At 63.7% G+C, this 56,920-nt stretch carries 50 protein-coding genes and 1 pseudogene (1 of these 51 cut by a window edge); 23 read left to right on the forward strand and 28 right to left on the reverse strand.

Going from position 1 to position 56,920, the window contains the following annotated elements; all coding sequences use genetic code 11:
• The 6 genes from ACLEJU_RS22440 to ACLEJU_RS22465 all read right to left on the reverse strand — a co-directional run.
• Positions 1–817: substrate-binding periplasmic protein (locus ACLEJU_RS22440; protein WP_440776747.1), on the reverse strand; the 817-nt coding region annotated here is incomplete at its 3' end.
• A gap of 49 nt (positions 818–866) precedes the next feature.
• Complete coding sequence (locus ACLEJU_RS22445; RefSeq protein WP_435423217.1) at positions 867–1,535, reverse strand: amino acid ABC transporter permease; 669 nt, start codon at positions 1,533–1,535, stop codon at positions 867–869.
• Positions 1,532–2,173 (reverse strand): amino acid ABC transporter permease, encoded by a 642-nt coding sequence (locus tag ACLEJU_RS22450; protein WP_159410034.1) that lies wholly within the window; start codon positions 2,171–2,173, stop codon positions 1,532–1,534. The genes ACLEJU_RS22445 and ACLEJU_RS22450 overlap by 4 nt, the downstream gene beginning before the upstream one ends.
• On the reverse strand, positions 2,173–2,964 hold the full coding sequence (locus ACLEJU_RS22455; RefSeq protein WP_435423222.1) for an amino acid ABC transporter ATP-binding protein: 792 nt from the start codon (positions 2,962–2,964) through the stop codon (positions 2,173–2,175). The genes ACLEJU_RS22450 and ACLEJU_RS22455 overlap by 1 nt, the downstream gene beginning before the upstream one ends.
• 24 nt (positions 2,965–2,988) lie before the next feature.
• Positions 2,989–4,281: a M24 family metallopeptidase gene (locus ACLEJU_RS22460; RefSeq protein ID WP_435423216.1), complete on the reverse strand. Its 1,293-nt coding sequence runs from the start codon at positions 4,279–4,281 to the stop codon at positions 2,989–2,991.
• 103 nt (positions 4,282–4,384) lie between these two features.
• On the reverse strand, positions 4,385–6,421 hold the full coding sequence (locus tag ACLEJU_RS22465) for an oxidoreductase (RefSeq protein ID WP_435423215.1): 2,037 nt from the start codon (positions 6,419–6,421) through the stop codon (positions 4,385–4,387).
• Between the two features lie 126 nt (positions 6,422–6,547).
• Between ACLEJU_RS22465 and ACLEJU_RS22470 the strand changes: the two genes are divergently transcribed.
• Complete coding sequence (locus tag ACLEJU_RS22470) at positions 6,548–7,189, forward strand: TetR/AcrR family transcriptional regulator (RefSeq protein WP_435423214.1); 642 nt, start codon at positions 6,548–6,550, stop codon at positions 7,187–7,189.
• Positions 7,190–7,195: 6 nt separating this feature from the next.
• Here ACLEJU_RS22470 and ACLEJU_RS22475 read toward each other — a convergent pair whose 3' ends face one another.
• The 6 genes from ACLEJU_RS22475 to ACLEJU_RS22500 all read right to left on the reverse strand — a co-directional run bounded on the left by ACLEJU_RS22475 (position 7,196) and on the right by ACLEJU_RS22500 (position 19,392).
• Positions 7,196–11,551, reverse strand: a complete 4,356-nt coding sequence (locus tag ACLEJU_RS22475) for a S8 family serine peptidase (protein WP_440776748.1) — start codon at positions 11,549–11,551, stop codon at positions 7,196–7,198.
• Positions 11,552–12,546: 995 nt separating this feature from the next.
• Positions 12,547–13,326: a hypothetical protein gene (locus ACLEJU_RS22480; protein WP_435423213.1), complete on the reverse strand. Its 780-nt coding sequence runs from the start codon at positions 13,324–13,326 to the stop codon at positions 12,547–12,549.
• Positions 13,323–14,741: an HlyD family type I secretion periplasmic adaptor subunit gene (locus ACLEJU_RS22485; protein WP_435423212.1), complete on the reverse strand. Its 1,419-nt coding sequence runs from the start codon at positions 14,739–14,741 to the stop codon at positions 13,323–13,325. Before ACLEJU_RS22485 ends, ACLEJU_RS22480 begins: the two co-directional genes overlap by 4 nt.
• The gene (locus tag ACLEJU_RS22490) at positions 14,738–16,816 is read right to left on the reverse strand and encodes a type I secretion system permease/ATPase (protein WP_435423220.1); all 2,079 of its coding nucleotides are present in this window, start codon (positions 16,814–16,816) and stop codon (positions 14,738–14,740) included. The genes ACLEJU_RS22485 and ACLEJU_RS22490 overlap by 4 nt, the downstream gene beginning before the upstream one ends.
• 668 nt (positions 16,817–17,484) lie before the next feature.
• Positions 17,485–18,378 (reverse strand): PA4780 family RIO1-like protein kinase, encoded by an 894-nt coding sequence (locus tag ACLEJU_RS22495; protein ID WP_435423211.1) that lies wholly within the window; start codon positions 18,376–18,378, stop codon positions 17,485–17,487.
• Positions 18,379–18,486: 108 nt separating this feature from the next.
• Complete coding sequence (locus ACLEJU_RS22500) at positions 18,487–19,392, reverse strand: LysR family transcriptional regulator (RefSeq protein ID WP_435423210.1); 906 nt, start codon at positions 19,390–19,392, stop codon at positions 18,487–18,489.
• 105 nt (positions 19,393–19,497) lie between these two features.
• On the opposite strand from ACLEJU_RS22500, the gene ACLEJU_RS22505 reads away from it, so the two are divergent.
• Both ACLEJU_RS22505 and ACLEJU_RS22510 read left to right on the forward strand, forming a co-directional pair.
• Positions 19,498–21,237, forward strand: coding sequence for an amidohydrolase (locus ACLEJU_RS22505; protein ID WP_435423209.1), 1,740 nt, complete (start codon positions 19,498–19,500; stop codon positions 21,235–21,237).
• A gap of 81 nt (positions 21,238–21,318) precedes the next feature.
• Positions 21,319–22,065 carry a TorF family putative porin gene (locus ACLEJU_RS22510; protein ID WP_435423208.1) on the forward strand — a complete coding sequence of 249 codons (747 nt, stop codon included), beginning with the start codon at positions 21,319–21,321 and terminating at the stop codon, positions 22,063–22,065.
• A gap of 4 nt (positions 22,066–22,069) precedes the next feature.
• On the opposite strand, the gene ACLEJU_RS22515 is transcribed toward ACLEJU_RS22510, so the two are convergent.
• The 5 genes from ACLEJU_RS22515 to ACLEJU_RS22535 form a co-directional block, all read right to left on the reverse strand.
• A complete protein-coding gene (locus ACLEJU_RS22515) occupies positions 22,070–22,501 on the reverse strand; it encodes a multidrug/biocide efflux PACE transporter (protein WP_435423207.1) in 432 nt (143 codons plus the stop codon).
• A 198-nt stretch (positions 22,502–22,699) separates the two neighbouring features.
• Positions 22,700–24,223: a histidine ammonia-lyase gene (gene hutH, locus ACLEJU_RS22520; RefSeq protein WP_435423206.1), complete on the reverse strand. Its 1,524-nt coding sequence runs from the start codon at positions 24,221–24,223 to the stop codon at positions 22,700–22,702.
• A 12-nt stretch (positions 24,224–24,235) separates the two neighbouring features.
• Complete coding sequence (locus tag ACLEJU_RS22525) at positions 24,236–25,054, reverse strand: quaternary amine ABC transporter ATP-binding protein (protein ID WP_435423219.1); 819 nt, start codon at positions 25,052–25,054, stop codon at positions 24,236–24,238.
• A gap of 11 nt (positions 25,055–25,065) precedes the next feature.
• The gene (locus tag ACLEJU_RS22530; protein WP_103446979.1) at positions 25,066–25,917 is read right to left on the reverse strand and encodes an ABC transporter permease; all 852 of its coding nucleotides are present in this window, start codon (positions 25,915–25,917) and stop codon (positions 25,066–25,068) included.
• A 75-nt stretch (positions 25,918–25,992) separates the two neighbouring features.
• Positions 25,993–26,916, reverse strand: coding sequence for an ABC transporter substrate-binding protein (locus ACLEJU_RS22535; protein WP_440776749.1), 924 nt, complete (start codon positions 26,914–26,916; stop codon positions 25,993–25,995).
• On the opposite strand from ACLEJU_RS22535, the gene ACLEJU_RS22540 reads away from it, so the two are divergent.
• The 8 genes from ACLEJU_RS22540 (at position 26,816) to ACLEJU_RS22575 (ending at position 34,460) form a co-directional block, all read left to right on the forward strand.
• Entirely contained in the window at positions 26,816–27,067 is a 252-nt protein-coding gene (locus ACLEJU_RS22540; protein WP_440776750.1) for a hypothetical protein, read from the forward strand. The two genes, ACLEJU_RS22535 and ACLEJU_RS22540, sit on opposite strands and share 101 nt — an antisense overlap.
• Positions 27,064–27,978 (forward strand): LysR family transcriptional regulator, encoded by a 915-nt coding sequence (locus tag ACLEJU_RS22545; protein WP_435423204.1) that lies wholly within the window; start codon positions 27,064–27,066, stop codon positions 27,976–27,978. The genes ACLEJU_RS22540 and ACLEJU_RS22545 overlap by 4 nt, the downstream gene beginning before the upstream one ends.
• 201 nt (positions 27,979–28,179) lie before the next feature.
• Positions 28,180–28,875, forward strand: a complete 696-nt coding sequence (locus ACLEJU_RS22550) for a 3-oxoacid CoA-transferase subunit A (RefSeq protein ID WP_294323657.1) — start codon at positions 28,180–28,182, stop codon at positions 28,873–28,875.
• Between the two features lie 8 nt (positions 28,876–28,883).
• On the forward strand, positions 28,884–29,525 hold the full coding sequence (locus tag ACLEJU_RS22555) for a 3-oxoacid CoA-transferase subunit B (protein WP_060507495.1): 642 nt from the start codon (positions 28,884–28,886) through the stop codon (positions 29,523–29,525).
• Positions 29,526–29,821: 296 nt separating this feature from the next.
• Complete coding sequence (locus tag ACLEJU_RS22560) at positions 29,822–31,165, forward strand: GntT/GntP/DsdX family permease (RefSeq protein ID WP_435423203.1); 1,344 nt, start codon at positions 29,822–29,824, stop codon at positions 31,163–31,165.
• A gap of 34 nt (positions 31,166–31,199) precedes the next feature.
• On the forward strand, positions 31,200–32,549 hold the full coding sequence (locus ACLEJU_RS22565) for a D-serine ammonia-lyase (RefSeq protein WP_435423202.1): 1,350 nt from the start codon (positions 31,200–31,202) through the stop codon (positions 32,547–32,549).
• 34 nt (positions 32,550–32,583) lie between these two features.
• Entirely contained in the window at positions 32,584–33,558 is a 975-nt protein-coding gene (gene dsdC / locus ACLEJU_RS22570; RefSeq protein WP_435423201.1) for a DNA-binding transcriptional regulator DsdC, read from the forward strand.
• Between the two features lie 47 nt (positions 33,559–33,605).
• On the forward strand, positions 33,606–34,460 hold the full coding sequence (locus ACLEJU_RS22575) for a LysR family transcriptional regulator (RefSeq protein ID WP_435423200.1): 855 nt from the start codon (positions 33,606–33,608) through the stop codon (positions 34,458–34,460).
• Here ACLEJU_RS22575 and ACLEJU_RS22580 read toward each other — a convergent pair.
• From ACLEJU_RS22580 to ACLEJU_RS22610, 7 genes and pseudogenes are all read right to left on the reverse strand, one after another.
• Positions 34,457–35,353 (reverse strand): annotated as a pseudogene (locus ACLEJU_RS22580) (efflux RND transporter permease subunit); the annotation flags it as partial. The gene ACLEJU_RS22575 and the pseudogene ACLEJU_RS22580 overlap by 4 nt on opposite strands.
• Before the next feature lie 63 nt (positions 35,354–35,416).
• On the reverse strand, positions 35,417–35,830 hold the full coding sequence (arfB, locus tag ACLEJU_RS22585) for an alternative ribosome rescue aminoacyl-tRNA hydrolase ArfB (RefSeq protein ID WP_294323683.1): 414 nt from the start codon (positions 35,828–35,830) through the stop codon (positions 35,417–35,419).
• A 92-nt stretch (positions 35,831–35,922) separates the two neighbouring features.
• Complete coding sequence (codA, locus tag ACLEJU_RS22590) at positions 35,923–37,164, reverse strand: cytosine deaminase (protein ID WP_435423199.1); 1,242 nt, start codon at positions 37,162–37,164, stop codon at positions 35,923–35,925.
• 4 nt (positions 37,165–37,168) lie between these two features.
• Positions 37,169–38,386, reverse strand: a complete 1,218-nt coding sequence (locus ACLEJU_RS22595; protein WP_435423198.1) for a PucR family transcriptional regulator — start codon at positions 38,384–38,386, stop codon at positions 37,169–37,171.
• Positions 38,383–39,648: a cytosine permease gene (codB, locus tag ACLEJU_RS22600; protein WP_435423197.1), complete on the reverse strand. Its 1,266-nt coding sequence runs from the start codon at positions 39,646–39,648 to the stop codon at positions 38,383–38,385. The genes ACLEJU_RS22595 and codB overlap by 4 nt, the downstream gene beginning before the upstream one ends.
• A gap of 245 nt (positions 39,649–39,893) precedes the next feature.
• Positions 39,894–40,790 (reverse strand): DUF2950 domain-containing protein, encoded by an 897-nt coding sequence (locus ACLEJU_RS22605; protein ID WP_435423196.1) that lies wholly within the window; start codon positions 40,788–40,790, stop codon positions 39,894–39,896.
• Entirely contained in the window at positions 40,787–42,247 is a 1,461-nt protein-coding gene (locus ACLEJU_RS22610) for a DUF3300 domain-containing protein (RefSeq protein WP_435423195.1), read from the reverse strand. The genes ACLEJU_RS22605 and ACLEJU_RS22610 overlap by 4 nt, the downstream gene beginning before the upstream one ends.
• A gap of 221 nt (positions 42,248–42,468) precedes the next feature.
• Between ACLEJU_RS22610 and ACLEJU_RS22615 the strand changes: the two genes are divergently transcribed.
• From ACLEJU_RS22615 to ACLEJU_RS22625, 3 genes are all read left to right on the forward strand, one after another.
• Complete coding sequence (locus ACLEJU_RS22615; RefSeq protein WP_435423194.1) at positions 42,469–42,720, forward strand: hypothetical protein; 252 nt, start codon at positions 42,469–42,471, stop codon at positions 42,718–42,720.
• A gap of 78 nt (positions 42,721–42,798) precedes the next feature.
• Positions 42,799–43,182: a VOC family protein gene (locus ACLEJU_RS22620; RefSeq protein ID WP_435423193.1), complete on the forward strand. Its 384-nt coding sequence runs from the start codon at positions 42,799–42,801 to the stop codon at positions 43,180–43,182.
• A 244-nt stretch (positions 43,183–43,426) separates the two neighbouring features.
• Positions 43,427–44,146: a TorF family putative porin gene (locus ACLEJU_RS22625; RefSeq protein WP_435423192.1), complete on the forward strand. Its 720-nt coding sequence runs from the start codon at positions 43,427–43,429 to the stop codon at positions 44,144–44,146.
• Here ACLEJU_RS22625 and ACLEJU_RS22630 read toward each other — a convergent pair.
• Positions 44,143–45,021, reverse strand: a complete 879-nt coding sequence (locus ACLEJU_RS22630) for a DMT family transporter (protein ID WP_435423191.1) — start codon at positions 45,019–45,021, stop codon at positions 44,143–44,145. The two genes, ACLEJU_RS22625 and ACLEJU_RS22630, sit on opposite strands and share 4 nt — an antisense overlap.
• Before the next feature lie 113 nt (positions 45,022–45,134).
• Between ACLEJU_RS22630 and ACLEJU_RS22635 the strand changes: the two genes are divergently transcribed.
• Positions 45,135–45,776 carry a cupin domain-containing protein gene (locus tag ACLEJU_RS22635; protein ID WP_435423190.1) on the forward strand — a complete coding sequence of 214 codons (642 nt, stop codon included), beginning with the start codon at positions 45,135–45,137 and terminating at the stop codon, positions 45,774–45,776.
• Positions 45,777–46,079: 303 nt separating this feature from the next.
• Here ACLEJU_RS22635 and ACLEJU_RS22640 read toward each other — a convergent pair whose 3' ends face one another.
• Positions 46,080–46,967, reverse strand: coding sequence for a LysR family transcriptional regulator (locus ACLEJU_RS22640; RefSeq protein WP_435423189.1), 888 nt, complete (start codon positions 46,965–46,967; stop codon positions 46,080–46,082).
• A 125-nt stretch (positions 46,968–47,092) separates the two neighbouring features.
• Here ACLEJU_RS22640 and ACLEJU_RS22645 point away from each other — a divergent pair, with 125 nt between their 5' ends.
• From ACLEJU_RS22645 to dctM, 8 genes are all read left to right on the forward strand, one after another.
• Entirely contained in the window at positions 47,093–47,932 is an 840-nt protein-coding gene (locus ACLEJU_RS22645) for an FAS1-like dehydratase domain-containing protein (RefSeq protein WP_435423188.1), read from the forward strand.
• A gap of 21 nt (positions 47,933–47,953) precedes the next feature.
• Positions 47,954–49,117 (forward strand): acyl-CoA dehydrogenase family protein, encoded by a 1,164-nt coding sequence (locus tag ACLEJU_RS22650; RefSeq protein WP_435423187.1) that lies wholly within the window; start codon positions 47,954–47,956, stop codon positions 49,115–49,117.
• A 10-nt stretch (positions 49,118–49,127) separates the two neighbouring features.
• Complete coding sequence (locus tag ACLEJU_RS22655; protein ID WP_435423186.1) at positions 49,128–50,477, forward strand: MmgE/PrpD family protein; 1,350 nt, start codon at positions 49,128–49,130, stop codon at positions 50,475–50,477.
• Between the two features lie 18 nt (positions 50,478–50,495).
• Positions 50,496–51,695, forward strand: a complete 1,200-nt coding sequence (locus ACLEJU_RS22660; RefSeq protein WP_435423185.1) for a CaiB/BaiF CoA transferase family protein — start codon at positions 50,496–50,498, stop codon at positions 51,693–51,695.
• On the forward strand, positions 51,692–52,504 hold the full coding sequence (locus tag ACLEJU_RS22665) for an HpcH/HpaI aldolase/citrate lyase family protein (protein ID WP_435423184.1): 813 nt from the start codon (positions 51,692–51,694) through the stop codon (positions 52,502–52,504). Before ACLEJU_RS22660 ends, ACLEJU_RS22665 begins: the two co-directional genes overlap by 4 nt.
• A gap of 252 nt (positions 52,505–52,756) precedes the next feature.
• Positions 52,757–53,755 carry a TRAP transporter substrate-binding protein gene (locus ACLEJU_RS22670; protein ID WP_435423183.1) on the forward strand — a complete coding sequence of 333 codons (999 nt, stop codon included), beginning with the start codon at positions 52,757–52,759 and terminating at the stop codon, positions 53,753–53,755.
• Positions 53,756–53,825: 70 nt separating this feature from the next.
• On the forward strand, positions 53,826–54,458 hold the full coding sequence (locus tag ACLEJU_RS22675; RefSeq protein WP_435423182.1) for a TRAP transporter small permease: 633 nt from the start codon (positions 53,826–53,828) through the stop codon (positions 54,456–54,458).
• Positions 54,458–55,741, forward strand: coding sequence for a C4-dicarboxylate TRAP transporter large permease protein DctM (gene dctM, locus ACLEJU_RS22680; RefSeq protein WP_254485094.1), 1,284 nt, complete (start codon positions 54,458–54,460; stop codon positions 55,739–55,741). Before ACLEJU_RS22675 ends, dctM begins: the two co-directional genes overlap by 1 nt.
• A gap of 148 nt (positions 55,742–55,889) precedes the next feature.
• Here dctM and ACLEJU_RS22685 read toward each other — a convergent pair whose 3' ends face one another.
• Together ACLEJU_RS22685 and ggt are read right to left on the reverse strand one after the other, a co-directional pair.
• Positions 55,890–56,771, reverse strand: a complete 882-nt coding sequence (locus ACLEJU_RS22685) for a LysR substrate-binding domain-containing protein (protein WP_435423181.1) — start codon at positions 56,769–56,771, stop codon at positions 55,890–55,892.
• A gap of 65 nt (positions 56,772–56,836) precedes the next feature.
• Positions 56,837–56,920, reverse strand: partial view of a gamma-glutamyltransferase gene (ggt, locus tag ACLEJU_RS22690; RefSeq protein ID WP_435423180.1) — the 3' portion only. It continues 1,719 nt past the right edge of the window; the window shows 84 of its 1,803 coding nt (coding positions 1,720–1,803); its start codon lies beyond the right edge, outside the window; it ends in the stop codon at positions 56,837–56,839.

The following is a 56,920-nucleotide window of genomic DNA, read 5'->3' on the forward strand; positions in this document are numbered from 1 at the left end:
GCGCTCCTACCTCAGCCGCCTGTCGGTCCAGCCCATGAGCCTCGAGAATCCGCGCAATCTCGCCACTGCCATGCAACGCCTGGATATTGGCATCCAGCGCCTTGCCCAGTTCGGCATTGCTCAGCATGTACGGAATCGCCGTCTGCCCCGGCTGCTCGGTGGCCTTCACCCGGGGATCGGGCGCCGACACCTTGATGCTCGCGCCCTGATACGCCCCCTTCTGCTGCGACGCTATCGCCACCGCGTGGCTGTCGATGCCCGCCTCGATGCGCCCGGACGCCAGGTCCTGGGCCATGGCCACCGGGTTGGGGTACAGCACCAGGTTATCGCCCAGCACCTTCTTCAGGTCATTGACCCACAGGTAGCCCTGCACGGTGCCGACCCGCTTGCCTTCCAGCTCGCCGACCGTGGCATAGCCAGGCTTGGAGATGATGCCCATCACGTCCAGGTACAGCGGTGCCGACAGGCCCAGCACCTTGCCGCGTTCCACGGTGCGGTACCAGTCGCCGATAACCACGTCGGCACGGCGGGTGACCACTGACTGGATCGCCGCCGCCGGGTCGAGCACGCTGGCCTTGATGGTCAGGCATTCGCGGGCAGCGATCTGCCTGATGATCTCGCCGTCCACGCCGCCCAGCTCCTGGTTTGGCCCTGGGATCGAGTACGGCGGGAACACCCAGGCCGCCACCGTCAGGACGCCGGGGGTCAAGGTGGTAAAGCTGTGGCCTGGCTTGCATTCGGCCAGGGCCTGGGCACTGCCGGCCACGGCGACACAGAGGGCAAGGCAACGGGTAATACGCTTGAATGGTTTCATCACGGGTACCTATGCAATGTAAAGGGCAGGCAATGTAAGGGGCAGGCAGGGTTCAGGGCGTTGCGTGCTGGCCGGGCGCCAGTCTTCTTTCCAGGGCGGCAACGCCCAGGCTTGCCGGGGCGCAGACCGCTGCATACATCAAACCAGCCAGCACCAGCACCGGCATGTACTGAAAGGTCGAGGAGCCGATGGCCGAGGCGCGGCTGACGATTTCGGGCAAGGCGATGGTGAAGCACAGCGACGAGGCCTGGAACATCATGATCGAGAAGCCCAGCAGCGACGGCAGCGCCACCCGCAGGGCCTGGGGCAGGATCACGTAGCGCAGCGCATCGATCCGGTCCAGGCCGATCACCTCGGCCGCTTCATGCTGACCCCGGGCCACCGCTTCCAGGCCGCCACGGATGATCTCGCTGGTATAGGCCGCCGTGCAGTAGGCCAGCGCCAGCACGGCCGCCCAGAACGAGCTCAGGGTCAGGTTCACCGACGGCAGGCCAAAGTAGAAGTACTGCAACAGGATCAAGGCCGGCGCACCGCGCCCCAGCTCCACGATCACCAGCGCCGGATAGCGCAGAGCCCTGCCCTTCGCGCTCACGCCCAGGGCCAGCAGCAGGCCGAGGAACACGCCGAGCACCAGGCTGATGGCGGTCACCTGCAACGACAGCACGAAGCCCTTCCACAGCTCCGGGAACCACTCGGCCCATTGGCTCAGCATCTCGTTCATTGGCTGATCCTCCGTTGCAGGCTCGCCGACACCCAGCGCGAGGCCAGCGCCACCGGCACGCTGAGCACCAGGTACACCAGCGCGGCAGCGCTATACACACCCAACCCCTGGAAGGTCTGCTGCGACACCTGGTACGCCTGGAAGCTGATGTCCGCCACCCCCAGCGTCGACGCCACCGCCGAATCCTTGAGCAGGCCGATGGCATAGGTGGCCGCCGTCGGGATGGAGATGCGCGTCAGCTGAGGCAGCACCACATCGAAGAAGCGTTGCGGTGGCGACAGGTTGAGCACATGGGCCGCTTCGTACTGGCCATCGGGGATCGCCGCAAAGGCGCCGCGATACACCTCGGCCATCTGTGCGGCGGTGATCAGGCCCAGGCCCACCACCGCCGCGACGAACGGCGACAGGGTGAGATAGCCACCGCCAATGCCGAAGAAGATGAAGAACAGCCAGACGATCGGCGGGATCGAGCGCAAGGTCAGCACGATGGCCGCACCCAGCGCCGCCAGCCCGCGTGAACGCGCCATGCGCAGTGCGCACAGGGGGAAGCCCAGCACCACTCCGGTGGCGAACGCACACAGGGTCACCCCCAGGGTCCACGGCACGCCCGTGAGCAACATCGAGAGTATGTCGTTCATCAGCGGTCCCTCACGGCCTGGAGAAACTTCACCACCCGCTCATGCTGTGGCTGGCGCATCACCCGGGCACTGGGGCCCTGTTCGAGGATGCGCCCGTCGGCCATCACCACCACCCGGTCGGACACCGTCTCGGCAAAGTGCATCTCGTGGGTGACGACGATCATCGTCATGCCCTCGGCAGCCAGCTCCTTCATCACCGCCAGCACTTCCAGGCCCAGTTCCGGGTCCAGCGCCGAGGTCGGCTCGTCGAACAGCATCAGCTCAGGCTCCAGCGCCAGTGCCCGGGCGATGGCGATGCGCTGTTGCTGGCCACCGGAACAGCGCGCCGGGTAGTGCCCGGCCTTGTCGGCCAGGCCCACCCGCTCCAGCAACTGCAACGAGCGCGCATCGGCCTCGCGCTGGCTGCGGCCAAGGGTGCGCACCTGCGCCAGGCTGACGTTGCGCAGCACGGTCATGTGCGGGAACAGGTTGAACGACTGGAACACCATGCCGATTCGTCGGCGCAGCTTCAGCAAATCGGCGCGCGCCAGCGGCGTGGCCGCGTCAATGTCCAGCTCGTCGAGGCGGATGCGCCCGCGGGTCGGCGGCTCCAGCTGGTTGATGCAGCGCAGCAAGGTGCTCTTGCCCGAGCCGCTGGGGCCGATGATGGCCACCACCTCGCCCTTGCGCATCTCGAAGTTGACGTCGTGCAGCACCTCATAGGGGCCGAACTGCTTGTGGATCGACTCCAGGCGCAGGAATGCCGGCTTGGGCTCAGGCATGGGTGGCACCTGGCGCAGCGGAACGCTCATCGGGTTCATGGGCAGGCCCTCCGCTCAAGACCGCTGGTCATCGACCAGGGGCGTGCTCGACAGCTTGACCGCGCCCTGGGCGGAGATCAGCACCTGTTCTTCCAGCTTCACGCCTTCACGCCCGCCGCGTTCGCCGATGTAGCTTTCCACCGATACCACCATGTTTTCCTGGAACAGCCCGTCATAGCCCCACTCGGCGAAGTCCACGGCGTAGGCCACGCTGGGGTACTCGTCGACCAGGCCGACGCCGTGCAGCATCATCATGTAGCGGTTGTGCTCGAACCTGCGCGGCACCGGCCAGCAGCGCTGGGCGAACTCGCGGAACGACAGGCCCGGGCGCAGCAGCTCGACGTTGTGGCTGATCTGCTGGCTGGCGATGTCGAGCAGCTCGCGCTGGGCCGCCGTCACCGGTTTGCCGGGGCAGACGAAACTGCGCGAGATGTCCGACAGGTAGCCACCGGGGCCGACCATGTCGGTGTCGAAGCAGACCATCTCGCCGGCCTCGATGACCTTGTCGGTAGCGTCCTGGAACCACGGATTGGTACGCGGGCCAGAGCTGAGCAGGCGGCTTTCGGCCCACTCGCCGCCCTGGGCGACGTTGGTGCCATGGAGAATGCTCCACAGCTGGTTTTCGGTAATGCCCGGCTGCAGGCTGGCGCGCATGCGGGCGATGGCCAGGTCGCAGACCGCCATCGACACCCGGTGACTGGCGACCTCTTCAACCGACTTGATCAGCCGCGCCTGCTCCATCAACGGTTGCGCATCGAACAGCTCGATGCCCTTGGCCTTGAGCTTCTCAGCGCCCCACGGATCGCAGCGGTCCACGGCCAGGCGACGGTTGCCACCGCTGTGGCGGACCATCAGCTCGGCCACTTCGGCCGCCCACAACGCGGCTTTTTCGTCGACCCGCGGGCCAGCCAGGAAGTACAGCCAAGGCAGCGCCGGGCGGATCTCGTCGATAGTCTCGACGTGCTCGCTGTTGTGCCGGCTGCTGGTGAACTCGAACAGCACCACCGGGCCCTCGGTGGGCACGAACACATAGCGGCTGGGCGAATGCATGACCCACAGGCCGAGGTTGTTGGTGTCGGTGGCGTAGCGGATATTGATTGGGTCGGCGAGCAGGATGCCGCCGTAGTCATGGGCGCGCAGCTGCTGGCGGATGCGTTCCAGGCGGTAGCGGCGCAGGGCCTTGCGGTCGATCGCGGCCTGGGCGGCGAGCAGCTCGCTGTCCACCGGGGCCAGGGCATGGCCGGTTACGCTGAAGTCGTCACGAAACTGCAGGGATGGCGCGGGGCTCGGTCGGGTACCGATGTGCATGGTTACACTCTCCACTGGATATCGTTGTCGTTGTTGGAGCCAGGGCAGTAACAAGTAAGCGCGAAACGGGTGCTGCTGTTCTTATGGTTTTATGGCGCGTGGCTCAGAGGTCCTTGACCAGGCGCAGGGCGTCATAGATGGCGGCATGGGTGTTGCGCGAGGCCACCGCATCACCGATGCGGAACAGCTGGAAGCGGCCATCGTCGCGTCGCGCCAAGGCCTGCGGGCGGCCAGCGATCAGGTCCATGTACTCCACCGCGCCTTCGTTGCTCGACAGCGGGCACAGCTGGAAATACAGGTCGTCCAGCGGCCGCGTGCCGTGGTTGACCACCACCTGGTCGACCAGCCGTTTCTGGCGCAGCTCGCTGTAGTCGGTGCCGATGGTTGCCAGCAAGCCATCAGGGGTTCTAGTAACCGCTTTCAGGCGCCAGGTCACGGTGAAAGTGGTGTCTAGCTGCTGCAGGGCGCGCATGTAGGGCACCAGGTTCATGCCCATGACCTCGGGCGAGAAGGTGCGGTCGGGGGTCATGATCTCGGTGCGCGCGCCGCTCTGGGCGATGAATTCGGCGGCCTGCAACGCGGCGTGGTCGCCGGCATCGTCGTACACCAGCACGTTGCGCCCGGGTTTTACGTCGCCCGAGATGATGTCCCAGCTCGAGACCACCAGCTCATTGCCCTGCTCCAGCACCTCGGTGTGCGGCAGGCCGCCGGTGGCGACGATGACCACGTCGGGGGTTTCGTCGAGGATGATCTGGCTGTCGGCCCAGACGTTGTAGTGGAAGGTCACGCCCAGGCGTTCGCACTGGGCCAGGCGCCAGTCGATGATGCTGATCATCTCCTTGCGCCGCTCCGACTGCGCGGTCAGGCGGATCTGCCCGCCAGCCTTGTCGGCCACCTCGTACACCACCACTTCATGGCCCCGCTCGCCCGCAACCCGCGCGGCCTCCAGGCCCGCCGGGCCGGCCCCGACGATGACGAGCTTGCGCTTGTGCTCGGCCTTGGGAATCTGGTGCGGCATGGTGGTTTCGCGGCCGGTGGCGGCGTTGTGGATGCAGTAGGCAGAACCGCCGTGGTAGATGCGATCGAGGCAATAGTTGGCGCCGACGCAGGGGCGGATGTCGTCTTCGCGGCCTTCGATGATCTTGCGCACGATGTGCGGGTCGGTCATGTGCGCACGGGTCATGCCGACCATGTCCACCTTGCCGCTGGCAATGGCATGGCGAGCGGTGGCCACATCCGGGATCTTCGCCGCATGGAAGGTCGGGAAACCGGTCAGCGAGCGAATTTCACCGGCGAAGTCCAGGTGCGGCGCGTTGCGCATGCCCTGGATCGGGATGATGTCGGTCAGGCCGGCGTCGGTGGCGATGTTGCCGCGGATCACATTGAGGAAGTCGATCATGCCGCTGTTCCTCAGCAGCTGGGAGATCTCCAGGCCCTCCTGTTTGGTCAGCCCGCCGGCCAGCACTTCATCACCGGTGTAGCGAATGCCGACGATGAACTCGCTGCCGACCCGCTTGCGGATGGCCGTGAGCACCTCGAAGGTGAAGCGCAGGCGATTTTCCAGCGAGCCACCGTAGACGTTCTGCAGTTCGTTGGTCAGCGGCGACCAGAACTGGTCCATCAGGTGGCCGTAGGCCTGCAGCTCGATGCCGTCGAGCCCGGCGGCCTGCATGCGTTCGGCGGCATCGGCGTAATCCTTGACGATGCGCTCGATGTCCCAGATTTCCAGACGCTTGGGGAAGGCCCGGTGCGCCGGCTCCTGGTTGTGCGACGGCGACACCACCGGCAGCCAGTCGCCCTTGTCCCAGCGGGTGCGGCGGCCCAGGTGGGTGAGCTGGATCATCACCGCCGCGCCGTGCTCGTGGCATTCGTCGGTGAGGTCCTTCATCCAGCCGACCACTTCGTCCTTGTAGGCCAGCACGTTGTTGAACACCGGCGGGCTGTCACGGGAGATGGCAGCGGAACCGGCGGTCATGGTCATGGCCACGCCAGCCTTCGCGCGCTCTACATGGTAGGCGCGGTACAGCTGCTTGGGCATGCCGTCTTCGGGATAGGCGGGTTCGTGGGAGGTGGTGATGATGCGGTTGCGCAGGGTGAGGTGCTTGAGTTGGTACGGCTGAAGCAACGGGTCATTTGACATGATTGTTCTCGCGTTCAGGGCATCAGGCAAAATCGACATTAGACCCCATGTACACCAGTGTCAATAAATTAGACAGTGGTGTACATTGAGCTTGTCAGGCCCCCATGGATACGGAACAATGCGCCTATGAACATGACCTCGAACCACCCGGAAACCGCCACCCGCGGCTCGATCGAGAGCTGGCTCAACGCGGCCTTCGAAACCCTCAAGGAGTCGGGGGTGGATGCCGTGCGCGTGCTGCCGCTGGCCAAAAAACTCAACCTCGCCCGCACCAGCTTCTACTGGTACTTCGAAGACCGCGAAGCCTTGCTCGCGGCGCTGATCGAGCAGTGGAAGAACAAGAACACCCGCAACCTGGTGAGCCAGTCACAGGCCTACGCGGCATCCATCACCGAGGCAATCCTCAACGTGTTCGACTGTTGGCTGAACAGCGAGCTGTTCGACTCGCAGTGCGAATTCGCCATGCGCAGCTGGGCGCTGCAGTCGGAGCAGGTAGCCGAGGAAATCAAGCAGGCCGACAACGTGCGCATGGCGGCGCTGAAGGAGATGTTCGACCGCTTCGGCTTCAGCGAAGACGCCGCCGCCACCCGCGCCCGCTCGATCTACCTGGCGCAGATCGGCTACATCAGCATGAAGACCCTCGAACCGCTGGAATACCGCATGCGCTTCATACCGGAGTACCTGCGCATCTTTACCGGCGAAGAGCCGGCGGCACATGAGCTGGAGCGGTTCTACCAGCGCAACGACTTTGTGCCGCCCGGCGCTTGAGCTGAATCATGCTGCGACGGCAATAGTCGAGTCCCAGCGCTGCGTGGGCGCCTCGGCAAGCAGTCTGGTACTGGCTGCTTCCGGGGCGAATGCCGCCATGGCATCAACCAGGTTGGCAAGGTTGGGCAACGCTGCAGGTGCCATGGCGGGCAAGGCCGCTGCTGGCGGGGCGAAGATGAAATCGTCGGCCGTTACCTGGGCCAGCTCCAGCGCATCCAGGTACAGCAGCTTCACCGCACTGCCCTGCCCCGCCACCGTAACCCCGTGAATCTGGGCAAAGCCATTCAACTGGAAGCGCTCGTCCTTGGTGAGCTGCAAGTCTTCGTAGCGGCTGATACCGGTCTGGCTCAGGTCGATCTTGTCGATACCGTGTCGGAAGCCACGCACCGTGTTCCAGTAATTGGTCACACCGTCCTGTTTTCCCACCACAAAGACACTGGGAGCGACACTTGCCGGGCCATAGATCGTGCCTGTCAACGACGCGACAAGTTGCCCTGAAGCATCCGATGTCAGTGACACCCCTCCTGAACCGCCACTGAGCAGCACGGTACCGCTGGATGGCGCCTGCACTTGCCCTTCAGGGCTGCCGTCGAAGTATCCCGGCGCAGCAATCAGCGTGTCCAGGAAACGGAAGTTGCTCGGCTGCAGGTCGGCGACAGTCTGTTGTGCAAAGCGCAGGATCTGCCCATTACCCAGATCAACCACGGCAGCCGCGCCATCCTGGCTCAGTTGCAAATCGGTAAAGGCCTTGTTGCCAAAACCAATCAGATCAACGACCTCTCGGGAGCGATCGAACTGTTCGAGCTCATCACGGCCGTCCGCACGCTTGTGAATGACATAGCGATCCGTTCCGCCGCCGCCTTTGAGCAGGTTGTAACCACGTCCGCCATCGAGCCATGCACCGTCCGCCCCGGCGATGAGAGTGTCGTCACCGTCACCACCGATCAGGTTGTGCACCGCACCAGGTGCGAGGGTGAGTGCGGTCCCGCCAATGCTGGCGATGCCACTGACCAGATCGACCGAAATACTGCGGCTCAGCGCCGCGGCATTGAGGGTATTTCGCCCGCCTGCGGTGCCGTTGACCGCATCGTCCAGCACGGTACGCGCAGCGTTCTGGGTCACGGCATCGGCGTAGTCGTTGGTGTAGTAATAGACATCATTGGCATTGCTGGGGCTGCCCACGACGCGCAATGCCCAGCGATCAAGCGTGAGTGGCAAGCCGTTGCCGGCATTGCTGACTTCCAGCCGCCACTCGCCGACCGAGCGTTCACCGCGATGATGGGTCGACATGAAGCCGTACTTGAATTCGCCCGAGCGTGGATTGCCTTGGTCGTCATCGGCCGAGCCCGGTGCCTTGCCAGCGCGGTCCAGCAGCACACTGCGCGTTCCACCAGGCGATATCAGCGTGACGGTCATGTCGCCGAGGCGGCCAACCTGCGAGTGAACATCGACTTCGACATGCTCCACCAGCACCCCGGCCGGCATGCTCAAGGCGAATGTGCTGACCTGCCCCGGCGCAATCACCTGCGCAACCGCTTCGCTGCCGGCCGCCAGTTGCTGCTCGTTGGCCTTGCTCGCCTGGCCGGCCCATGACTCGGCCAGGCGCACGGCGGCGCGAGCGTCGATCATGCCGAAGCCATAGTCGTGGCTGGCGCGCATGCCACCGCCATTCCAGTTGGCCGCGGTGTTGTCGCGCCAGACGGTCGCCGGGTCCTCGACCTTGCGTGCGGACAACGCCAGAATCTGCTGCACATCCCGGTAGCCAAGCCCGGGGTTGGCCTGCAGCATCAACGCCACCACACCGGAGACGATCGGCGCGGCGAAGCTGGTGCCTTGGGTCGTGCCATAGGCACTGCCAACCTTGGCGCCACGCTCGGCCTCCAGGTTGATGCCACTGGACAGCACATGGCTACCCGGCGCGGCCACCAGCAGGCTCGAACCGGGATTGGAAAATGGCGCACTGGCCACCTGCAGTACCGAGAGGTCGGCCTTGGCATTGACGGCCGCCACCTCGATGGCATGACGGCTGTTGTTGATCAGCGAACCTTGCGCACTGCCGCCATGTTCGCGCTGGTTGCCACCCGAGGTGACGATGACGGTACCCAGCCCGCCGCGCCCGTTGGTGGCTGCCAGCGTTGCGCTGAAGGCCAGGGCCAGGGACGTGTCGACCCTGCCTTCGGGCACATTGCCGATGGCGAAATCGGTCTTGAAGCCCCAGCTGTGGTTAGCGATGTCGTAATTGACCATCTGCCCCAGATTGGTCAGGTCGTCGCCTTTGTTGGCCAGGTAGTGCCCGCCGAGTTTCGCGTCGTAGGCAATGCCGATGCCGCCTTGATCATTGCGCGCGCCGACCATGACCCCCGCCACTTGCGTCGCATGATGGGAAGCCAGGGCCGGCAGCGTGCCATTGCTGCGCTGGGTCTGTAGCCAGATGGGGTCGACGTTGGCTTGCAGGTCCGGGTGCTGGATGTCGAAGATCTCCGGCGCAACGGCAAATTCACCCCCGGGCTCGAACTGGCCGATCCTCACACCCTTGCCCGAGAAGTCACGCCAGACCGGCTGAACATCGATCTCACCGAGGTACCACTGACGCGATGCCAACGGATCGACAGGCGACTGCTCGTGACGCAAGGTCACCGTGGCGCGCAAGGGGGCCGAGGCGCCGCTGGCGACCTCTGTCACGCCCACCGATGGGTTGCCGGCAGCATCGACGAGGTCGTAGCGGAAGGTCACATCCGCGTCATGGCCAGGCAACGGCGTGACTTCGACATCACCCTGCTCATTGAGCCGAACGGTTGCGCCCTTGCCGTCGCCGACCGAGGCAATCCGCAGCGGGCCAGTACTGTTGAGCGGCTGATCATTGGCCACCAGCACCGAGGCAGGAATGACCAGGGCGGTTGGCGTGGTGGTGAATGTAGCCATCTGTTCCGGGGCAAGCGTATCGCCAATCGGCAGTGCGCCGGGGCCCTCCAGGTCGACCGCCGCGATATCGGCAAAACTGAGTTTCTGCACATTGCTCAGGGTAAGGCTGCCGTCGCGCTCAGCCTGGCGATCACTGACCTGGTAGCCGGTCGCCGTACGGGTAATCAGGTACTCATCGTGATTACCATGCAGGGTGACCAGATTGATCCCGCCTGCGCCGTCAATGGTGGCATTGCCGCGCCCGGCCTCGATGACGTCGTCCGCCGCACCGCCCGTGATCTGGTCTGCACCGCCGCCGGCATGGATGATGCTGCCAGCGGCCGAAGCCTGAATGCGGTCGCCATTGGGGCCGGCATAGATGACTGCCTTGCCCGTGCCGCCGATGATGGTGTTGCGGCCCGTGCCGCCAACCAGCACATCGTTGCCGCCGCCACCGATCAGCAGGCTGTCGCCCGATCCGCCCTTGATGAAAACACCACGCTGCCCGCCGCTGACGATGACCTCCTTGCCACGCCCGCCTTGGGCAATAGTCAACCCGGCTTCGGCCATGTTCAGGCCAACACCGTGCTCACCGACGATCAGAGCAGTGTCACGCCCGCCATTGCCATGGATGTTCGCCGACTGGTCACTGGCGCTGATCACCAGCACATCATCACCCGCGCCGCCCACATACGTGTTGCTGCCGCCGCCGCCAACCAGCCAGCTGCCCCCTGGCGCGGCCTTGAGCACATCGTCACCCGCCCCGCCCTGCACGGTATCCACACCCAACACGGCGGCATCCAGCTCGGCGCCTTGCGGGCTGTTGCTGATATAGGATCGGCGCGTGGTCGCTCCGCTGATGGAGGTCAGCAAGGTGGCGTCGTCTTGCTGCTCCACGAGGTTGCCGACGGTGTCGGCGAGGTACTTCACCGCCAGCACTTCTCGCTCTACGCCATTGACCACGAACGCGCCGCGGGAGATGACTTCATTGCCCTGGCGAACCTCGTTCAGCGGCTGGACCTGACGCAGGTCGATCTGCGTGATGCCATGTTCCGGCAGCGTCTTGAGCTCACCTGCATCGGCGCGGCCGTCGTGATTGGCATCGACCCAAAGCTTCAGCTGCGCCCACGCCGCATCGTCGGCGGTAATCAAGCCATCGGCATTGGCATCGACACTGGCCAGTGCGGCGAAACCATCCTTGAACGGCGCCTCGCCCGGGGCGCCATTGCTGCCCGGCTGGCCGCCGAAGTATTCAGAGAACAGCTGGCGGATGCTGACGACCTGGCCACTGCCATCGTCGCGCACCAGCATCCCGGTCTGCCGATCGGCCCAGCCCGAGCGCCGTATTTGGCCGCTGTTGTCGACATCGAACAGCACCGCGTCCTCGATGCCGGTCAGCCCTGCGCCTTGGCCGCTGAGGTCGAACAGCAGCGGGTCGACGAAGGTGTTGACCGTGGTCATCGCGGCCAGGCCGTTCAGCACGGCGGCGTTGCGCAGGCTGAAGTCGGGCTGGTCAGTGCCGTCCTGATAGAACTGGGCCAGGTGCTGGTTGGGGCGGACGTTGGGGTCCAGTTGCAGCTCGCCGGGGCGAATGCCGCCCGTGGCCAGGCTGCCCAGTTGGGCGGAGGTGAAGTCGGTGTTGTTCAGGGTGTTGTCGGTGAAGGCGATGCTGTGGGTCAGGCGGCGGTTGACGTAGCCGGCGGAGACATCGTTGCGGATGTCGTCCTGGCCTTGAAGGTCGCGACGGGATTCGGTGGTAGGGGTGATTTCGATCTGGATGGATTGGGGAGGTGCGGGCTCATCGGTTGGTATCACGTCGGAAATCACGCTTTGAATGCCATTCAACGTGACGGTCCCCAAGCCCAATACAATGGACGTGATCCCTTCAGGTGAGTCAATCCTCGACAACCAGGATCTTGCCTGAGCGCGTAGTTCACCCGGGGCCATCGCTGTAGCATACGAAATTTGCATATCAGTACTAGCTGCCAAATTCAACTCAGCACCCGGCTTACCTGCCGCGTCCAACACCATTTCCCAATATCCATCGCGAGCTTTCGGATCTTTTAATTCAAAAATGGTGTTCAGCGTCCAAGCATCTCTCGACCGCCCCAGATCTTCAAAAACCTCAGTATGAAAGTCCCGCACTTCCTTATGATTTACTTGAACGCCTATCGTCCCTTCCCCGACCTTTCTATCTAGCAATCCTAGATAGGCCTCGGCCATTTTGAGCCGAACCGTTTCGACATCGGCATCTTGCATGGGCCGACCAGCATCTCGCTCAGTACGCTTCATAAAATCAATCGCGATAATACCTGCCACTGACTCTCCCTTTGCAACACCGTTCGCAAGAACAGCGTATCGGTCACCTTTACTCGCCAAATAGTCATACATATCGCCCACTCCCTGAGACTCAAAGAGTTCACGAGCGCGTTTCACATCTTCCATAAGCAAACCAGTCATACGCCACCTCTTTTTCTACTTTTATTGATAAACACTTCCAGCGCCAACCGTATCTGCGGCCACTGCACCAACTTCCCAGGAAGCATTCTAGCCTTTACATACAATTGCCCAAAAACTACAAAAGTCATTTCACAAGTATAAAAATTTGGCTCTCGCGGACGCCAAAGGCATTCAGTCACCGAGGTGATTTCGCCCGAATCTTCACTCCAATAGACTCGTTTCCTTTTCCCGCCCAGAAGCTTGTCCCCGCCTTCCACCAGATAAAGCTTCAGCAAGTTGTCATATGTAAACCCCTTACTAACGTCATGATTGAGCCTGCTCAGCAAATAATCACGCCCGAGACGTAAGTCACCCTCCTTGGCGAAGATCGGGGAAATCGCGACAAGTAGGCCCTCATGCTCTAGCCCTTGCTCAAAAATAAGTCGATCCTTCGCCGGTTCTAACGTGGGCCAAGCCATTGCCAAGAAGACCGAGCGAAGGTTGGCATCGCAGCCTCTCTTGTTATTAATAAAGTCCGGATCAAATGAGCTTTTCCCTTCATATTCAGGCCAAAAAGGGAAGTACACTCTCGGAAACTCATATACCATTCCCGCCATTTTTCCGCAGACGATTGGGCCGGGCGGAACGTAAGCGCTCGTGGTGCTCCGCTCTATGCGATCCGCAATATGTGCAACGAAGACGATCGCAGGAATTAGCAACAGCAAGCCGCTGAAAATCCTCAAGACCGACCAAACGAACCTATACAACCAAATAGCAAGCACCTTGAATATGGTCATCGCTCCCCCAAACTTTCCTTAACATGCCGCTGCAACGGACTAAGAAAGTAACTAATCACCCTGCGCTTATCAATAATCAACTCAGCACGCACCGCCATACCCGGAGCAAGTGGCATGTCCTTATCCCCAACGCGCAAACTACTTAACCCCAGTTGAATCCGAGCGTTATAAACCCACCCCCGCCGCTCATCCTCAACAGCATCATTGGAAACACTCTGAACAACTCCCGGCACCACGCCATACTTGGTAAACGTGAACGTCTCCACTTTCACTTCCACCGCCTGCCCCGCCCGAACAAAGCCGATGTCCTTGTTCTCGATCTGCACTTCCACTTCAACCGGCTGATCACTCGGCACAATTACCATCAATGTTTGCGCCGGCGTCACAACGCCACCCTGGGTATGGATGGCCAATTGCTGCACCGTGCCGTCGACCGGGGAAGTCAGTGCCCTGAGGCGGTGGCGTTGTTCGGCCTTGTACAGTTCCTGGCTCAGGGTCGCGATCTGCCGTTCAGCCTCGGCGTGCAGGTCGAGCATGGCCCGGCGCAGTTGGGCGATAACGCCTTCGCGGCGGTGCTGGGCCGCCAGGCGGGCAGCGCCCAGTTCTTCGATGCGCGAACGTTGAATGGCCAGCTCGCGCTCCTGCTCCAGGCGGGCCTGTTCCTTCTCCAGGTAGGTGTGCTTGGCGACCGCCGACTCGCTAAACAGCTGCTGGTAGTCAGCCGTGAGCTGGCGGGTGATCACCAGCAATTGCTGCAGCGCATCGGCGCGGGCTTGTGCCGAGCGGGTCTCTGCGCCGCGCTGGGCGATTTCGGCATCGGCCTGTTGCAACGAGGTGCGCAGTTCCTGGTACTGCCCTTGCAGCCAGCGTTGCGCGGCCGCTTGCTGTTGTGCCGTGGCCTGGGGAATACGGGGCGCCAGCGAGGTGGGCGCGGTGTGGCCATCGAGTGCTTCGAGCAAGGTAGCGGCACGTGCCAGGTCGATCCGGGCGGCCAGCAGTTCGCTGTTCAGGCGCTTGATGTCGGCGGCGGTCAGCTGCCCTTCGAGTTCGACCAGCAGGTCACCCTTGCCAACGGCCTGACCGTCTACCACATGAATCGCCTGCACCACCGCGACCTCACTGGCCTGGATCACTTTGCTCCTGCCGCTGGGCACGATCCTGCCCTCGGCACTGGCGACCACATCGATTTCGCCTGCGCAGGCCCACAGCAAAGCCAGCGCTATGAGTGCCAGCAGGCTCCATTGCAGGCGGCGCGGCAGCGGATGCACTGGGGTTTCCTGCAGGGCCAGCGCTGCAGGCAGAAACGCCAGCTCATCGGGCTCCCGTGGCGCCCCCTGCATGGCGCGGCGGCGCCTCCAGGCCTTGCGCCATGCCTCGCGGTAGCGCTCCAGCAAGTCGAGGATCGGCGCACTCATGCTGCCGCCCCCTGCTGCAACCGATGCAGGTAGGCATAGGCGCCTTGTGGGTTGCCCAGCAGTTCATCGTGAGCACCCTGCTCGATGATCTGCCCACGCTCCATGACCACGATGCGGTCGGCATGGCGCACGGCGGAAAGCCGGTGGGCGATGATGATCACCGTGCGGTGGGCGCAGATGCGCGCCATGTTCTGCTGGATGATCCGCTCGGACTCGTAATCCAGCGCACTGGTGGCTTCGTCCAGGATGAGGATGCGCGGGTTGCCCATCAGTGCACGTGCTATAGCAATCCGTTGCCGCTGGCCACCCGACAGGCTGGCGCCGTGCTCGCCAACCAGCGTTTCATAGCCGTCAGGCAGTTCGAGAATGAATTCATGTGCGCCTGCCAGCGTCGCCGCTGCAATGACTTCCTCCAGGGAAGCGGCAGGGTTGGCCAGCGCGATGTTCTCGCGCACGGTGCGCCGGAACAGCATGTTCTCTTGAAGCACCACGCCGATCTGCCGACGCAGCGAGGTGACATCGGCCAGTGCCAGGTCGGCCCCATCGAGCAGTACCCGCCCTCTCTCCGGCGAGTGCAGCCGCTGGATCAACCGGGTCAAGGTGCTCTTCCCGGAACCTGACTTGCCGACGATGCCGATCACCTCGCCAGGGGTGATCCTCAGGCTGACGTCACGCAGGATCTCGTTGCCGCCCGGGCGATAGCGGAAGCACACCTGATAGAGTTCGATCCGCCCCTTCAGCACAGGCAACTGCGCGCCCTGGCTGACCTCGGTACGGTTGTTGAGAATGTCCCCCAGCCGCTGGATCGAGATACCGGTCTGCTGAAAGCTGGTCCACAACTGCGCCAGGCGCATGATCGGCTGCGCTACGCGGCCGGCGAGCATGTTGAAGGCGATCAGCTCGCCAACCGTCAGTTGCCCATCGATGACCAGCCGCGCACCCAGCCACAACGTGCCGACCGTGACCAGTTTGCCGATCAGGGCAACCGTTTCATGGGCGATGTTGGACAGGTTCTGGGTCTTGAAACTGGCGGCAACGTAAGCCGCCAGCTGCTGGTTCCAGCGACGTGTGACGTGCGGCTCTACGGCCATGGCTTTCAACGTGTCGATGCCATTGACCGCTTCTACCAGGAACGCCTGGTTTTCCGCCCCGCGCTGAAAACTCTGGTCGATCCGGGCACGCAACACAGGGGTGACCAGCACCGATACCAGCAAGTAAAGCGGCAGGGAAGCGATGACCAGCAGCGTCAGCCAACCGCTGTACAGCCACATGACCACGATGAATACCGCTACGAATAACACATCCAACAGTAACGTGATGCTGTTACTGGTGAGGAAACTTCGGATGTTCTCCAGCTCCCGCACGCGGGCAACCGAATCCCCCACTCGCCGTGCTTGAAAATAGGCGATCGGCAGTGCTATCAAGTGCTGAAACAACTTGGCACCGAGTTCGACATCAATGCGCGAAGCGGTATGCGCCGACACATAGGCACGCAAACCACTGAGCAGACTTTCGAATATCAATACTGCCAAAAGGCCCAGTGCGATGACATCCAACGTGGTAAGGCCCCGGTGGACCAGCACTTTGTCCATTACCACCTGGAAGAACAACGGCGTCAGCAGTGCAAGAACCTGGATGATGAATGAAACCAGCAATACCTCGCCGAGCAACTTCCTGTGTTTGACCACTGCCGGGATGAACCAGGTCAGGTCAAAACGCTCCAGCCCACGAGGCAAGGGAGCGTCCGAGCGAACCAGAATCAGCTCCCCGGCCCAGCGCTGCCCGAGTTCAGCCAGCGACCAGGTTTGCGGCGCACATGCTCGCGGGTCTTGCACCAGCACGTGCTCGCCCTCCACCCGGGCGATGATGAAACAGCCACCTTGCCGGTCCATCGCGATGGCCGGCAGCGGCATGTGCGCCAGACGCCTTGGGTCAGTGCGTCGATGTTTGGCTTTCAGGTGAAAGCGCTGGAAAGCCTGCAGAATCTGGGCAACTGAAAATGGCTTGCCATCGGTTGCAAACTCATGACTCAGTTGTTCGGGAGAAACCGCTACGTCGTGATACCGCGCGAGCATGACCAGGCAGGCCAAGCCGCTATCAATTGAGTGGTGCTCACCGCTTTCAAATAGATCGGACACTTATCCACCCATGTGCACTAGAACATGGACGAATGTTAGCGCCTGATTAAACGACAATAGTCCTACATGGTTCAGACTTATCCTGTAGGAATAATCCAAGCACGTTCATCACTACTCGGAGTCGTGAAGTTAATACGTAGGAATTTATTACTGCATGAGTGGGAATATATGTATCTCTCTCAGGGCCGCTCCATACCTGGATGAAGCCGGCGCCCTGAAAAGAGCAGCACGTACGTTAGGCCTTTTTTATGGTTCGCCACAGCATTTTTAGCGTCGGTGAGATCGAGCGCCGCCCGCGCGGCGCATCGCGAGCTTTGCTCGCTCCTACGTTTATTTCGGGACAGTAACGCCTGTGACGGGCGCGCGCGACCGCCTTGTTGGAGCGGCGCGATATCGCGTCATGCGCCAAGGCGTACCCGCGCAAATCCCACAGAAATAATTGGCCCGACATAAACGTAGGAGCGAGCTAAGCTCGCGATGCGCCGCGCGGGCGGCGCTCGATCTGCGCATCAACTCAGAACACAAGACAAGCACCTGGCAGCCCTCACCCAATCTCCCGGCAAGCAATCGCAGCCAGGTTCCCGACATTGCGTGAAGAACCTTTTTTATTGCATCCACGGCGGCGTCGGCTCCTCGGCCTTGGCCAGCCCATGCTCGGCCTCATCCCGCGCCGCACGGCGGCGGGCTTCATCGCGCAGGGTGGCGTCGATCTCGCGCATCACCCCGGCCACGTCGGCGGCCTGGTCGTCTTCCTCGAACTGCCCGCTCAACGGGCTGTCCGGGCGCAGCTCGCCGGCTTGGTACAACGCCCACATCTCGTCGGCGTAGCGGGTGGCCTTGAGCTCCGGGGCAAAGCGCCCGAAGTAATGCGCCATATTCGCCACGTCACGGTGCAGCATGCTGAAGGCGTGGTTGTTGCCCGCTGCATCCACCGCCTGCGGCAGGTCGATGATCACCGGGCCGTCCGGGCCCAGCAGCACGTTGAATTCGGACAGGTCGCCATGCACCAGGCCGGCGCACAGCATCAGCACGATCTGGCGGATGACGAAGGCATGGTATTCGCGGGCTTCTTCGGCCTCCAGGTGCACGTCGTTCAGGCGCGGGGCGGCATCGCCGTCGCTATCGGTCACCAGTTCCATCAGCAGCACGCCGTCCTGGAAGTCGTACGGCTTGGGCACCCGCACGCCGGCATTGGCCAGGCGGAACAGCGCCGCCACTTCGGCGTTCTGCCAGGCGTCTTCGGCTTCTTTGCGGCCGTACTTGCTGCCTTTGGCCATGGCCCGGGCCTGGCGACTGTTACGGACCTTGCGGCCTTCCTGGTATTCGGCGGCCTGGCGGAAGCTGCGCTTGTTGGCCTCCTTGTAGACCTTGGCGCAGCGTACCTGGGCACCGCAGCGCACCACGTAGACGGCCGCTTCCTTGCCGCTCATCAAAGGCCGCAGTACTTCGTCGACCAGGCCGTCTTCGATCAGTGGTTCGATTCGTTTTGGTGTCTTCATCAGGCTGCGTTCGGGGTCCTGGCTGGGGTGGTGGACATCCTCTCACAGGCAGCGGCGACTTGCTCGTTTGTCTGCAAAGGCCGATCGCCGTTAGCTTCGGCGCAAACCTCACAGCCGCTGCAGGTAGCCCTGCAGGTAGTCGATGAATGCCAGCACCTTGCCACTGGCGCGGCGGTGGCTGGGGTAGACCGCGAGGATGTCTTCGCCGAACGCATCCGGCTCGATCACGCAGTGCTCCATCACCCGCACCAGCCGCCCCTCCTGCAGGTAGCGGCGCACGCTCCACGCCGGGGTGTGGAGGATGCCGTGGCCGGCCAGCGCGTTGCGCAGCAGCAAGTCGTAGTTGTCGCTTTCCAGCCGCGCCTTCTGCGGGTACGGCAGGCGCATGCGCACGCCGTCGCACTGCATCCACCAGAACTTGGTATCCAGCGCCGGGTGAATGTACTTGAGCCACTGGTGCTGGCCGATGCTGTGCGCCGTCACCGGCAGCGGGTTGCGTTCGAGGTAGTCGGGGCTGGCACAGAGAAAGATGCGGTTGTTGCCGATGACCCGGGCAATCAGGCCCGGCAGGTCGCTGTGCCCTTCGCGCAGCGCCAGGTCATAACCGGCTTCGATCAGGTCGACGAAGGTGTCGGACAGTTCCACCCGCAGCTGGATCTGTGGGTAGACGCGCATGAAGCCGGCACAAGCGTCAGCCAGGAACGCCCGGCCAAATGCCAACGGCGCGGTCAGGCGCAGGGTGCCGGATACCCCTTGCAGCTGGCTGATTTCTTCACCGGCCTCATGCAGGCTCTTCAACACCTGCCGGGCGGTGTCCAGGTACAGCCGGCCCGCTTCGGTCAGTACGATACGCCGCGTGCTGCGCTCGAACAGCTGGCTGCCCAGCTCGCGCTCCAGGTGCGTGACCGCCTTGGTCAGTGCCGAAGGCGTCTTGCCCAACGCTTCGGCCGCGCGGCTGAAGCTGCCGTGCTCGGCAGTGGCGACGAACATCGAAATCGCACCCAAGGTGTCCATGCGGTTTTTCCTGAATGGCAAAAGGCTTTTTAGCGTTCTGGCGATTCTATGCCAAGCCCGGGCTGGGTAGGCTCGACCCACACCCATAAATACAAGAGGCTGCACATGTCGAGATGTCTACCTGGTTTGCTGGCGCTGGCCGTGGCTTTTGCCTCGGGGCACGTATTGGCCGCTGCCGACCTGGTGCTGGTCAACGGCAAGATCTTCACCGCCGACCGCAACAACCCGCAGGCGCAGGCCATCGCCGTCGAAGGCGGCAAGATTGTCGCCGTGGGCAGCGACGCCCAGGCGCGGGCACTCGCTGACCCACAGACCCAGGTGATCGACCTGCAAGGCAAGCGCGTTACCCCGGGCCTGATCGACACCCACTCCCACGCCATCTTCGGCGGCCTGCAACTGAGTGGCGCCGACATGGGGGGCGAGGCGGTGCCACTGGATGATTTCGAAGCCCGCCTGCGCGGCTGGCGTGATGACGGGCGTGCCCGCAACGGCGATGTGCTGCAGGTGCTGGGGGTCAGCTCGGCCTACTGGGCCCAGGCCAAGGTGCTGAACGAACGCTTCAGCCAAGGCGAATGGGCCTCCACGCCCATTGTGTTCATCGGCGAGGACTACCACACCGCCTGGGCCAACCCGGCCATGCTCAAGCGCGCCGGTATCGACAAGGCATTGCTGGCCACTCTGAGCAAGCAGGAAAAGGACACCATCGGCACCTTCGAAGACGGCCAGCCCAGCGGCTTTTTGGTCGATGCCGGTTGGGACCGGGTCGCCAGCGTCCTGCCCAAGGCCGATGCCGCCACCCTGCTCAAAGGGGCACAGGCCGCTGTCCAATTCAACAACAGCCTGGGCATCACCGCCTGGATGGACCCGGCCGCCAACAGCATGCCCGGCGAGGCGCTGTTCGATATCAAACCTACCGATCAGACCGTCGGCGTGCTGCCCGCCTACAAGGCGCTCGCCGAACAGGGCGGGCTGAATGCGCATGTCGCCGCGCTGCTGGTGGTCAATCCGAAAAGCACCCCCGCCGACCTGCAGACCATCGACAACGTGCGCAAGCAGTTCGCTGGCGTACCGAACCTGACCCTGCCCGGCATCAAGGTGTTCGCCGACGGCGTGCTGGAGTACCCCGCGCAGTCGGCCGCCCTGCTCAAGCCGTACCACAACACGCACAAACCTGGCGAACTGCTGATCGACCCGCAGCACTTCGGTGAACTGGTCAGCGCCGCCGACCAGCGTGGCTGGCTGGTGCATATCCACGCGATTGGCGACCGTGCGGTGCGTGAATCACTCAACGGCATCGAACAGGCACGCAAGGCCGGCAACAGCGGCATCCATCACTCGATCACCCACCTGCAGTTGGTCAACCCCCAGGACTTCGCCCGCTTCAAGCCCCTCGACGTGATTGCCTCGATGCAGCTGCTGTGGGCCGCCGGCGACGACTACACCGTCGACATGGTCAAACCCTACGTCGATGCCTCCGCGTTCCGTTACCAGTACCCGGCCCATTCACTGCAGAAAAACGGCGCGATCATCGCCGGCGCCAGCGACTGGCCGGTGTCGTCACCCAGCCCCTGGCTGGCCATCGCCCAGGCGTCAACACGCAAGGGCGCGCAAGGCGTGCTCAATGCCGATGAACGCCTCGACCGCCAGACCATGCTCTATGCCTACACCGCCAATGCCGCCAAAGCCCTGGGCCTGGAGCGGCAGATCGGCTCGCTGGCCCTGGGCAAGCAGGCCGACTTCGTCATCCTCGACCGTGACGTGCTCGCGGTGAACGACCAGCAACTGGGCGAGACCCAGGTGCTGGCCACCTACTTCGGCGGCCAACAGGTCTACGCCCCCAAATAAGCGCTCGCACCTTGGCATGCCTGCACGGCATGCCGCCTTTTCTATCTGCCACAACAACCACAACACAAGATAGGGATGACCATGAAGCACGCTACCCTGGCAGCCGTGTGCGCACTCGGCTGCGCCGCGCTCGCCCCTGCCGCCATCGCCTTGCCGATCTTTGATGACTTCGCGCTCGACATCGACCTGGCCTCAGTCAGTGACTACCGCAGCCGCGGCATCTCGCAAACCCAGGGCGATCCGGCCGCGCAGGCCGACGTCATGCTCAGCCATGCCAGCGGCCTGTATCTGGGCGCCTGGACCTCGAACGTCGATTTCGGCTTCGACAGCAAGACCCGCCAGGAGGTCGACTACTACGGTGGCTGGGCCTGGCAGATGAGTGAGCACGCCAACCTGGACCTGGGCTATATCAAGTACAGCTACCCCAAGCAAAGCCAGTACAACCAGTCAGAGCTGTACGCCATCCTCGACGTGCAGGGCTTCAAGCTGGCGGCCTACTACTCCACGGACGCCACGACGCAGTACGGCAAGGATCAGGACAGCCTCTACACCTGGGTGGGCTACCACACGGTGCTGCCGCTGGAGATCGGCCTGGAACTGCGCTACGGCCGCGCCGACTTCAAGGACCCGAGCTACTGGTCACAGAGCGGCCAGTCGCGCGATGCCTACCGTGAGTGGGAAGCCAAATTCACCCGCGACTTCCTCGGCCTCACCTGGCGCCTCAGCTATATGGATACCAACCTGTCGCAGACTGAATGCGCCAGCAACTATGGCTTCGACGATGTCTGCAGTGCCACCGTGGGCACCGGTGTCAGCAAGCACTTCTGAGGCCTCAGGCCATGGCCCGGCGCTGCAGGATGAAGTGCCGGGCACGGTCGAACGCCCAGTTGTACAGCACGGTGTAAGGCAGAATGACCACGAAGAAGCCCAGCTCGACCATGAACGCCTGCAGCAGCGAGATCTCCAGCATCCAGGCCGCCACCGGCAGGCACCAGACCACCAGCCCCGCCTCGAAACCCAGCCCATGAACGAAGCGCGCCAGCGCCTTCCACTGGATACGCGGCGTCGCCACGAAACGGTCGACCAGGGCGTTGTAGGCCATGTTCCAGATCATTGCGATCACCGAGAGAGTGACCGCCAAGGTGCCGGCCGTGGCCAGCGACTTGCCCATGATCCACGAGAGCAAGGGCGCGCACAGCAGCACGGCGAAGATTTCGTAGCCGACGGCATGGACCATGCGTTCGGTGAAAGAGACTTTTTTCATGGCAGATTCCATCATGTGGTTACGTCGTGGGCCACATTTTCTTTGATGGAACTGATACTCGCGATATGGATGCTATCGGTTTTATCAATACAAAAAAATTTGCGGTGCCTTGGAATGTTGGCCTCGGCATTTGCACCGCCTGTGAGATCGAGCGCCGCGCGGGCGGCGCTCGATCTCACAGGCGCAGACGATGTCATGTCATAACAAACCGGGAAACGCTGCACCCAGCAGCCCAGGCTCCTTCAAGATCGCTGCACTGCTGACGATATCCGGTGCCAGCCAACGGTCCTGGGCATACGCCGGCACCCGTTCGCGCAACAGCCGCCAGGCAATCCCGGTACCGGTGCCGAAGCGCTGTTCCTTGAGGAACTCGAACGCCTGGGCTGCCAACAGGTATTCGATGGCGAGGATCTGCGTGCAGTTCTCCAAAGCGCGGTGCAGCTTCAACCCGGCATTGGTACCCATGCTCAAGTGATCCTCCTGCAGCCCGGAGGTGACGTAGTTGTCGATGACGGCCGGTTGTGCCAGCTGACGGTTTTCCGCACACAGTGAAGCGGCCACGTACTGGACGATCATCATGCCCGAGTTCACCCCCGGCTGGCTGACCAGGAACGCCGGCAAGCCGCTGACCAACGGGTTGATCAGGCGATCCAGGCGACGCTCGGCAATCGCCCCGATCTCGGCCACCGCGATGGCCAGCAGGTCAGCCGCCATGGCCACGGACTGGCCGTGGGGATTGGCCTGGGACACCACCCGATACGACTCGGGCGTACCCAGCAACATCGGGTTGTCGGTCGTCGAGTTGAGCTCGGTTTCGATCTGCCGCGCAGCGTGTGCCAACTGATCGCGCGCGGCGCCATGAACCTGCGGAATCGAGCGAATGCTCAAAGCGTCCTGGGTGCGAATGCCATGGCTGCTGGCAATGATTTCACTGCCGTCGAGCAGGCGCCGCAAGTTGCTGCCCACGCGCTGCATGCCGGGGTGCGGCTTCATCGCGATGATTTCAGGGTCGAAGGCATCGAGCTGGCCACGCAGGGCCTCGAAGCTCATGGCGCCGATCACGTCCGCCCATTGGCTCAAGCGCGTTGCGTCATCCAGGGACAGGCAGCTCAGGCCGGTCATGCACGGGGTGCCATTGACCAGGCACAAGCCGTCCTTGGCGCCCAGTTTGACCGGTGCCAGGCCAACCTCGTCCAGGGCTTGCTGCGCCGGCATGATCTGGCCGCGATAGCTGACCTGGCCGACGCCCAGCAAGCTGATGCTGATATGGGCCATGTGGGTCAGGTAGCCCACCGACCCCTGTTTCGGCACCTGGGGCGTGATGTGCTGGTTGAGCAGGGCCAGCAGCGCCTCGACCACCTTGCGCTGCAGGCCTGAACAGCCCTGGCAGAAATTGATGATCGCCGCGCAGATGATCGCCCGGGTCTGTTCGTCCGACAGTGCGGCACCCACGCCGCAGGCATGGCTGAGCAAGGTGTTGCGCGACAGCTGGCTGAGTTGTTCGTCCTGTAGCGAGACATTGCACAAGGCGCCCAGCCCGGTGTTGACGCCATAGGCACGCTCACCACTGGCAACGATGCGCTGGACGATCGCCTGGGCGTTCTCGATCCGCGCCCAGGCCGATGGGGCCAGCTCAAGCTTCGCCCCATGCCGCGCCACGGCCACCACGTCCTGCCAGCGCACGGGCGTATCGGCGATGATGATTTTTTCGGCAAACGACATACACGCGGTTCCTTAATGCGAAGCTACGCGGCGCTGGACGAAACGATCGACATAGTCGTCCGCAGGCTGGTAGAGGATTTCCTTCGGCGTGCCGACCTGGATCAGGCGACCGTCCTTGAGAATGGCAATGCGGTTGCCGATACGCACCGCTTCATCCAGGTCGTGGGTGATGAAGACGATGGTCTTGTGCAGGGTTTTTTGCAGTTCCAGCAACTGGTCCTGCATTTCGGCGCGGATCAGCGGGTCGAGCGCACTGAAGGCTTCGTCCATCAGGATGATGTCGGTGTCGGCCGCCAGGGCACGGGCCAGGCCGACGCGCTGGCGCATGCCGCCCGACAGCTGGTGCGGATACGATTTCTCGTAACCCTTGAGGCCCACGGTGGCGATCCAGTGCAGGGCACGCTCGGTGCAGGTGGCCTTGCTCTCGCCACGGACTTTCAGGCCATAGGCGACGTTGTCCAGCACCGTGCGGTGCGGCAACAGGCCGAAGCTCTGGAACACCATGCTGATCTTGTGCCGGCGGAATTCGCGCAGGGCGTCCATGTCGTACTGCAGGATGTCCTCGCCATCGACCAGGATCTCGCCGCTGGTCGGGTCGATCAGGCGGTTGAAGTGCCGCACCAGGGTCGACTTGCCCGAGCCCGACAGGCCCATGATCACGAAGATCTCACCGCCGCCGATGGACAACGACAGGTCGTTGACCCCGACCACGCAGCCGGTTTCTGCCAGCACCTGGTCCTTGGGTTTTTTCTGGCGGATCAGCTTGAGGGCATCCTCGGCGCGGGCCCCGAAAATCTTGAAGACGTTCTTCACTTCGATCTTGTTCATCATCTGCTTGGCGCTCATTTGCCCACCCCATGCCGTGGCCGGCCATAGGCCTGGGTAATGCGGTCGATCACAACCGCCAGAATCACAATGGCCAGGCCCGCTTCGAGGCCGCGGCCCACGTTAAGGGTCTGGATGCCGACCAGCACGTCTTCACCCAGGCCACGGGCACCGATCATCGAGGCGATGACCACCATCGACAGGGCCATCATGGTGGTCTGGTTGATACCGGCCATGATGCTCGGCAACGCCAGTGGCAGCTGCACGCCAAACAGTTGCTGCAGGCGATTGGCACCAAAGGCATTGATCGCCTCCATGACCTCGCCGTCCACCTGGCGAATGCCCAGGTCGGTCAGGCGAATCAGCGGCGGCGCGGCATAGATGACGGTGGCAAAGATCGCCGGAACCTTACCCAGGCCGAACAGCATCAGCACCGGAATCAGGTACACGAAGCTGGGCATGGTCTGCATGATGTCGAGCAGCGGCATCAACACCGCCCGCAAGCGATCGTTGCGCGCCGACAGGATGCCCAGCGGAATGCCGACCAGCACCGATATCAGCGTGGCCACCAGCATCAGTGCCAGGGTCTGCATCAGCTTGTCCCACAGTCCTACCGCCCCGACCAGGAACAGCAAGCCGACGATCACCGCCGTGGGTACGATCTTGCGGGTGGCGTGCCAGGCAATACCGCCGACGACGGCCAGCATCAGCCACCAGGGCGTTGCGCGGAGCAGGCCTTCGAGGTTGACGATGGCCCACAGCAGGGTGTCGGAAATGTGCCGGAACACGTCACCGTAGTTGGTGACAAGCGCGTCGACCCAGCCATTGACCCAGTCGGCAATGGAAAACGTGAAGTTCTTGGGAAACATGGGATTCTCTCGAGCAAGTGCATGAAGCGGACTGCTGTATGGCGTGCCCGGCAGGCGCCGGACCCGCTCACACCCTCAGAGTGCCGCGTCTACCTTTTTGGCTGCGTCTTCGCTGACCCAGCTGTGCCAGACTTCGGGGTGCTCCTTGAGGAACAGCTTGGCCAGCTCCGGCGACTCGATATGCTCCTTGCTCATGCGCCCCAGGTTCTGGTTCAGCAGGTCGATCGGCAGGTTGACCTTTTCCAGCACCGCCACCAGCTCCGGCGCCTGCTCGTGGAAGGTCTTCGATACGCCCACCTTGATGGTCACGGACTTGTCCACGCCGGGTTTCTCGTCCAGCTTGACCAGGTCGGCCTGGCCCATCAGCGGGGTTGGCGACCAGTAGTAGAAGAGAATCGGCTCGCCACGCTTGTAGCTCGACAGCACGGCGGCATCCAGTGCCGGGCCGGTGCCCGGGCGGAAGTTGGTGTAGGTGTTTTCCAGGCCGTAGCTCTTGAGCATCTCACTGTTGTCCAGCTCGCAGGTCCAGCCAGCCGGGCAGTTGTAGAAGCGGCCCTTGTCCGGTTCTTCCGGGTCCTTGAACACCTGGGCGTATTGGCCCAAATCGGCGATGTTCCTGAGGTTCGGTGCCTTGGCTTCGAGCTTGCGCTTGGCGTCGCCTTCAATCACATAACGCGGCACATACCAGCCTTCGACCGCGCCGACCACCGGCGAGCCGACGCCGACCACCTTGCCGGCAGCCGCCGCCTTGTTCCAGACCTCGCTGCGCCCTACCCACTCTTCGGCAAACACCTGGATATCGTTGCTGCTCAGGGCGTTCTCCATGGAAATGGAGTTACCCGGCAGGCTGTCGGTATCGCAGCCATAGCCATTTTTCAGTACGAACTGCATCACATCCGTGAGCAGCATCCCGCTTTCCCAGTTCAAACCAGCGAATTTCACCGGCTTGCCAGACTCGCACCAACCAGCCGCCTGGCTGGCGCCAGCGGACGCCAGCAGCCCGAAAGAAAGTGTCGTGGTCAGCAGAGCCTTTGTAATTGTCATTGTGACGCTCCCAAACATGATGATCACTGCGCAGGAGAAATATTTCACAACAAAAAAAAAGGATAAAATAATAAGTCCTGATGCATCACAACGGAAAAAGCTATGAAGTTCACCCTGCGACAACTTCGCTATGCGCTCGCAGCGGCCAAGCACGGCAACCTGACCACTGCTGCCATGGAGCTTCATGTTTCACAACCGTCCATCTCGGCCGCCATCACCGAGCTGGAGGAGGTACTGGGGCAAGCGATCTTCATCCGCCAACGGGGCCTGGGCATATCGCTGACCCCGTTCGGGCGTACCGTCATGGTCCAGGCCCGGCGCGTGCTGGCAGAGGCCCAGACGTTTGCCGAAATCCACGCCAATGCCGGCGAGTGCGTCGGTGAACTGGTGGTCGGCTGCTTTGAAGACCTGGCGCCCTATTGCCTGCCGCAAATCGTGCGGCGGATGCAGGAGTCCTGCCCAAGAGTCACGGTCGACATGCGCGATGGCAGCTTCGATTACGTGGGCAAGCGGCTCAGTGAAGGGGCGATCGAACTGGCAATCACCTACGACCTGGGTTTGCCGCCGAACACGCACACCACCGAGCTGTGCCAGCTGACCGCTCAGGTACTGCTGGCGGCCGATCACCCGTTGGCCAAGGAGCCACGTGTCAGCCTCAAGGCGCTGGCCGAATACACCTTGGTGGTCACCGATCAGGCGCAAAGTTGGCAGCATGTGCTGGACCTGTTCAGCTTTTACGACCTTACCCCCGCCGTTGTGCACCGTGTGCGCACCTTCGAATTGCAGCGCAGCCTGGTCGCCAATGGCTTTGGCGTGGCGCTGATCTACACCCGGCCATTTGGTGACCGTAGTTACGATGGGCAGGCGCTGGTCTGTCGGCCGACCGAGGAAAAACTGCCCACCCATAGCATCGTCCTGGCCCATGACCAGCGCTATCCGCTGACGCCTTCTGCTGAAGCATTCAAGGCGCTGGCAGTGGCTTGGTTTGCGGAACGACCGTCGTTTGCCTCCGAGTGAAAGCCCGTCATCCGGGCCGGTTAGAAATCGCACAATTGTTCGGTAATCGCACAAATTCCTCTCCGCCCCCTCTACTGTTGCACCGTATTGCGGCACGCTATGGACAAGTCAGCACATAACGCCAACGCGCTGAATGGCCCCACCGCGTCAACGCGCGGACAGGTCGACAATCCATACTCCAGGAAGAACCAGGAGCTCGCTGTGATCAATAAAACGTTTGAGTCCATCGCCAGCGCGGTGGAAGGGATTACCGACGGTTCGACCATCATGGTCGGTGGCTTCGGCACCGCCGGGATGCCATCCGAACTCATCGATGGCCTGATCGCCACCGGTGCCCGCGACCTGACCATCATCAGCAACAACGCCGGCAACGGCGAGATCGGCCTGGCCGCTCTGCTGATGGCCGGCAGCGTGCGCAAGGTCATCTGTTCCTTCCCGCGCCAGTCTGACTCCTACGTCTTCGACGAACTGTACCGCGCCGGCAAGATCGAACTGGAAGTGGTACCGCAAGGCAACCTGGCCGAACGTATCCGCGCCGCAGGTTCCGGCATCGGTGCATTCTTCTCGCCGACCGGCTACGGCACCCTGCTGGCCGAAGGCAAGGAAACCCGTGAGATCGACGGCCGCCAGTACGTGCTGGAAATGCCGCTGCACGCCGACTTCGCGCTGATCAAGGCGCACAAGGGTGACCGTTGGGGCAACCTGGTGTACCGCAAGGCCGCGCGCAACTTCGGCCCGATCATGGCCATGGCCGCCAAGACCGCCATCGCCCAGGTCGACCAGATCGTCGAGCTCGGTGAACTGGACCCGGAACACATCATCACCCCGGGTATCTTCGTCCAGCGCGTGGTCGCCGTTTCCGGTGCTGCCGCTTCTTCGATCGCCACCGCTGTCTGAGGCCTGCCATGACCATCACCAAAAAGCTCTCCCGCACCGAGATGGCCCAGCGCGTGGCCGCAGACATCCAGGAAGGCGCCTACGTCAACCTGGGCATCGGCGCCCCGACCCTGGTGGCCAACTACCTGGGCGACAAGGAAGTGTTCCTGCACAGCGAGAACGGCCTGCTGGGCATGGGCCCAAGCCCGGCGCCGGGCGAGGAAGACGATGACCTGATCAACGCCGGCAAGCAGCACGTGACCCTGCTCACCGGCGGTGCCTTCTTCCACCACGCCGACTCGTTCTCGATGATGCGCGGCGGCCACCTGGACATCGCCGTGCTGGGCGCCTTCCAGGTCTCGGTCAAGGGCGACCTGGCCAACTGGCACACCGGCGCCGAAGGTTCGATCCCCGCCGTGGGTGGTGCGATGGACTTGGCCACTGGCGCCCGCCAGGTGTTCGTGATGATGGACCACCTGACCAAGTCCGGCGAAAGCAAGCTGGTGCCCGAGTGCACCTACCCGCTGACCGGCATCGGTTGCGTCAGCCGCATCTACACCGACCTGGCCGTGCTGGAAGTGACCGCCGATGGCCTGAAAGTGGTCGAGATCTGCGCGGACATCGACTTCGACGAGCTGCAGAAGCTCAGTGGTGTGCCGCTGATCAAGTGATCCGCGACACCCCCGGCCGCTTGCCGGTGAAGGGGCTGCTACAACGAAGACCCGTTGTAGCAGTCCGATCTGGTGACGCCTGCGGCCACCAGGCCGCTAGCGCTGAATAGCCCCCACGCTCCGCCTCTGCTCCCCCCCCGATCCAACACCTCGCGCCAACTCGATGCCATGGGTGACATGAGTTCACCTGTGCTTTGAGAAGTGATCGTTTGAGTCGTTCAAATCGCTGAAATCTAATGGTTGGAAACCAACAAGAAGCTCGCACGGAAGCGATCAGCGACAGAGATAACTACAAGATGACTCCAACGTTCTCGTTAATCGTCCTGGGCACCGCGATATTCCTGATCGTGGTGATGATCAGCAAGCTCAAGGTCCACCCCTTCCTCGCCCTGCTGGCCGCAAGCCTGGTGGTCGGCATCGGCACCGGCATGCCGCCTACGGCCATGGTGGCTGCTTTCGAAAAAGGCATGGGCAGCACGCTCGGCTTTCTCGCCGGGATCATCGGCCTGGGCAGCATCCTGGGCAAACTGCTGGAAGAATCGGGCGGGGCCAAACGTATCGCCACCACGCTGCTGAACCTGCTGGGCGAACGCAACGCATCATGGGCGATGATGCTGGTGGGCTTCATCGCCGGCATCCCGGTGTTCTTCGAGGTCGGCTTCGTGTTGCTGATTCCGCTGATCTACGTGGTCGCCCGGCAAACCCGCATCAGCATGCTGTACCTCGGCGTGCCGCTGGCCACCTCGCTGATGGTGGTGCACTGCATCCTGCCACCGCACCCGGCGGCCACGGCCATTACCGGCATGCTCAATGCCGATATCGGCACGGTGATCCTCTACGGCCTGATCGTGGGTCTGCCCACCGCCATCATCGCCGGCCCGATCTGGGTACGCTTTGCCTGCGAGCGTGGCGCGACGCCAGCGCAACAGGCCTTCCTAGTCGCACGCAGCGAGGTCCAGGCCGACGACCAACCGCTGCCGGCCTTCGGCATCACCCTCGCCACAGTGCTGCTGCCGCTGCTGCTCATGGTCGGCAAGACCTTGGCCGTCACCGTGCTGGCCAAAGGTACCCCACTCTACGAATGGGTGGCCTTCATTGGCAACCCGCTGATCGCCCTGGCGCTGTCGGTGGTGTTCGCCTACTGGGCGCTGGGCCTGCGTCGCGGCCTGGACATGGCGCAGTTGCTCAACCTGACCCAACGCTGCTTCCCGCCCCTGGCCGGCATTCTGCTGATCATCGGTGCCGGTGGCGCCTTCAACGACATGCTGGTGGGCAGCGGCATCGGCAAGGCACTGGCTGACGTGCTCAACCAGACCCAGCTCAACCCGATCATCCTCGCCTGGCTGATTGCCGGGATCATGCACTTTGCCGTCGGCTCGGCCACGGTGGCCATGATCAGCGCGGCCGGCATGGTGCTGCCGATGCTTGGCCAACACCCCGAATACAACCGGGAAATCCTGGTGATCGCCATCGGTGCCGGGGCCATTGGCTGGACGCACATTACCGACTCGGCGTTCTGGGTGGTGAAGGAATACCTCGGCCTGTCGCTGAGCGATGCGCTGAAGAAATTTACCGCAGCGACCGTGCTGGCCTCGGTGATTGCCTTGTGCCTGACCCTGCTGCTTTCGAAAATTGTCTGATCTACTGTGCAAAGACTGCGCTACAGGTGAAATCATGATTCACGGAAAAACCTTGCAAGCCTGGCAACAAAGCCACCCGATCATTGCCGAGCTGGTCACACTGAAGGAAACCAGCTGGTTCAACCCTGGTATTGCCAAGGCGTCAGAGGCGTTGAACGACGTGGGCCTGACCGCTGCCGATGTGCAAGCCACGAGCGAGCGGCTGCAGCGGTTCGCGCCCTACCTCGCCACCGTTTTCCCCGAAACGGCCGCCACCGGCGGGGTTATCGAGTCGCACATCGCCCCACTGCCGAAGCTTCGCCAGCAGCTGATCGAAGAAGGATCACTGCAGCATGTGGGCAGCTTGTGGCTGAAAGCCGACAGTGACTTGCCCATTTCAGGCTCCATCAAAGCCCGGGGCGGCATTCATGAGGTGCTCAAGCATGCTGAGGACCTGGCGTTGGCCGCCGGCCTGATCACACCCTCCGATGACTATGCGGTACTGGCCAGCGAGCAGGCACGCGCGTTCTTCAGCCACTACAAGATCGCCGTGGGTTCGACCGGTAACCTGGGCTTGTCGATCGGCATCATGAGCGCGAAGCTGGGCTTCCAGGTCAGCGTGCACATGTCATCCGACGCCAGGCAGTGGAAAAAAGACAAACTGCGCGCCAACGGCGTAACGGTGATTGAACACGCCTCCGACTACAGCGTTGCCGTCGAGCAAGGCCGCCAGCAGGCAGCGTCCGATGCCAGCTGCTATTTCGTTGACGACGAGAACTCCCCACAGCTCTTTCTGGGCTATGCCGTTGCCGCCGAGCGCCTGGCTCGACAGTTCGACCAGGCCGGCATCAAGGTGGACGCCGATCACCCCCTGTTCGTCTACCTGCCCTGCGGTGTCGGCGGCGGCCCTGGCGGCGTCGCCTTCGGCTTGAAGCTGGTCTTCGGCGATGCCGTGCACTGCGTGTTCGCCGAGCCCACCCACTCGCCCTGCATGCTGCTGGGGGTGTACACCGGCCTGCATGATGAAACCAGCGTGCAAGACTTCGGCATCGACAACATCACCGCCGCCGACGGCCTGGCGGTCGGGCGCCCGTCCGGGTTCGTCGGCAAAGCCATGCAGCGACTGATCGATGGCTACTACACGGTGACCGACGAAGAACTCTACCGTCTGATGGTGATTGCCTTCGAGCAGGACAAGGTCAAGCTGGAACCCTCTGCGCTGGCCGGCGTACCCGGCATGGCTCGGGTATTACAGGCGAGTGAGTATCTGGCTCGTCAGGGACTCTCCCCGGCCCAACTGCAGCAGGCGACCCACCTCGTCTGGGGAACGGGTGGCAGCATGGTGCCGGACGATGAGTTCAACGCCTACCTGGCGAAAGGGCGAAGCCTTCCGGCTTCGGTGTAACAGCAGTCGATGCACTGCACAGAAGGATTGGCCAATGAACAGACCCGGCCGCGGGACCATCTTGAAACTCAACGGCTCGCACCTGGGCAGTCTACATGTGTTTCTGGTGGCCGCACGGCACCTGAGCTTCTCTCGCGCAGCCGATGAGCTGTGCCTGACGGCCAGTGCCGTGAGCCATCGCATCAACCGTCTGGAAGATGAGCTGGGGTTCAAGCTGTTTCACCGCATGCCGCGCAAGGTCAGCCTCACCGAAGACGGCGAGCGTCTGTTCAGCGTGATGCAGCGGACCATGGACGAACTCGGCGAGGCCTTGCAGGAGCGCGCACACGCCGAGATCGCCGGCCAGCTGACCTTGTATGTACGCCCGTCCGTAGCACAGTGCTGGCTGGTGCCGCGGCTGGCACAGTTCACCGCCCACTACCCTGATATCCAGCTGGATATCAGGGTAGGCAACGAGAGCATCGATTACCGCACGCGCAAGATCGACCTGGTCCTCTGTTACTCGGACGGGCATCACCCCGGGTTGCAGAGCATCCACTTGATGAACGAACGGATCGCCCCGGTGTGCTCGCCCAAGTACGCAGAAACCCATGCCTTGGCAGGTGACCTGCGACAGGTGGAACAGTGCACCGCGTTGCATGACGTTGCGGCCTGGGACAACGCCGCATTCGATGCAGAATGGCAGCTCTGGGCCAACAGCACAGGTGCCGGCATCAAACTCCCGCGCCGGTTTCTCACATTCGATCGTTCAGACCTTTGCACGCTCGCTGCGCTGAATCACACCGGCATTGCCATTGGTAGGGAGCAACTGGTCAGAGAGCGTATTGCGCAAGGTGAGCTGGTGCTACCGTTCGGCGACTTTGTGGATGCTTCCAGCTACGGCTACTTCCTAGTCTTCCCCCATCACGACCCGATGCCCAAAAGGTTACAAGTATTGATCGACTGGCTTATCGAGTGCGCCGCCAGCCAGGGCTTCGCAACCAACACCCATGCTTGCTTGCCCCTTTGATGGAGTCGATACTCAGGGTTAACCTTCCATTGCTTTAATCAATACCCATGCGCTACTCCCCCGAAGCCCTCGTCGCCTTTGTCGAAGCCGCCGCCCTCGGCTCCTTCTCCGCCGCCGCGCGCAAGCTGCGCAAGAGCCAGTCGACCATCAGCATCGCCATCGCCAATTTCGAGGCCGACATCGGTTGCCCGCTGTTCGACCGCGCCGGTCGTCACCCGACGCTCAATGCCGCCGGCCATCAGGTGCTGAACCACGTCGAGGCGATCCTCGATGCCAGCGCCAAACTGGATGCCTTGGCCGTGCGCCTGGCTGACCAGGTCGAACCGCTAGTGTCAGTGGTGATGTCCGACAGCTACAGCGTGACCTTCCAGGGCGCGGCGATGGGCCGCTTCGCCGAGCACTACCCGCATACCGAGCTGCGTTGCGGCCCCTCTGAAGACGCCGACGTGATCGACCTGGTGCAGCAAGGCCTGGCACATATCGGCATCCTCGCCGCCCAGGACCGTTACCCGGCAGACGTCAGCGTGGCGCGGCTGCCCGAACAGGCGGAGTTCTGCCTCTATGCCAGCAGCGAACACCCGCTGGCAAAGCTGCCGGCGTTGCAACCGCAGCATCTGGAAAACGAACGCCAGCTGTACATCAAGACCTACGCCCCGAGCCTGCCCCATGGCCACGGCCAGGCCTGGTCGGCTCCGGACTACCTGACCTTGCTGGAGTTCGCCGTGCGTGGCTTTGGTTGGGCCGAGCTGCCGAAGGCGCTGGTGGCGCGCTTCGGCAGTGGCCTGGTGGAGTTGCCCATGGCCGGTTACCCGCGGCGGGTGGCCATGGATGTGGCCTGGTCGCGCCAGCGGGCACTGGGGCCCGCCGGGCAGTGGCTGGTGGGGCAGCTACTGGGGCGCTAGGCCCGCTCGCCCTGCCCCGCCCGCACTTCGCGCCGGGCCTGCCGGCGCTCGAACCACAGGTAGATGGTCGGCGTCGAGTACAGCGTCAGCACCAGCGACACCAGCAACCCGCCAACAATGGCGATGCCCAGTGGCTGGCGCAATTCGGCGCCGGCACCGTGGCCGAAGACCAGGGGCACCGCGCCCAGCAGCGCCGCCAGCGAGGTCATCAGGATCGGCCGCAGGCGCAGCAGGCACGCGGCCCTTACCGCCTCGACCGCCGTCAGACCGCGACTGCGGGCATCGAGGGTGAAGTCGACGATCATGATCGCGTTCTTCTTGACGATGCCGATCAACAGGATGATGCCGATCATCGCCAGGATCGACAGGTCCAGGCCGCTGAGCCACAGCGCCACCAGCGCGCCGAAGCCTGCCGACGGCAAGGTGGAGATGATGGTCAGCGGGTGAATGGCGTTTTCGTACAGCAGCGCCAGGATCACATACACCGTCAGGATCGCCGCCAGGATCAGCCACGGCTGCGACTTCATGGCGTCCTGGAACGCCTGGGCCGAGGCCTGGAACGAGCCCTGCACGGTGTCGGGCATGCCGAGCTTGGCCGACACCTGCTGCACCGCCGTCACCGCATCGCTGAGCGCCATGCCGGGCGCCAGGTCGAATGACAGGGTGATGCCCGGGAAAACGCCCTGGTGGTTGATCATCACCGGCACCAGCTCGCGCTCGACCCGGGCAAGCATGTTCAGCGGCACCAGGTCGCCGCTGGCGGCACGCACGTACAGGTGCTCAAGGGTCGACAACGATTCCTGCCAGTGTGGGTCGAGTTCGAGGATCACGTGGTACTGGTCCAGCTGGGTGAACATCGTCGCCACCTGGCGCTGGCCAAAGGCGTCGTACAGCTGCGGACGTTACGGATGAAAACTTAGGTGAGCCTGAGGGTCCTGCATGCAGGCTTGGAAAGCTTAGAAGTCCACCTTGCCCCGGCCCGCCTTGACCGTGCTGCGCCTGGCTTTGCCTTCGAGGCGGCGGGTCTTCGAGCCGAGGGTCGGTTTGGTGGGGCGGCGCTTCTTCTCGGTCTTGCCGGCCGTGATGATCAACTCGGCAAGGCGCGCCAGTGCGTCAGCGCGGTTCTGCTCCTGGGTGCGGTACTGCTGGGCCTTGATGATCAACACGCCGTCGCCGGTGATGCGACTGTCCCGCAGCGCCAGCAGCCGCTCCTTGTAGAACGCGGGCAGCGACGACGCGGGAATGTCGAAGCGCAGGTGCACGGCGCTGGACACCTTGTTGACATTCTGCCCACCGGCGCCCTGCGCGCGGATGTAGCTCAGTTCGATTTCGGCATCGGGCAGATGCACGTTGTTGGAGATGGTCAGCATGGCGTGGCCCTTGTGATTGCCCCCCCATTATCACAGGCTTCAACGCTCGTGTATTTCACCAATGCGTGTTTGATTGCCGCTTGCGCCAGCTGTCAGGCAAAGCGTTCGACCTGCGCTGGCGTGCGGCGCATCAGCACCTTGCCGTTGCGCACCGACACCAGCGCATGGCCCTGGCTGCGAACCATCTCGTAGTCATCCGGCGCCGATAGCAACAGCAGGTTGGCCGGCCGTCCGACCTCGATGCCATATCGCTCGCCAAGGTTGAGGGTGCGGGCGCTGTTGTCGGTGATCAGGTCCAGGCTGCGTTGCAGGTCTTCGTAGCCGAGCATGTGACAGATGTGCAGCCCGGCTTCGAGTATGCGCAGGATGTTGCCGTTGCCCAGCGGGTACCACGGGTCGACGATGGAGTCCTGGCCGAAGCACACGTTCATCCCGGCGCGGTCGATTTCGGCCACGCGGGTCAGCCCGCGGCGCTTGGGGTAGCTGTCGAAGCGCCCTTGCAGGTGGATGCTTTCGGTGGGGCACGAGACGAAGTTGATGCCCGACATCTTCAGCAGGCGGAACAGCTTGGAGCAGTAGGCATTGTCGTACGAGCCCATGGCCGTGGTATGGCTGGCGGTCACCCGCGCGCCCATCCCGCGCACCCGCGCCTCTTCGGCCAGCACTTCGAGGAAGCGCGACTGCGGGTCGTCGGTTTCATCGCAATGAACGTCCACCAGGCAGCCGGTGCGCTCGGCCAGGTCCATAAGGAACTTGATCGACGAGACGCCCTGGTCGCGGGTGTTCTCGAAATGCGGAATGCCGCCGACCACGTCGGCGCCCATGGCCACCGCTTCGGTCATCAGTGCCCGGCCATTGGCGTATGACTCGATGCCCTCCTGGGGGAAGGCGACGATCTGCAGATCGATCAGATGGCGTACTTCCTCGCGCACCTCGACCATGGCCTTGAGCGCGGTGAGCTTGGGGTCGGTGACATCTACATGGGTGCGCACGTGCTGGATGCCATGGTCCACCAGCATGCCGATGGTCTTCTTGGCGCGGGTCTTGATGTCGTCGTGGGTGGTGATTGCCTTGCGTTCGGCCCAGCGCTCGATGCCTTCGAACAAGGTGCCGCTCATGTTCCACTTCGGCTCGCCGGCAGTGAGGGTGGCGTCGAGGTGGATGTGCGGCTCGACGAAGGGTGCCACCACCAGGTTCTGCTGGGCATCCAGGTCATCCGGGCCGGCCAGTGCGGCCACGTCAGCCTGAGGTGCGATGGCGGCGATGCGTTCGCCGTCCAGTTCGATGCGGAACAGGCCGTTCTTGCCACGCAGGCGGGCGTTGATGATGTTCATGGCGTTACTCCTTACCTTGGTCTTCATTCATGCGCCACACAAGCATGGCGACAGAAGCGTTCATGCGAAACAACGGGTCGTCGAGGGACTGCCCGCTCAGTTGTTCGATGCGTTGAATGCGCTGGTTGATGGTGTTGCGGTGCAGGCCCAGGCGCTGGGCGGCCTTGAGCCCGTTGCCGTTTTCCTTGAGCAAGGCGTCGAGGGTGTGCACCAGTATATGCGGCTGCTTGCGCCCGGGGGTGATCAGCGGGCCGAGGGTCTGGGCGACGAAGTCATCGATCAGCGACCGGTCGGCGATACCTTGCAGCAGGCGCAGCACACCCAGCTCGCTGAAGTCGCAGAAGCCGTTAGCCGGGTGCAGGTGCTGCGCCACTTCCAGGGCCTGGCGCGCCTCGCTTAGTGCCTGACGGTAGTGGCCGCAATCGGCAGCCGGGCTCGACAGGCCCATGTACAGTGCAAGCTCGCCTACCACCGTGCTCAGTTGCCGGTGCAGTGTGGCCAGGGTCACCGGCAGGTCGGCAGCATCCGCCAGAAGCAGCACCTGCAGGTCGCCCGGCAGTTGCGCCGTGACCGTCCCCGGTCGTTCGCGGCACCAGGCTTCGAGCTGGTCTTCCAGGGCCTGGCGGGTAGCCTGCCAGAGGCGCTCGCCCTCGGCCAGGCCATGGCGCTCGAACAGCGGCTCAACGTGCAGCAAGCGCAGCGCCACCACGCGACGCGGCTCATCCAGTGCCAGTTCAAGGTGCGCCGCACGCTGGCGGGCAATGGCCAGGCTCGGGTAGTCCCCGCTGAGCAACTGGCCGAGGATGTCGTTGCGCGACCGGCGCACCTGACTCATCTGCACCAGGGCCGTGCCGATCAGGTGGGTGACGATTACCATCTTCAGGGCATAGGGCTGCTCGATCAGCGGCAGGCCCAGTTGCTCGGCACGGGCGACCACTGCCGGCGGGATGCTTTGGATGAAGGTGCCACCGGTGAGGATCACCATCCCGGCAATCCCCACAGCCTCACCGTCCTCGACCAGGCTCAGCAGGTTCGCCTCGCCACGCGGGTGGTTGATGCCGGTGACGAACACCAGTTCGCCGCCCATGACCCACTCGGCAATGCCTTCGTTCTCCGCCACATAGGGCCAGCGCACCCGCCTCTGCAGGTTGCGTGCACCGGCGCGCACGGTCATCTCCTGCAGGCCTGGCAAGTGCAGGATCTCGTCCAGCGCCAGGCTCACGGCTCGACGCCCGCCTGGCCCAGTGCCCGGCGCCGGCCGCTGATTTCTAGCAGGAAGATGTAGCACATGGCCGAGGCGCCGATACCCACCAGCGGCGCTACCCACGGCGAGGCATAGGCCAGCACCGCACCCAGCGCATAGGCCCCAAGGCCCAGGAGGTTGTAGCGCGGCAGCTGCACCGAGGCCAGCGCCGGGTACTTGCCGCGGTGGCGATACCAGAAGTCGGCCATGATCACCCCGCCCACGGGCGGAATGATCGAGCCCAGCAGCACCAGGAACGGGATCAGCATTTCATACATGCCGCCGATCGCCAGCACGATGCCCACCGCAGCCGCGACAAGCGTGGCGGTGCGCCGGCGCTCGCTGCGCAGCAAGTGGCAGGCCGCTGCCGAAACGTTGTAGATGGTTGGGCCCTGGATGGTCCAGAGGTTCAGGCAGAGCATCACCACCGCCGCGAACGACAGGCCTTGCAGCATCATCACTTCGACGATGTCGGCCTGCTGGTAGACCATCGCGCACCAGGCCCCGGCGACGACCATCAGGCCGTTGCCGAGCAAGAAGGCAACGATGCTGGCCACCACCGCCACCCGCCCGCTGCGCGACAGCCGGGTCCAGTTGGTGGCCTGGGTGGCCCCGCTGGCGAAGGTGCCGAAAACCATGGTCACCGCTGCCGAGAAGGTCATGGTTTCATGGGGCACCACTGCCGCCAGGCCGGCAAAGCCCCCGGCATCGGCGGTGGCGATGTACATCGACACCAGCAGCAGCGCGAACATCAGCGGCACCGACACCCGCGACAGCAGGTCCAGGCCCTTGAAGCCGATGATCGCGGTAATGCTGAAGCCCAGGCCGAACAGAACCATCAGCGGCACGGTGAAACCGCCTGCCAGGCCCAGCAGCTTGACCAGCACGATCGCCACGGTCGCGGTGCCCCAGGCGTACCAGCCAAGTTCTGCGAAACCCAGCAGGAAGTCGGAAAGCCGGCTGCCCGCCTCGCCGAAACAGAAGCGCCCCATCAGCACGGTGTTCAAGCCGCTGCGCGAGGCGATGAAGGCCAGGGCTGCGGCATACAACGCCAGCAGCGTGTTGCCGACGGCGGCGACCCACAGCATGTCGACGAAGTTGAAGGCCATGCCCAGCTTGCCGCCAGCGAACATGGTGCCGGTGAAGAAGGTAAAGCTGAACAGCACCATGGCAATGGGCAGCAGCCCCTTGCGCGAGGATGGCGGGGCTTCGCATAACGGGAATTCGGTAGGTGAGCTCATGGCACGGTGCTCCGGGTTGTCGTTGCGACTAGGGGAGCAATATGCGGACCGCTTTTGCCAAGCGCGAAAAACGGAAAATTTGCGGGCAATCGGCACAACCATCCCTGTTCGCTCTGCACACTTTTTATCGACTTGAAGAATGCAATCTGTGCGTCAAGACCTGTTTTGAGGCGGGCGCGCACCAAAGCGGAACAACACTGGGTAGTTTTCACCCAGTCTGCCGCTGGCGGTGCGCGCGCGGGCCGTCATTCACTGGAGTTGACGTCCACCTCTTTCCAGCTGTCATCCGGGTCGAAGCGCTTCATGGCCTTGGCGATCTTGTCGCCCTGCGGCCCCAGGTCCTTTTCGAACACCTGCCCGTCGTGGCTGATCATGAAACTCATGACACCGCTATCGTCGTATTTCGCCGGCCAGGCGACCAGGGCGAAGCCGCGACTCATCTGGTTGCCGATCAGGTAGCTGTAGGCGCCACCCGGCGCCGATGGGCCTTGGCCATCGAGTATGCGGAAGTGGTAGCCGTACCAGGCATCACCCACCACATCCTTGCCGAACAGCGGCCCCAGCGGGCTGATCTCACCGCCCGCTTCGTCCTCCCAGAACAGGCCGTCATGCTTGCCGGGCGTGCTGAAAATCTGCTGGGCATATTCCAGTGCGCCGTTGCCGTTGCGGTCCTTCGAGGCGTAGTCCATCTGTGCGTCGTGATAGGCCAGCACCGACTGCAAGGCGGCCAGTTCGTTGCGGCCGATGCGCCGGGCGCGGATTTCGGCGCTACCGGCCTTGAGGTCGAAGCGCCAGCCGTTGGTAGTCTGGGTCAGCGGAATGGGCAAGGTCCAGTGATCGGGGCCCACGGCCAGGATGGCCTTGTTGTCGCCCTGCTTGTCGATCTGATGCTCGGCCTTGTACTGCGCCAGGAAGGTATCGACATCACTGCGTTGCACACCGCCACGTGGTATGTAGGTGCGCCAGTCTTCACCGAGCAACTGCCCCAGGCGCGCTTCGTCGGCATGCTCGACGCCCAGCGCCTGAACGAACGCTTCGACCGCTTTATCGGGGGTCGGGAATGCTTCCTGCGCCGTGGCCAGGTTTGCCCAGGCCAGGCCCAGGCCGATCAGCAACGCAGCAATCGTTGCCTTGTTGTTCATCGACGGCCACCTCCACCACCGCGACGCATCGGCGCACTGGGCCGTGATATCTGATGCCCTGCTACTCGCGAGGCATTGGGCCGCTGGGCGAACGACTGGCTGGTACGACCGCGGTCGGCCTGGGCCAAGGTGCGCGACGGCGAACGTACCCCGTCGAAGGCATTGTTGCGGGCCCTGCCTGCACTGTTGCCCGGGCGGTTCTGCACAGCCTGCCTGGCCTGGCCTTCACCCTGGCGGTGCTGCTCGAGGTTGCGCGCCTGCTGGTTGTCACGGCTATTGCGCGGTTCTGCGCGGCGATCGGCGAGGCGCGCGTCGTTCGCGCCACCTTGCATGCGGTTGCCCACACCGCCTTCGGCCCGGGCTTCGCGCGCACTGTTGAGGGCTTCGCGGTTACTGGTGGCCGGGCGCTCGATACCGGCGCGGTCCATCGAAGCCTTGGCGCGGTCACGGGCCTGGGTGCGTTGGGCATCATCGCCACGGAACGCGGCGCGCTGGTTGGCCCCGTCGAGCTGGCGTCCGTATAGTTGGCGGCTGCGGTTGTCGCGGTACGGCACGCCATCGCGGTGCACGGCATTGTGCTGCCACTTGTTCTGGTTGTTGCTGATGCGGTTGTTGACGTTGATGTTGTTGTAGCGATTGACGTCGATATCGACGTCACCGTGGCCCCAGTCGCAATCGCCCCACAGCGAATTGACGATTGCCACGCCGGTACCGAATGCCAGCCCGGCCATCAGCGCAGTGCCCGCGGAGTACATCGGCGACGGCGGGTAATAGACTGGCGGAGAGGCCGGATAGGCCCAGGTGCCGTAGGCAGTGTTCGGGTTGTAGGTGGGCACGTACACCACCTGCGGATCGGCCGGCTGAATGATGAGGGTACTGGTCGACGAGCTGCTGGCAGGCGCGGCCTGCGAATGGCCCGAGCTGGCTGGCGCCGGAGCCGCTGCGGGTGGGGCCTGTACGGTGACGTTCTGGTACTGGTTGCTCTGCAGGTTGCCGGCTGCCTGTGCCTGATGGCGCAGGCGCTGCACACCAGCCATCACGTCATCCGGTTGCGCCAGGAAGGCATCGCCCAGCCGCTGGACCCAGACCGGGTCCTGGCCGAGCACCACCAGCACCTGCGGGAACGCTACCAATGCCTGCACGCTCGGGTCCCAGGTCTGCTTGGCCACCTGCTTGACCGCGTCATCGCCCTGAGCCTTGGGGTTGGCCTTGGACCAGGCCACCGCCTCGGTCACCTCGCCCGGGTAGGTCGAGGCCATCAGCACCTGGGCCAGCAGCGCATCGGGATACAGGGCAATTGGCGCGAGCATCTGGTCGAGCTGCTCCTGGTTGAACACTGCCTGCTTGGCTTCGGCAGGTGCTGGATCGCGTGCTGGCGGGTCGTCGGCCAATGCCAGGCTGGTTACACCGTTAAGGCTAAGCACCAGCGACAGGACGCATAACAATGGCAGGCGCATCGCAGTTCCCCATCTGGCCAAGATATGTGAAATGAATGACTTGCAACCCAGGCAGACGACACCGTGCGATAAGGGTAGCAAAGGGGCAGCTTTCAACCACTGCGATGCAACTTGCAGCAACCTCAATAGTCACTATCGACACCACCAATTTCTACCCATCGCCTGCAATCAATAACCTAGCCCCATCGATTCCCACCGTCCGAATCCTGGAGCTTCCCCCGATGAACACCACGGCCCGCCTGCTGCTCGCTGCACTCTCTGCCACCGCTATCGCCGTGCTCACCGGTTGCGCCAGCCACCCCGAACTGCGCCCCTACACCGCCGAGGAAACCCGCCAGTTGCAACTTGAGTCCATCCAGCGCCAGAGCCTGTCACTGGACGAGTACGAACTGCGCAAACGCGTCATCGAGCGTTCTACCAGCCAGCAGGCGGTCACTGATGTCGCCGAGAATCAGCCTGCAATCAAAGGCTGAGTTGAAAGAGCGGATCAGCACACTATCATGGCCCTGGCCGGACTGATCGTCTTCAGTTCCTGTCACCGAGGCTGGCCAATGATCGATCACCTGGACCATCTGGTCCTCACCACCACCGATGTCGAAGCCTGCACCGATTTCTACACGCGCGTGTTGGGCATGCATCTGGAAACCTTCGGCAATAACCGCCTGGCGCTGCGCTACGGCAACCAGAAAATCAACATCCATGTACGCGGCCATGAGTTCGAGCCCAAGGCGCATCTGCCGGTACCCGGTGCCCTGGATCTGTGCTTCATCAGCCAGGTCAGCCTGGAACAGGTGATCGCTCACCTGCAGAAGGTGCAGTGGCCAATCATCGAAGGCCCCGTTGCTCGCACTGGCGCAACCGGCCCGATCCGCTCGGTGTACGTACGTGACCCTGACTTGAACCTGATCGAAATCGCCGAACTACTCCCTGCCTGACAGCCTTGGTTCCCAGCATGCGCGGTCTTTGTAGGAGCGGCCTTGCGTCGCGAAAGGGTCGCGTAGCGGCCCCGGCAATCCCCGCTGCGTAGCTGATATTCCTGGGGGCGCTACGCACCCCTTTCGCGACGCAAGGCCGCTCCTACAAAAAAGCCGGTGCAAACCAGGCGCGGTTCACTGGCCCAGGGGTACTCGAGCACGGTATCCTTGCCCGCTCAAGCGCACGCCTTCCAGGACGGTGACCATGACCAGGCCCTTGCTGTTGCTGACGATGGCCCTTCTCGCGAGCCCGCCACTGCACGCGCAACAGATCCAGCGCCAACTGGGCGCTTTCGACTTCAAGCTCGGCACCACGCCCACGCGCAGCATGGCCCAGGGGCTGATCTCGCCGACTGCGGTGGGCGCCTTCCACGGCGGCCTCGACCTCAGCCACCCCAGCGGCTGGTACTTCGGCCAGTACGCGCCGAGCATGGGCGTGACGCCCGACTCCACCCTGCGCCTGGACAGCTACACCGGCTACAAGCACCACTTCGACAGCACCCTGGGTTATGAAGTGGGCCTGATCCACTACAGCCAGCCGAATATCGCTGGCGCCGACAGCTTTGCCCTGTATGGCGGCATCTCGGTGCTGGGCAGCCGTTTCGGCGGCGCCTGGCGCGATAACCCGGACAACCGCACCGGCACGCTGTTCGCCGACTTTGGCCAATTGCCGTTGTTCGATGTCGACCTGACCGTCAAGCTCGCCCACCACCGCCTGGGCACCCCCTTCACCATCGGCGACGGCAGCCAGATCAACGGGTTTTCCGACTGGTCGCTGGAGCTGTCGCGGCCATGGCTGGGCATCGACCTCAACCTGATCTACAGCAACTCCGACCTCAGCGGCAGCGGCTGCGACGCCTATGCCGGCATCAACACTTACTGCGAAAGCATGGTCACCCTCAAGGCCCAGCGCAGCTTCTTCTAACGCGGCCTGATCGGCAGCAGCGCCAGTGCCACGCCACCGAGCACCACCAGCGAGGCGAGCAGCAGGCGCAGCGACATCGGCTCGCCGATCAGCACCACCCCGCCCAGCGCGGCGATGACCGGCACACTGAGCTGCATGGTCGCCGCCTGCTGGGCACTGACCTGCTTCACCACCCCGTACCACACCGCATAGCCCGCGCCGGAGGCCAGCACCCCCGAGGCCAGGGCATACAGCAACCCTGCCGGGCTGACATGGGTGCGCGCCAGTGCCAGCATGACCACGCCAAGCACCAGTAACAGGGGCAGACTGCGAACGAAGTTGCCGGCGGTGTCGGCCAGCGGGTTGGGCGAACCTTTACCCAGCAGCGAATAAGCGCCCCAGGCTACGCCGGATGCCGCCATCACCAGGGCACTGAGCAACGGCGGTGCTTCAGCACCCGGCAACAGCAGCAGGACCAGGCCGGCGAACGCGATCAGCATGCCCAGCAAGGTGCGTGCGCTGAGGCGCTCGCCCCTGAGCCAGGCAAAGGCGAACATGGTGATCTGCACGGCACCGAACAGCACCAGGGCACCGACGCCGGCCCCCAGTTGCAGGTAAGCCACGGAAAACAGGTAGGCATAGAGGTACAGCGCCAGACCGCCCTTCCAGCTGCCACCCAATGCCATGCCCGGCTTGCGCAGGCGAATCAGCAGGAGCAGGAACGCCGCACCGCTGGCCAGGCGCACCACGGTGAACGACTCGGCATCGATCGCCCCATCGCGCAGGGCCAGGCGGCAGAAAATCGAGTTGGCGGCGAAGGCCACCAGACTGAACAGCGCTGGCCAAAGCCAGGATTTGTTGCCTTGACCGGCGATGGCGGTGGTGCGGGCACTCATGGTGTGATCACCTCTGAGATGGAATTTCTTGTTTGTGGGTGTTTTAAAGCCTTTATCGAGATCCCACAACACCGGATCATGTACAGGCAAGCATTGATGCCAGGAAAACCGCCATGCTCCCAGACCGCCTGAACGCCGACCTGACCCTGCCCGCCATCATGCACGGTGCCGACCTGCCCTGGCTGGCCAGTCCGCTGCCTGGTGTCGAACGTCGCCCGCTGTTTCGCATCGGCGGTGAAAAAGCCCGCGCCACCAGCCTGGTGCGCTATGCCCCCGGCAGCCACTTCAGCGCTCACCAGCACCCTGGCGGCGAGGAGTTTGTGGTCCTGGAAGGTGTGTTCGAAGATGAGCGCGGCCAGTACCCCGCGGGCAGCTATGTGCGCAACCCGCCTGGTAGTGCTCACGCGCCACGGTCTGGCGAGGGCTGCACGATCTTTGTTCGCCTGCAGCAGTTTCATCGTGAAGATGGCGATGAGCTGGTCGCAACGTTATCGGAGCTGGGCGATCAACTGCTGTTCTCGAACGCCCATGAACAGGTGTATCTGAAGCACGTGCAACCCGGCGCCCCTATCCATCTGTACAACCCGCGTGGACTGGAATGTCTGCTTCTGCAAGGCAGTCTGGACGGCGCGGACTTCAGCCTTCAGCCGCTGAGCTGGATGCGCCTGCCGGCAGGCACGCCCTTGCAGGCAAGCGGCGGCGCTCAGGGTGCTCGTTTCTGGATCAAGGACGCAGCACTCACCCTGGGCTTCTGATCTTGCGCTGTACGCCCCGCCACCCCTGCTCTTGCTCTTGCTCTTGCTCTGCTTTTGCTTCTAGCGCGCGATAGTTCAGCAAACGCCGAATGCGACTTCAGGAGACCTGCGCTCGGCCTCCTGAAGTCGCACTCTGCGTTTGCTGAACTATCGCGCGCTTAGAAGCCAAAGCAAAAGCAGAGCAAGAGCAAGAGCGGGAGCAAGAGCAAGAGCAAGAGCAAGAGCAAGAGCAAGAGCAAGAGCAAGAGCAAGAGCAAGAGCAAGAGCAAGAGCAAGAGCAAGAAGCGGCTAGCGCCGCTGAGATCAAGTTTCTGGCATCAACGTCGCAATCAACGCCCGCACCGTCCCCGGCAACGCCTCCAGCTCCCGCACCAGAATGCTCCGCTCGCGCACCGCCCACGGCTCATCCAGGCTGATGGTCACCAGCTCCATGGTCTGGCTGTGCCGCAGCGCCGCCGACTCGGGGATGATGCCGATACCCACGCCCGCCTCCACCAGCCGGCAGATGGCCTCGAAGCTCGACAACTGGATACGCAGCGACAGGTTCAGGCCCATGCGCTCGACATGGTCACGCAGGAAGCTCAGCAAAGTGCTGCCGTCGTGCAGGCCGATATGCTGGAAGTCCAAGGTCTGTTTCAAGGTCACCGTCTTGCGCCCTGCCAGTTCATGCCCGGCCGGCACGATCAGCACCAGGCGGTCGGTGCTGAAGTGCATCACCTGCAAGCCGCTAGCCTCCACCGGCCCGGCAATAATGCCCATGTCGCTGCTGCCATCAAGCACGCCGCGCACGATGTCCCGCGACAGGCGCTCCTGCAGGTCGACGGTCACCCCGGGGCGCTTGGCCATGAAGCCGGCCAGCACTTCAGGCAGGAACTCGGTGACCGCAGTGGTATTGGCGAAGATGCGGATATGGCCGGCCAGGTCGGTGCCGAACTGGGTGAACTCGGCTTTCAGGTAGTCGACCTGGCGCATGATCAGGCGGGCATGCATGAGCAGTTTGTGCCCCGCCGGGGTCAGTTCGACGCCGCGGCTGTCGCGGTACAGCAGACGCGTATCGAGCTGGGCTTCGAGGGCCTTGATCCGGGCACTGGCGGCGGCCGGCGATAGGAACGCCCGGCGCGCACCCTGGGTCAGGCTCGGCGACTCGCCGATATGGATGAAAAGCCGCAGGTCTGCCAGGTCGAAATGCATGGGGAGGTCCGGTCGTGGCGATGGCGTTCAGCATACATGAACGCTGCCTTACACAAATGCAAATTCACAGAATGCCGGGCGCCTCGCATGATCGGCCCATAACAACAAATGCAGAGGCCCACGGTATGACTGCTTCCCACCCGCCCATTGACTACAGCGCCTGGATCGGCCGCACGGAAGAGGCCGTCGATGAGCTCAGCCGCAACCTGATCAAGCGCATCGCCGCCACCTTCGGCGAAACCGCGCCTGCCGCCGGCCAACCGCTGCCACCGCTGTGGATGTGGTGCTTCTTTCAGGAGCCGGTGGCCGAGTCGCAGCTGGGCACCGACGGCCACCCGGCACGCGGCGGCTTCCTGCCCCCGGCCGACAATCGTAACCGCATGTGGGCCGGCGGCCGGGTAGAGTTCATCGCCCCGCTCAAGGTCGGTGCCGAAGCCCATCGCCTGTCGACCATCCTGCACATCGAGGAGAAACACGGCCGCACCGGAGCACTGCTGTTCGTCACCGTGCGTCACGACTACTCGCAACACGGCCAGCTGTGCGTGCGCGAAGAGCAGGACATCGTCTACCGCGAGCCCAACCCGCCCAAGCTCGACAGCGCCCCGGCCGACGCGCCAGCCGACTGGAGCGAAGCGGTCACGCCGACGCCGACGCTGCTGTTCCGCTACTCCGCCGTGACCTTCAACGGCCATCGCATCCACTACGACGTCCCCTACGTCAGCGAAACCGAAGGCTACGCCGGCCTGGTCGTGCACGGCCCGATGATTGCCACCTTGAACCTGCGCGCATTCATCCGCGCCAATCCCGGCAAGCACGTGCGCCATTTCGCCTACCGCGGCGTGCGCCCGCTGACCGTACCCACCCCGTTCGAAGTGGCCGGGCGCATCATCGCGCCAGGCCAGGCCCAGCTGTGGGCCGGCAATGCCGCTGGCGTGGCGCAGAGCGCCGACGTGCTTTTCGACTGATACCAGAAAGGGAACACCCCAATGCATTCTTACGACAGCGATGACCTCAATGCCATCCGCGAAGGCGTGCGCGCCTTGTGCGCCGAGTTCGACGCCAGCTACTGGCGCAAGATCGATGAAGACAAGGGTTTCCCGGAAGCCTTCGTCAAGGCCATGACCGATGCTGGCTGGCTGTCGGCGATGATCCCCGAAGAATACGGCGGCTCGGGCCTGGGCCTGGCCGAGGCCTCGGTGATCCTCGAAGAGGTGAACGCCTGCGGTGGCAACTCCGGCACCGTGCACGGGCAGATGTACAACATGTTCACCCTGCTGCGCCACGGCAGCGAGGAGCAGAAGCGCCACTACCTGCCCAAGCTCGCCAGCGGCGAGCTGCGCCTGCAGTCGATGGGCGTGACCGAGCCCACCACCGGCACCGATACCACCAAGATCAAGACCACCGCCGTGCGCCAGGGCGACAAGTACGTGATCAATGGCCAGAAGGTGTGGATCTCGCGCATCCAGCACTCGGACCTGATGATCCTGCTGGCGCGCACCACGCCCTTGCCCGAGGTGAAGAAAAAGTCCGAGGGCATGTCGATTTTCCTGGTCGACCTGCGTGAAGCCATCGGCAACGGCCTGACCGTGCAACCCATCGCCAACATGGTCAACCACGAGACCAACGAGCTGTTCTTCGACAACCTCGAGTTGCCGGCCAGCAGCCTGATCGGCGAGGAAGGCAAGGGCTTTCGCTACATCCTCGACGGCCTCAATGCCGAACGCACACTGATCGCCGCCGAGTGCATCGGTGATGGCCGCTGGTTCGTCGAAAAGGCCAGCGCCTACGCCCGTGACCGCGTGGTGTTCGGCCGCCCGATCGGGCAGAACCAGGGCGTGCAATTCCCCATCGCCGAAGCCCATATCGAAATCGAGGCCGCCGATCTGATGCGCTGGCGCGCCTGCGCCGAGTACGACAGCGGGCAGAACGCCGGAGCCAGCGCCAACATGGCCAAGTACCTGGCGGCCAAGGCCTCGTGGGAGGCGGCCAACGCCTGCCTGCAGACCCACGGCGGCTTCGGCTTTGCCTGCGAATACGACGTCGAGCGCAAGTTCCGCGAAACCCGCCTGTACCAGGTGGCGCCGATCTCTACCAACCTGATCCTGTCCTACGTGGCCGAGCACCTGCTCGAGCTGCCACGCAGCTTCTGAGGGCCTGAGCATGCAAGCTACCCAAGCCCTGGCGGGCTTCCTCGCCGACCTGCAATACGCACAGATTCCTGGTCATGTGCTCGACCGCACCGAAGACCTGTTCCTCGACTGGCTCGGCTCGGCCCTGGCCAGCCAGGACGCACATCCGATCCCGTTGTTCGAGCGTTACGCCGAACGCATGGGCCCTGCCCAAGGCAGCGCCCGCGTGCTGACCAGCGGGCGCAGCTCATCGCCCTACTTCGCCGCGCTGGTCAACGGCGCCGCCTCGCACCTGGTCGAGCAGGACGACCTGCACAACAGCTCGGTGCTGCACCCGGCCACGGTGGTGTTCTCCGCCGTGCTTGCAGCGGCCCAAGACCTCGACAAGTCCGGCCAGGACCTGCTGCTGGCCAGCGTCGCAGGCTATGAGGCAGGCATCCGCATCGGTGAGTTCCTCGGCCGTTCGCACTACCGCATCTTCCACACCACCGCTACCGTCGGCACCCTGGCCGCTGCCGTGGGCGTGGGCAAGCTGCTGGGCTTCGACAAGGAACAGTTCATCAACCTGCTCGGCAGCGCCGGCACCCAGGCCGCCGGGCTCTGGGAGTTCCTGCGCGATGCTGCCGACTCCAAGCAGCTGCACACCGCCAAGGCCGCCGCCGATGGCCTGCTCGCCGCCTACCTGACCGCCGATGGGCTGAGTGGCGCGCGCAACATTCTCGAAGGTGACCAGGGCCTGGCCGCTGGCATGTCCAGCGACGCCGACGCCGCACGCCTGAGCGACCGCCTTGGCAGCCGCTGGGCGCTGGCGGAAACCTCGTTCAAGTTCCACGCCTCGTGCCGCCATACCCACCCCGCCGCCGATGCGCTGCTGCAGCTGATGCAACGCGAAGGCCTGAAGCATGAGCAGATCGCCAAGGTGGTCACCCGCGTGCACCAGGGCGCCATCGATGTGCTCGGCCGGGTCACCACGCCAGCCACCGTGCACCAGGCCAAGTTCTCCATGGGCACTGTGCTGGCTCTGATCGCCGTGCACGGCAGCGCGCAGCTCATCGAATTCCGCGACCTGGCGCTGACCGACCCACGGGTTGCCAGCTTCCGCGACAAGGTCGTGATGCAGCTGGACGCCGAAGTGGATGCCGCCTACCCCGCCCGCTGGCTGGGCCGGGTCGAAGTCACCTGCAACGATGGCCGCCACTTCAGCGCCGCCATCGACGAACCCAAGGGCGACCCCGGCAACACCCTTTCGCGCCCGGAGCTGGAAGCCAAGTTCCAGCGCCTGCTGGCCTATTCCGGTGCCCGCAGCCCGGCCCAGGGCCAGGCCCTGATCGAGCAGGTCTGGCAGTTGCGCGATGCGCACTCGCTGGCCGCACTGCACTGATGACGAACAGGTGACCCCATGACCCAAACTGCACCCCGCCCGCTGGACGGCATCACCGTCGTCAGCCTTGAGCATGCCATCGCCGCGCCCTTCTGCACCCGCCAGCTGGCCGACCTGGGCGCCCGCGTGATCAAGGTCGAACGGCCCGGCAGCGGCGACTTCGCCCGTGGCTACGACCAGCGCGTCGACGGCCTGGCCTCGCACTTCGTGTGGACCAACCGCTCCAAGGAAAGCCTCACACTCGACCTCAAGCAGGAGGCTGCCGACGGCATCCTCGACGCCCTGCTGGCCAAGGCCGACGTGCTCGTGCAAAACCTCGCACCCGGGGCCGCCGCACGCATGGGCCTGTCGTTCGACGCCTTGCACCAGCGCTTTCCGCGCCTGATCGTCTGCGACATTTCCGGCTATGGCGCCGGCGGCCCGTATGAAAAGAAAAAGGCCTACGATCTGCTGATCCAGAGCGAGGGCGGCTTCCTATCGGTGACCGGCGGCCCCGGCGACGGGGAAATGGCCAAGGCCGGCTGCTCGATCGCCGACATCGCCGCCGGCATGTATGCCTACACCGGCGTACTGTCGGCACTGCTGTTGCGCGACAAGACCGGGCTGGGCAGCCGCATCGACGTGTCGATGCTGGAGAGCCTGGTGGAGTGGATGGGCTACCCGATGTACTACGCCTACAACGACGCGCCGCCCCCACCGCGCGCGGGCGCCTCGCACTCGACCATCTATCCGTACGGGCCGTTCCCCACCGGCGGCGGCGGCACGATCATGCTCGGCCTGCAGAACGAACGGGAATGGGCGGTGTTCTGCGAAAAGGTACTGCTCGACCCGGCGTTGGCCAGCGACGACCGCTTCAGCGCCAACTTCAAGCGCTCGGAAAACCGCGAGGTGCTGCGCCAGATCATCGTCGAGCGTTTCGCCGCCCTGTCGCTCGACGAGGTGGTGGCGCGCCTGGAAGACGCCCAGATCGCCAACGCCCGGGTCAACGACATGCACGGCGTGTGGCAACACCCGCAGCTGCAGGCTCGTGACAGCTGGCGAGAAGTCGACAGCCCGGCCGGCAAGTTGCCGTCGCTGCTGCCTCCGGGGCGCAATGCCGCCTTCACCCCACGCATGGACGCCGTGCCGGCGCTGGGGCAGCACACCGTGGGCATCCTCGCTGAACTGGGCCTGAGCGCCGAACAGCGCGCCAGCCTGGCCGCAGGAGGCGTTGTATGAACGTGGTGCGCTCAGCCCTGTTCGTGCCTGGCAGCCGGCCCGAACGTTTCGCCAAGGCCCTGGCGACAAGTGCCGATGTGGTGATCGTCGACTTCGAGGATGCCGTCGAGGAGGCGCTGAAGCAGCAGGCCCGCGACAACCTGGCGGCGTTTCTGCAGGCCACGCCGCAGGCCTCGGTGTGGGTGCGGGTCAACGCGCCACAGCACCCGCAACACGCCACCGACCTGGCCTTCTGCGTGCAGCAGCCGGGGGTCGCCGGGCTGCTGTTGCCCAAGGTGGAGAACGCCACCCAGGTGGCGGTGGCCTGGCACGGCGGCAAACCCGTGTGGCCAATCATCGAGAGTGCAAAGGGCCTGTTGGCACTGGCGCAGATTGCTGCGGCAGAAGGTGTCGAGCGCTTGTCGTTCGGCAGCCTCGACCTGGCACTGGACCTGGGGTTGAACACCGAGAGCGAGGCGGCCCGACAGTTTCTCGACCAGGCGCGCATGGCCGTACAGCTGCATTCGCGGGGGGCCGATCTGGCGCCGCCGCTGGATGGGGTGTTCCCGGCCATCGCCGATGCCGAGGGGCTGCGGCGGGCCGTGCGGCATGCCTATGACATGGGGTATGGCGGGGCGTTGTGCATTCATCCGCAGCAGGTGGCAGTGATTCATGCAGCGCTGGCGCCGAGTGCCGAGGAACTGGCGTGGGCGCGGCGGGTGCTGGCGGCGAGTGAAGCAGCCAATGGCGCCGGGGCCTTCCAGCTGGAGGGGCAGATGGTCGATGCGCCGGTGGTGTTGCGGGCGCAGCGGTTGCTGGCTGAGGCGTGAAACCGAACAATGTGGGAGCGGCCTTGTGTCGCGAAAGGGCCGCAAAGCGGCCCCAGCAATCTATGCACCAACGCTGATATCTGGAGCCGCGCTGCGGCCCTTTCGCGACGCACGGCCGCTCCCACAATGATCGCATAGGCGGCGTTCATCTATGCCGAACGCCGCCTTATACAAATGCTAATTCTCCACACGCAGCCCGTTGGTCCATCTTTACCCCACTCCTCCTACAACAATAAATCAGAGGTGACACCGATGTTGAAGCTGACCCAGGCGCTGTTCTGCGCCGCCGCAGTGTCCATGGTGGGCCTGGCCCAGGCCGCCGACCCGATCGTCATCAAGTTCGCCCACGTGGTGGCGGACAGCACGCCCAAGGGCCAGGGCGCGCTGATGTTCCAGAAGCTGGTCGCTGCCGACCCGCAACTCAAGGACAAGGTCAAGGTGGAGGTCTACCCCAACTCCTCGCTGTTCGGCGATGGCAAGGAAATGGAAGCCCTGCTGCTCGGCGACGTGCAGATGCTGGCGCCCTCGCTGGCCAAGTTCGAGCACTACAACAAACAGGTGCAGATCTTCGACCTGCCGTTCCTGTTCAACGACCTGGCCGCCGTCGACCGCTTCCAGCAAGGCCCGCAAGGCAAGGCGCTGCTGACTTCGATGGAAGATAAGGGGATCCGTGGCCTGGCCTACTGGCACAACGGCCTCAAGCAACTGTCGGCGAACAAGAAGGTGATCCTGCCCAAGGACGCACGCGGCCTGAAATTCCGCGTGCAGGCCTCCAGCGTGCTCGAGGAGCAGTTCAAGGCAATCCGCGCCAACCCGCGCAAGATGAGCTTCGCCGAGGTCTACCAGGGCCTGCAGACCGGCACCGTCAACGGCACCGAGAACACCTGGTCGAACTACGAGAGCCAGAAGGTCAACGAAGTGCAGCCGTTCTTCACCGAGACCAACCACGGCCTGATCGACTACATGGTGATTACCAACGCCAAGTTCTGGAACGGCCTGCCTGAGGACGTGCGCGGCGAACTGCAGACGATCATGGACGAGGTCACCGTCGAGGTGAACAAGCAGGCCGAGGCCCTCAACCAGACTTCCAGGCAGAAGATCATCGACGCCAAGACCAGCGAGATCGACCCGCTCACCGCCGAGCAACGCCAGCAATGGCGTGAGTCGATGCGCCCGGTGTGGGAGAAGTTCTCCGACCAGATCGGCGCCGACCTGATCAAGGCCGCCGACGACGCCAACAAGCCGTCCTGACCCCGCCTGTGCCCTTCCCCGGCCGCCTGTTGTGCAGGTGGCCCGCCCTCTCTCTGTCTGGAGAATCCTTATGCAATCGCTCAGGCGTGTCTGGGAGCACTTCGAGGAAGGCATGATCGCCTTTCTCCTGGCGGCCATGACCTTGGTGACCTTCATCTACGTGGCGCTTAACAACCTCTACACGATGTTCTACAGCCTCAGTGATCACTGGGCTTTCGCCAGCGATCTGCTGCTCGGCATCGGCGACCACCTGATGGCCTACGCCCAGGAAATGACCTGGAGCATCGCCCTGACCAAGGCCCTGTTCGGCTGGCTGATCTTCTTCGGTATCGCCTATGGCGTGCGCACCGCCGGCCACCTCGGCGTCGATGTGCTGGTGCGGCGCACGCCGAAGCCTGTGCAACGGGTGCTGGCGATGATCGCCTGCGCCTGCTGCCTGGCCTATGCCGGGCTGTTCCTGGCGGCCAGCATCAAGTGGGTGAGCGCGGTGCTGGTGGCCGGCATCGGTGCCGAAGACCTCGACCGCTACGGCATCAAGGTCGGCCATATCGCGCTGATCGTGCCGCTGGGCTTTGCCCTGGTAATCGTCCGCTACCTGGAAATCCTCTACCGCCTGTTCACCCACCGCCAGTACGGCCTGGGCCTGGCCGACGAGGCCGCCGAAGCCAGCAAGCTGGCCAATCCCGGTGAGGAGCACCACTGATGACGGTTATCTGCCTGTTCCTGCTGCTGTTCGTGTTCATGTTCCTCGGCGTGCCGATCGCCATCTCCCTGGGCCTGTCGGGGGCGCTGTCGATCCTGATGTTCAGCCAGGACTCGCTCAGCTCACTGGCGATCAAGCTGTTCGAGACCTCCGACAGCTACACCTTCCTGGCCATCCCGTTCTTCCTGCTGTCGGGCGCGTTCATGACCACCGGTGGCGTGGCCCAGCGCCTGATAGACTTCGCCAACGCCTGTGTCGGCCATATCCGTGGTGGCCTGGCGATTGCCGCAGTATTGGCGTGCATGCTGTTCGCCGCGCTGTCGGGCTCGTCGCCCGCGACCGTGGCTGCGGTCGGCTCGATTGCCGTGGCCGGCATGGTGCGCTCCGGCTACCCACGTGAGTTCGGCGCCGGGATCATCTGCAACGCCGGCACCCTGGGCATCCTGATCCCGCCGTCGATCGTCATGGTGGTGTACTCGGCGGCCACCGAAACCTCGGTCGGCAAGCTGTTCATGGCCGGCGTGGTGCCAGGCATCCTGCTCGGCGTGTTCCTGATGATCACCATCTACATCGTCGCCCGAATCAAGAAGCTGCCGGCACAACCACGGGCCAGCTTCGCCGAATGGCTGAGCACCGCCCGGCGTGCGTTCTGGGGCCTGTTGCTGCTGGTTATCATCCTCGGCGGCATCTACAGTGGCATGTTCACCCCCACCGAAGCGGCGGCGGTGGCAGCGGTGTACTCGGCGTTCATCGCGCTGTTCGTGTACAAGGACATGCGCCTGCGTGACTGCCCGAAAGTGCTGCTGGAGTCGGGCCGGCTGACCATCATGCTGCTGTTCATCATTGCCAACGCCATGCTCTTCGCCCATGTGCTGACCACCGAGCAGATCCCCCAGCAGATCACCCAGTGGGTGATGTCCGAGGGACTGACGCCGATCGGTTTCCTGATCATGGTCAACATCGTGCTGCTGGTGGCCGGCAGCTTCATGGAGCCGTCGGCGATCATCCTGATCCTGGCGCCGATCTTCTTCCCGATCGCCATGAAGCTGGGCATCGATCCGATTCACTTGGGCATCGTGATGGTGGTGAACATGGAGATCGGCCTGGTGCACCCGCCAGTGGGGCTGAACCTGTTCGTCACCTCGGCGGTGACCGGGCTGACCCTGGGGCAGACGATTCGCGCGGCGTTGCCGTGGCTGTCGATCTTGCTGCTGTTCCTGGTGCTGGTGACCTATGTGCCGTTCATCTCGCTGGCGCTGCCGGAGTGGTTGGGTATGCCGTAGCCCCGGCCTGGAATGCTGCCCTGTGTAGGAGCGGCCTTGTGTCGCGAAAGGGCCGCAAAGCGGCCCCGGCGATTTGTGCTGCGAAGCTGAGATCCTGGGGGCGCTTCGCACCCCTTTCGCGACACAAGGCCGCTCCTACAAAAAGCTGTTATATGCCGCCACCTGCAAGCAGCTGCGACATCACCCCGGCCAGATCCTTGACCATCACATCCGCCGTCGGCTTGTGCACGATGACGATCTCGTAGCTGTCCACCTCCGGCAACCCCTGTGCCGGGCCCAGCACCCGGTGCTCGCCGGTCGCCGCCCGCGGTGGCAGCAGGCTGATGCCCATGCCGTCGGCCACCGCCGCCTGGATGCCGCTGAGGCTGGAACTGGTGAAACTGATGCGCCAGCGCCGGCCCATGCCTTCGATGGCACTGATCATGTCTTCGCGGTACAGCCCCCGTGGCGGGAAGGTCACCAGCGGAATCGGGTCGAGCTCGAACGCCGGCATGCGCGCACTGTCGATCCACTGCAGGCGCTCGGGCCAGCAGGCCACACCCTCGCGGCTGTTGCGACGCTGCTTGAGCAGCACCAGATCGAGCTCGCCATTGTCGTAGGCCTGGCTGAGGTCGCGGCACAGGCCGCTGGTGACTTCCAGCTTGACCTGCGGGTGCAGGCGGCTGAACGCCGACAGCGCATTGATAGTGCGCCCGCCGACGAAATCCTCGGGCACGCCCAGGCGCACGGTGACCCCGACCATGGCCCCGGCCAGGGCTTCGAGCATCTGGTCGTTCAGCGCCAGCATGTGCCGGGCATAACCGAGCAAGGTCTGGCCGGCGTCGGTCGGCAATACGTCGCGATTGCCGCGTACCAGCAGGCGGTGGCCGACCATGTCTTCGAGGCGGCGCACTTTCTGGCTGATGGTCGACTGGGTCGAGTGCAGGCGCGCGGCGGCGGTGGTGAAGCTGCCGCAATCGGCCACCACCACGATGGCGCGCAACAGGTCGAGGTCGAACAGGGCTCTATTCGATTTAACGCTGATGGACATCTTGGTATTCAACTACTGAATGACAAGATTGACTTCTACCACGCCACTCCAGGCCCGGCAACGCGCTAGTCGCCGAGCGCCACACCCTCGCGCCGCGGATCGGCGCCACCGGACCAACCCTCGGCGGTGCGCTGGATGATCTGCATGCC

Source organism: Pseudomonas sp. SMN11 (assembly GCF_052041945.1).
Taxonomy (GTDB): Bacteria; Pseudomonadota; Gammaproteobacteria; order Pseudomonadales; family Pseudomonadaceae; genus Aquipseudomonas.

Excerpts from the sequence above, each read along its gene's own strand:
- ACLEJU_RS22445 (WP_435423217.1), bottom strand. The coding sequence starts at position 1,535 with ATGAACGAGATGCTGAGCCAATGGGCCGAGTGGTTCCCGGAGCTGTGG.
- ACLEJU_RS22450 (WP_159410034.1), bottom strand. The coding sequence starts at position 2,173 with ATGAACGACATACTCTCGATGTTGCTCACGGGCGTGCCGTGGACCCTG.
- ACLEJU_RS22455 (WP_435423222.1), bottom strand. The coding sequence starts at position 2,964 with ATGAGCGTTCCGCTGCGCCAGGTGCCACCCATGCCTGAGCCCAAGCCG.
- ACLEJU_RS22460 (WP_435423216.1), bottom strand. The coding sequence starts at position 4,281 with ATGCACATCGGTACCCGACCGAGCCCCGCGCCATCCCTGCAGTTTCGT.
- ACLEJU_RS22465 (WP_435423215.1), bottom strand. The coding sequence starts at position 6,421 with ATGTCAAATGACCCGTTGCTTCAGCCGTACCAACTCAAGCACCTCACC.
- ACLEJU_RS22470 (WP_435423214.1), top strand. The coding sequence starts at position 6,548 with ATGAACATGACCTCGAACCACCCGGAAACCGCCACCCGCGGCTCGATC.
- ACLEJU_RS22475 (WP_440776748.1), bottom strand. The coding sequence starts at position 11,551 with ATGACCACGGTCAACACCTTCGTCGACCCGCTGCTGTTCGACCTCAGC.
- ACLEJU_RS22480 (WP_435423213.1), bottom strand. The coding sequence starts at position 13,326 with ATGACCATATTCAAGGTGCTTGCTATTTGGTTGTATAGGTTCGTTTGG.
- ACLEJU_RS22485 (WP_435423212.1), bottom strand. The coding sequence starts at position 14,741 with ATGAGTGCGCCGATCCTCGACTTGCTGGAGCGCTACCGCGAGGCATGG.
- ACLEJU_RS22490 (WP_435423220.1), bottom strand. The coding sequence starts at position 16,816 with ATGCTCGCGCGGTATCACGACGTAGCGGTTTCTCCCGAACAACTGAGT.
- ACLEJU_RS22495 (WP_435423211.1), bottom strand. The coding sequence starts at position 18,378 with ATGAAGACACCAAAACGAATCGAACCACTGATCGAAGACGGCCTGGTC.
- ACLEJU_RS22500 (WP_435423210.1), bottom strand. The coding sequence starts at position 19,392 with ATGGACACCTTGGGTGCGATTTCGATGTTCGTCGCCACTGCCGAGCAC.
- ACLEJU_RS22505 (WP_435423209.1), top strand. The coding sequence starts at position 19,498 with ATGTCGAGATGTCTACCTGGTTTGCTGGCGCTGGCCGTGGCTTTTGCC.
- ACLEJU_RS22510 (WP_435423208.1), top strand. The coding sequence starts at position 21,319 with ATGAAGCACGCTACCCTGGCAGCCGTGTGCGCACTCGGCTGCGCCGCG.
- ACLEJU_RS22515 (WP_435423207.1), bottom strand. The coding sequence starts at position 22,501 with ATGAAAAAAGTCTCTTTCACCGAACGCATGGTCCATGCCGTCGGCTAC.
- hutH (WP_435423206.1), bottom strand. The coding sequence starts at position 24,223 with ATGTCGTTTGCCGAAAAAATCATCATCGCCGATACGCCCGTGCGCTGG.
- ACLEJU_RS22525 (WP_435423219.1), bottom strand. The coding sequence starts at position 25,054 with ATGATGAACAAGATCGAAGTGAAGAACGTCTTCAAGATTTTCGGGGCC.
- ACLEJU_RS22530 (WP_103446979.1), bottom strand. The coding sequence starts at position 25,917 with ATGTTTCCCAAGAACTTCACGTTTTCCATTGCCGACTGGGTCAATGGC.
- ACLEJU_RS22545 (WP_435423204.1), top strand. The coding sequence starts at position 27,064 with ATGAAGTTCACCCTGCGACAACTTCGCTATGCGCTCGCAGCGGCCAAG.
- ACLEJU_RS22555 (WP_060507495.1), top strand. The coding sequence starts at position 28,884 with ATGACCATCACCAAAAAGCTCTCCCGCACCGAGATGGCCCAGCGCGTG.
- ACLEJU_RS22560 (WP_435423203.1), top strand. The coding sequence starts at position 29,822 with ATGACTCCAACGTTCTCGTTAATCGTCCTGGGCACCGCGATATTCCTG.
- ACLEJU_RS22565 (WP_435423202.1), top strand. The coding sequence starts at position 31,200 with ATGATTCACGGAAAAACCTTGCAAGCCTGGCAACAAAGCCACCCGATC.
- dsdC (WP_435423201.1), top strand. The coding sequence starts at position 32,584 with ATGAACAGACCCGGCCGCGGGACCATCTTGAAACTCAACGGCTCGCAC.
- ACLEJU_RS22575 (WP_435423200.1), top strand. The coding sequence starts at position 33,606 with ATGCGCTACTCCCCCGAAGCCCTCGTCGCCTTTGTCGAAGCCGCCGCC.
- arfB (WP_294323683.1), bottom strand. The coding sequence starts at position 35,830 with ATGCTGACCATCTCCAACAACGTGCATCTGCCCGATGCCGAAATCGAA.
- codA (WP_435423199.1), bottom strand. The coding sequence starts at position 37,164 with ATGAACATCATCAACGCCCGCCTGCGTGGCAAGAACGGCCTGTTCCGC.
- codB (WP_435423197.1), bottom strand. The coding sequence starts at position 39,648 with ATGAGCTCACCTACCGAATTCCCGTTATGCGAAGCCCCGCCATCCTCG.
- ACLEJU_RS22605 (WP_435423196.1), bottom strand. The coding sequence starts at position 40,790 with ATGAACAACAAGGCAACGATTGCTGCGTTGCTGATCGGCCTGGGCCTG.
- ACLEJU_RS22610 (WP_435423195.1), bottom strand. The coding sequence starts at position 42,247 with ATGCGCCTGCCATTGTTATGCGTCCTGTCGCTGGTGCTTAGCCTTAAC.
- ACLEJU_RS22615 (WP_435423194.1), top strand. The coding sequence starts at position 42,469 with ATGAACACCACGGCCCGCCTGCTGCTCGCTGCACTCTCTGCCACCGCT.
- ACLEJU_RS22620 (WP_435423193.1), top strand. The coding sequence starts at position 42,799 with ATGATCGATCACCTGGACCATCTGGTCCTCACCACCACCGATGTCGAA.
- ACLEJU_RS22625 (WP_435423192.1), top strand. The coding sequence starts at position 43,427 with ATGACCAGGCCCTTGCTGTTGCTGACGATGGCCCTTCTCGCGAGCCCG.
- ACLEJU_RS22630 (WP_435423191.1), bottom strand. The coding sequence starts at position 45,021 with ATGAGTGCCCGCACCACCGCCATCGCCGGTCAAGGCAACAAATCCTGG.
- ACLEJU_RS22635 (WP_435423190.1), top strand. The coding sequence starts at position 45,135 with ATGCTCCCAGACCGCCTGAACGCCGACCTGACCCTGCCCGCCATCATG.
- ACLEJU_RS22640 (WP_435423189.1), bottom strand. The coding sequence starts at position 46,967 with ATGCATTTCGACCTGGCAGACCTGCGGCTTTTCATCCATATCGGCGAG.
- ACLEJU_RS22645 (WP_435423188.1), top strand. The coding sequence starts at position 47,093 with ATGACTGCTTCCCACCCGCCCATTGACTACAGCGCCTGGATCGGCCGC.
- ACLEJU_RS22650 (WP_435423187.1), top strand. The coding sequence starts at position 47,954 with ATGCATTCTTACGACAGCGATGACCTCAATGCCATCCGCGAAGGCGTG.
- ACLEJU_RS22655 (WP_435423186.1), top strand. The coding sequence starts at position 49,128 with ATGCAAGCTACCCAAGCCCTGGCGGGCTTCCTCGCCGACCTGCAATAC.
- ACLEJU_RS22660 (WP_435423185.1), top strand. The coding sequence starts at position 50,496 with ATGACCCAAACTGCACCCCGCCCGCTGGACGGCATCACCGTCGTCAGC.
- ACLEJU_RS22665 (WP_435423184.1), top strand. The coding sequence starts at position 51,692 with ATGAACGTGGTGCGCTCAGCCCTGTTCGTGCCTGGCAGCCGGCCCGAA.
- ACLEJU_RS22670 (WP_435423183.1), top strand. The coding sequence starts at position 52,757 with ATGTTGAAGCTGACCCAGGCGCTGTTCTGCGCCGCCGCAGTGTCCATG.
- ACLEJU_RS22675 (WP_435423182.1), top strand. The coding sequence starts at position 53,826 with ATGCAATCGCTCAGGCGTGTCTGGGAGCACTTCGAGGAAGGCATGATC.
- dctM (WP_254485094.1), top strand. The coding sequence starts at position 54,458 with ATGACGGTTATCTGCCTGTTCCTGCTGCTGTTCGTGTTCATGTTCCTC.
- ACLEJU_RS22685 (WP_435423181.1), bottom strand. The coding sequence starts at position 56,771 with ATGTCCATCAGCGTTAAATCGAATAGAGCCCTGTTCGACCTCGACCTG.